53 protein-coding genes, 9 tRNA genes and 1 other RNA gene (1 of these 63 cut by a window edge) are annotated in these 52,224 nt (G+C 66.7%); 19 read left to right on the forward strand and 44 right to left on the reverse strand.

What is annotated here, in order from left to right; all coding sequences use genetic code 11:
- The 7 genes from fabF to ASD72_RS14465 form a co-directional block, all read right to left on the reverse strand.
- Positions 1-401, reverse strand: the start of a protein-coding gene (fabF, locus tag ASD72_RS14435) for a beta-ketoacyl-ACP synthase II (RefSeq protein ID WP_081420355.1). The gene continues 841 nt to the left of window position 1, outside the view; 401 of the gene's 1,242 nt are visible here — the first part of the coding sequence; it begins with the start codon at positions 399-401; its stop codon lies beyond the left edge, outside the window.
- A gap of 110 nt (positions 402-511) precedes the next feature.
- Positions 512-751, reverse strand: coding sequence for an acyl carrier protein (acpP, locus tag ASD72_RS14440; protein WP_014161144.1), 240 nt, complete (start codon positions 749-751; stop codon positions 512-514).
- 148 nt (positions 752-899) lie between these two features.
- Positions 900-1,643 carry a 3-oxoacyl-ACP reductase FabG gene (gene fabG, locus ASD72_RS14445; RefSeq protein WP_056880635.1) on the reverse strand — a complete coding sequence of 248 codons (744 nt, stop codon included), beginning with the start codon at positions 1,641-1,643 and terminating at the stop codon, positions 900-902.
- Positions 1,644-1,712: 69 nt separating this feature from the next.
- Complete coding sequence (fabD, locus tag ASD72_RS14450; protein WP_155944659.1) at positions 1,713-2,657, reverse strand: ACP S-malonyltransferase; 945 nt, start codon at positions 2,655-2,657, stop codon at positions 1,713-1,715.
- Between the two features lie 197 nt (positions 2,658-2,854).
- A complete protein-coding gene (locus ASD72_RS14455; RefSeq protein ID WP_056880636.1) occupies positions 2,855-3,850 on the reverse strand; it encodes a beta-ketoacyl-ACP synthase III in 996 nt (331 codons plus the stop codon).
- Positions 3,851-3,941: 91 nt separating this feature from the next.
- On the reverse strand, positions 3,942-4,136 hold the full coding sequence (gene rpmF / locus ASD72_RS14460) for a 50S ribosomal protein L32 (RefSeq protein ID WP_056880637.1): 195 nt from the start codon (positions 4,134-4,136) through the stop codon (positions 3,942-3,944).
- 67 nt (positions 4,137-4,203) lie between these two features.
- A complete protein-coding gene (locus ASD72_RS14465; protein ID WP_056880638.1) occupies positions 4,204-4,710 on the reverse strand; it encodes a YceD family protein in 507 nt (168 codons plus the stop codon).
- Positions 4,711-4,834: 124 nt separating this feature from the next.
- On the opposite strand from ASD72_RS14465, the gene ASD72_RS14470 reads away from it, so the two are divergent.
- Positions 4,835-5,404, forward strand: coding sequence for a Maf family nucleotide pyrophosphatase (locus ASD72_RS14470; protein WP_056880639.1), 570 nt, complete (start codon positions 4,835-4,837; stop codon positions 5,402-5,404).
- A gap of 6 nt (positions 5,405-5,410) precedes the next feature.
- Here the strand turns inward: ASD72_RS14470 and ASD72_RS14475 are convergent, their stop codons facing one another.
- A complete protein-coding gene (locus ASD72_RS14475) occupies positions 5,411-7,252 on the reverse strand; it encodes a glycosyltransferase family 39 protein (RefSeq protein WP_056880640.1) in 1,842 nt (613 codons plus the stop codon).
- Between the two features lie 70 nt (positions 7,253-7,322).
- On the opposite strand from ASD72_RS14475, the gene ASD72_RS14480 reads away from it, so the two are divergent.
- From ASD72_RS14480 to ASD72_RS14495, 4 genes are read left to right on the forward strand one after another with little or no spacing between them, the layout of a single operon-like run.
- Complete coding sequence (locus ASD72_RS14480; protein WP_155944660.1) at positions 7,323-8,249, forward strand: MoxR family ATPase; 927 nt, start codon at positions 7,323-7,325, stop codon at positions 8,247-8,249.
- A 2-nt stretch (positions 8,250-8,251) separates the two neighbouring features.
- Positions 8,252-9,217: a DUF58 domain-containing protein gene (locus ASD72_RS14485; RefSeq protein ID WP_056880642.1), complete on the forward strand. Its 966-nt coding sequence runs from the start codon at positions 8,252-8,254 to the stop codon at positions 9,215-9,217.
- Positions 9,198-11,144, forward strand: coding sequence for a DUF3488 and transglutaminase-like domain-containing protein (locus tag ASD72_RS14490; RefSeq protein ID WP_056880643.1), 1,947 nt, complete (start codon positions 9,198-9,200; stop codon positions 11,142-11,144). The genes ASD72_RS14485 and ASD72_RS14490 overlap by 20 nt, the downstream gene beginning before the upstream one ends.
- A 17-nt stretch (positions 11,145-11,161) precedes the next feature.
- Entirely contained in the window at positions 11,162-11,677 is a 516-nt protein-coding gene (locus tag ASD72_RS14495; RefSeq protein ID WP_056880721.1) for a Slp family lipoprotein, read from the forward strand.
- Positions 11,678-11,744: 67 nt separating this feature from the next.
- On the opposite strand, the gene ASD72_RS14500 is transcribed toward ASD72_RS14495, so the two are convergent.
- From ASD72_RS14500 to dnaX, 4 genes are read right to left on the reverse strand one after another with little or no spacing between them, the layout of a single operon-like run.
- Positions 11,745-12,098, reverse strand: a complete 354-nt coding sequence (locus ASD72_RS14500; RefSeq protein ID WP_056880644.1) for a histidine triad nucleotide-binding protein — start codon at positions 12,096-12,098, stop codon at positions 11,745-11,747.
- 25 nt (positions 12,099-12,123) lie between these two features.
- Positions 12,124-12,720, reverse strand: coding sequence for a recombination mediator RecR (recR, locus tag ASD72_RS14505; protein WP_056880722.1), 597 nt, complete (start codon positions 12,718-12,720; stop codon positions 12,124-12,126).
- A gap of 52 nt (positions 12,721-12,772) precedes the next feature.
- Positions 12,773-13,093, reverse strand: a complete 321-nt coding sequence (locus tag ASD72_RS14510; protein WP_056880645.1) for a YbaB/EbfC family nucleoid-associated protein — start codon at positions 13,091-13,093, stop codon at positions 12,773-12,775.
- Positions 13,094-13,100: 7 nt separating this feature from the next.
- Positions 13,101-14,837 (reverse strand): DNA polymerase III subunit gamma/tau, encoded by a 1,737-nt coding sequence (gene dnaX, locus ASD72_RS14515; protein WP_056880723.1) that lies wholly within the window; start codon positions 14,835-14,837, stop codon positions 13,101-13,103.
- A gap of 131 nt (positions 14,838-14,968) precedes the next feature.
- On the opposite strand from dnaX, the gene ASD72_RS14520 reads away from it, so the two are divergent.
- The 4 genes from ASD72_RS14520 to ASD72_RS14535 all read left to right on the forward strand — a co-directional run bounded on the left by ASD72_RS14520 (position 14,969) and on the right by ASD72_RS14535 (position 19,648).
- Positions 14,969-15,061: transfer RNA gene (locus ASD72_RS14520), tRNA-Ser, on the forward strand.
- Between the two features lie 97 nt (positions 15,062-15,158).
- Positions 15,159-16,721 (forward strand): DUF6538 domain-containing protein, encoded by a 1,563-nt coding sequence (locus tag ASD72_RS14525; protein ID WP_056880646.1) that lies wholly within the window; start codon positions 15,159-15,161, stop codon positions 16,719-16,721.
- A gap of 650 nt (positions 16,722-17,371) precedes the next feature.
- Positions 17,372-18,667, forward strand: coding sequence for a hypothetical protein (locus ASD72_RS14530; protein WP_056880647.1), 1,296 nt, complete (start codon positions 17,372-17,374; stop codon positions 18,665-18,667).
- Positions 18,668-18,736: 69 nt separating this feature from the next.
- Complete coding sequence (locus ASD72_RS14535) at positions 18,737-19,648, forward strand: hypothetical protein (RefSeq protein ID WP_056880648.1); 912 nt, start codon at positions 18,737-18,739, stop codon at positions 19,646-19,648.
- Between the two features lie 32 nt (positions 19,649-19,680).
- Here the strand turns inward: ASD72_RS14535 and ASD72_RS14540 are convergent, their stop codons facing one another.
- Entirely contained in the window at positions 19,681-20,271 is a 591-nt protein-coding gene (locus ASD72_RS14540) for a hypothetical protein (protein WP_056880649.1), read from the reverse strand.
- A gap of 708 nt (positions 20,272-20,979) precedes the next feature.
- Here ASD72_RS14540 and ffs point away from each other — a divergent pair.
- An RNA gene (gene ffs, locus ASD72_RS20655) (signal recognition particle sRNA small type) lies at positions 20,980-21,076 on the forward strand.
- Between the two features lie 79 nt (positions 21,077-21,155).
- Here the strand turns inward: ffs and ASD72_RS14545 are convergent.
- From ASD72_RS14545 to ASD72_RS14575, 7 genes are read right to left on the reverse strand one after another with little or no spacing between them, the layout of a single operon-like run.
- Positions 21,156-22,172 (reverse strand): beta-propeller fold lactonase family protein, encoded by a 1,017-nt coding sequence (locus ASD72_RS14545; protein WP_056880650.1) that lies wholly within the window; start codon positions 22,170-22,172, stop codon positions 21,156-21,158.
- Positions 22,169-22,597, reverse strand: coding sequence for a molybdenum cofactor biosynthesis protein MoaE (locus tag ASD72_RS14550; RefSeq protein ID WP_056880651.1), 429 nt, complete (start codon positions 22,595-22,597; stop codon positions 22,169-22,171). The genes ASD72_RS14545 and ASD72_RS14550 overlap by 4 nt, the downstream gene beginning before the upstream one ends.
- A 3-nt stretch (positions 22,598-22,600) precedes the next feature.
- On the reverse strand, positions 22,601-22,846 hold the full coding sequence (gene moaD / locus ASD72_RS14555) for a molybdopterin converting factor subunit 1 (protein WP_056880652.1): 246 nt from the start codon (positions 22,844-22,846) through the stop codon (positions 22,601-22,603).
- On the reverse strand, positions 22,843-23,325 hold the full coding sequence (gene moaC / locus ASD72_RS14560) for a cyclic pyranopterin monophosphate synthase MoaC (protein WP_056880653.1): 483 nt from the start codon (positions 23,323-23,325) through the stop codon (positions 22,843-22,845). Before moaC ends, moaD begins: the two co-directional genes overlap by 4 nt.
- Before the next feature lie 16 nt (positions 23,326-23,341).
- Positions 23,342-24,355 carry a GTP 3',8-cyclase MoaA gene (gene moaA / locus ASD72_RS14565; RefSeq protein WP_056880654.1) on the reverse strand — a complete coding sequence of 338 codons (1,014 nt, stop codon included), beginning with the start codon at positions 24,353-24,355 and terminating at the stop codon, positions 23,342-23,344.
- Positions 24,352-25,104 carry an MBL fold metallo-hydrolase gene (locus ASD72_RS14570; RefSeq protein WP_056880655.1) on the reverse strand — a complete coding sequence of 251 codons (753 nt, stop codon included), beginning with the start codon at positions 25,102-25,104 and terminating at the stop codon, positions 24,352-24,354. The genes moaA and ASD72_RS14570 overlap by 4 nt, the downstream gene beginning before the upstream one ends.
- Position 25,105: 1 nt before the next feature.
- Positions 25,106-25,855, reverse strand: a complete 750-nt coding sequence (locus tag ASD72_RS14575) for a 3-deoxy-D-manno-octulosonic acid kinase (protein WP_056880656.1) — start codon at positions 25,853-25,855, stop codon at positions 25,106-25,108.
- A gap of 19 nt (positions 25,856-25,874) precedes the next feature.
- On the opposite strand from ASD72_RS14575, the gene ASD72_RS14580 reads away from it, so the two are divergent.
- Together ASD72_RS14580 and ASD72_RS14585 are read left to right on the forward strand one after the other, a co-directional pair.
- Positions 25,875-26,921, forward strand: coding sequence for a glycosyltransferase family 9 protein (locus ASD72_RS14580; RefSeq protein ID WP_056880657.1), 1,047 nt, complete (start codon positions 25,875-25,877; stop codon positions 26,919-26,921).
- Positions 26,922-26,930: 9 nt separating this feature from the next.
- Positions 26,931-27,995, forward strand: coding sequence for a nitronate monooxygenase (locus ASD72_RS14585; RefSeq protein WP_056880658.1), 1,065 nt, complete (start codon positions 26,931-26,933; stop codon positions 27,993-27,995).
- Here ASD72_RS14585 and ASD72_RS14590 read toward each other — a convergent pair.
- Both ASD72_RS14590 and ASD72_RS14595 read right to left on the reverse strand, forming a co-directional pair.
- Positions 27,971-28,378, reverse strand: coding sequence for a DUF6165 family protein (locus tag ASD72_RS14590; RefSeq protein ID WP_056880724.1), 408 nt, complete (start codon positions 28,376-28,378; stop codon positions 27,971-27,973). The two genes, ASD72_RS14585 and ASD72_RS14590, sit on opposite strands and share 25 nt — an antisense overlap.
- A 118-nt stretch (positions 28,379-28,496) precedes the next feature.
- Positions 28,497-28,587: transfer RNA gene (locus ASD72_RS14595), tRNA-Ser, on the reverse strand.
- A gap of 217 nt (positions 28,588-28,804) precedes the next feature.
- Here ASD72_RS14595 and ASD72_RS14600 point away from each other — a divergent pair.
- Positions 28,805-29,509 (forward strand): PP2C family serine/threonine-protein phosphatase, encoded by a 705-nt coding sequence (locus ASD72_RS14600; RefSeq protein WP_056880659.1) that lies wholly within the window; start codon positions 28,805-28,807, stop codon positions 29,507-29,509.
- A gap of 19 nt (positions 29,510-29,528) precedes the next feature.
- Here ASD72_RS14600 and ASD72_RS14605 read toward each other — a convergent pair whose 3' ends face one another.
- The 6 genes from ASD72_RS14605 to ASD72_RS14630 all read right to left on the reverse strand — a co-directional run bounded on the left by ASD72_RS14605 (position 29,529) and on the right by ASD72_RS14630 (position 34,577).
- Complete coding sequence (locus ASD72_RS14605) at positions 29,529-30,239, reverse strand: hypothetical protein (protein ID WP_155944661.1); 711 nt, start codon at positions 30,237-30,239, stop codon at positions 29,529-29,531.
- Entirely contained in the window at positions 30,236-32,077 is a 1,842-nt protein-coding gene (locus tag ASD72_RS14610) for a DUF4034 domain-containing protein (RefSeq protein WP_162250394.1), read from the reverse strand. Before ASD72_RS14610 ends, ASD72_RS14605 begins: the two co-directional genes overlap by 4 nt.
- A gap of 82 nt (positions 32,078-32,159) precedes the next feature.
- Complete coding sequence (dnaQ, locus tag ASD72_RS14615; protein WP_056880661.1) at positions 32,160-32,891, reverse strand: DNA polymerase III subunit epsilon; 732 nt, start codon at positions 32,889-32,891, stop codon at positions 32,160-32,162.
- Complete coding sequence (locus tag ASD72_RS14620) at positions 32,891-33,454, reverse strand: GNAT family N-acetyltransferase (RefSeq protein WP_056880662.1); 564 nt, start codon at positions 33,452-33,454, stop codon at positions 32,891-32,893. Before ASD72_RS14620 ends, dnaQ begins: the two co-directional genes overlap by 1 nt.
- The gene (gene rnhA, locus ASD72_RS14625) at positions 33,451-33,900 is read right to left on the reverse strand and encodes a ribonuclease HI (protein WP_056880663.1); all 450 of its coding nucleotides are present in this window, start codon (positions 33,898-33,900) and stop codon (positions 33,451-33,453) included. Before rnhA ends, ASD72_RS14620 begins: the two co-directional genes overlap by 4 nt.
- 17 nt (positions 33,901-33,917) lie before the next feature.
- Complete coding sequence (locus tag ASD72_RS14630; protein ID WP_235578017.1) at positions 33,918-34,577, reverse strand: methyltransferase domain-containing protein; 660 nt, start codon at positions 34,575-34,577, stop codon at positions 33,918-33,920.
- A 60-nt stretch (positions 34,578-34,637) separates the two neighbouring features.
- Between ASD72_RS14630 and gloB the strand changes: the two genes are divergently transcribed.
- Positions 34,638-35,417: a hydroxyacylglutathione hydrolase gene (gene gloB / locus ASD72_RS14635; protein WP_056880665.1), complete on the forward strand. Its 780-nt coding sequence runs from the start codon at positions 34,638-34,640 to the stop codon at positions 35,415-35,417.
- Complete coding sequence (locus tag ASD72_RS14640) at positions 35,414-36,616, forward strand: lytic transglycosylase domain-containing protein (RefSeq protein WP_056880666.1); 1,203 nt, start codon at positions 35,414-35,416, stop codon at positions 36,614-36,616. The genes gloB and ASD72_RS14640 overlap by 4 nt, the downstream gene beginning before the upstream one ends.
- Before the next feature lie 53 nt (positions 36,617-36,669).
- Here ASD72_RS14640 and ASD72_RS14645 read toward each other — a convergent pair whose 3' ends face one another.
- The 9 genes from ASD72_RS14645 to ASD72_RS14685 form a co-directional block, all read right to left on the reverse strand.
- The gene (locus tag ASD72_RS14645; RefSeq protein ID WP_056880667.1) at positions 36,670-38,646 is read right to left on the reverse strand and encodes a SurA N-terminal domain-containing protein; all 1,977 of its coding nucleotides are present in this window, start codon (positions 38,644-38,646) and stop codon (positions 36,670-36,672) included.
- A gap of 164 nt (positions 38,647-38,810) precedes the next feature.
- Positions 38,811-38,887 (reverse strand) — tRNA-Asp (locus tag ASD72_RS14650).
- An 86-nt stretch (positions 38,888-38,973) separates the two neighbouring features.
- Positions 38,974-39,048, reverse strand: a tRNA-Val gene (locus ASD72_RS14655).
- 37 nt (positions 39,049-39,085) lie between these two features.
- The gene (locus tag ASD72_RS14660) at positions 39,086-39,382 is read right to left on the reverse strand and encodes an HU family DNA-binding protein (protein WP_255357656.1); all 297 of its coding nucleotides are present in this window, start codon (positions 39,380-39,382) and stop codon (positions 39,086-39,088) included.
- A 190-nt stretch (positions 39,383-39,572) separates the two neighbouring features.
- Positions 39,573-42,026, reverse strand: a complete 2,454-nt coding sequence (lon, locus tag ASD72_RS14665; RefSeq protein WP_056880669.1) for an endopeptidase La — start codon at positions 42,024-42,026, stop codon at positions 39,573-39,575.
- 183 nt (positions 42,027-42,209) lie between these two features.
- Positions 42,210-43,493 carry an ATP-dependent Clp protease ATP-binding subunit ClpX gene (gene clpX, locus ASD72_RS14670; RefSeq protein ID WP_056880670.1) on the reverse strand — a complete coding sequence of 428 codons (1,284 nt, stop codon included), beginning with the start codon at positions 43,491-43,493 and terminating at the stop codon, positions 42,210-42,212.
- Positions 43,494-43,620: 127 nt separating this feature from the next.
- Positions 43,621-44,247, reverse strand: coding sequence for an ATP-dependent Clp endopeptidase proteolytic subunit ClpP (gene clpP, locus ASD72_RS14675; protein ID WP_056880671.1), 627 nt, complete (start codon positions 44,245-44,247; stop codon positions 43,621-43,623).
- A gap of 76 nt (positions 44,248-44,323) precedes the next feature.
- Positions 44,324-45,616, reverse strand: coding sequence for a trigger factor (gene tig / locus ASD72_RS14680; protein ID WP_056880672.1), 1,293 nt, complete (start codon positions 45,614-45,616; stop codon positions 44,324-44,326).
- Positions 45,617-45,791: 175 nt separating this feature from the next.
- A tRNA-Leu gene (locus tag ASD72_RS14685) sits at positions 45,792-45,877 on the reverse strand.
- A gap of 245 nt (positions 45,878-46,122) precedes the next feature.
- Between ASD72_RS14685 and ASD72_RS14690 the strand changes: the two genes are divergently transcribed.
- The gene (locus ASD72_RS14690) at positions 46,123-46,455 is read left to right on the forward strand and encodes a hypothetical protein (protein ID WP_056880673.1); all 333 of its coding nucleotides are present in this window, start codon (positions 46,123-46,125) and stop codon (positions 46,453-46,455) included.
- On the opposite strand, the gene ASD72_RS14695 is transcribed toward ASD72_RS14690, so the two are convergent.
- Positions 46,446-47,327, reverse strand: coding sequence for a hypothetical protein (locus ASD72_RS14695; RefSeq protein ID WP_056880674.1), 882 nt, complete (start codon positions 47,325-47,327; stop codon positions 46,446-46,448). The genes ASD72_RS14690 and ASD72_RS14695 overlap by 10 nt on opposite strands.
- Before the next feature lie 51 nt (positions 47,328-47,378).
- A complete protein-coding gene (locus ASD72_RS21000; RefSeq protein ID WP_155944662.1) occupies positions 47,379-47,531 on the reverse strand; it encodes a hypothetical protein in 153 nt (50 codons plus the stop codon).
- A gap of 108 nt (positions 47,532-47,639) precedes the next feature.
- On the opposite strand from ASD72_RS21000, the gene ASD72_RS14700 reads away from it, so the two are divergent.
- Positions 47,640-48,176, forward strand: a complete 537-nt coding sequence (locus ASD72_RS14700; RefSeq protein WP_056880675.1) for a hypothetical protein — start codon at positions 47,640-47,642, stop codon at positions 48,174-48,176.
- A 7-nt stretch (positions 48,177-48,183) separates the two neighbouring features.
- On the opposite strand, the gene ASD72_RS14705 is transcribed toward ASD72_RS14700, so the two are convergent.
- From ASD72_RS14705 to ASD72_RS14725, 5 genes are all read right to left on the reverse strand, one after another.
- Positions 48,184-49,089: a hypothetical protein gene (locus ASD72_RS14705; protein ID WP_056880676.1), complete on the reverse strand. Its 906-nt coding sequence runs from the start codon at positions 49,087-49,089 to the stop codon at positions 48,184-48,186.
- Positions 49,090-49,230: 141 nt separating this feature from the next.
- Positions 49,231-49,306 (reverse strand) — tRNA-Lys (locus tag ASD72_RS14710).
- Positions 49,307-49,383: 77 nt separating this feature from the next.
- A tRNA-His gene (locus ASD72_RS14715) sits at positions 49,384-49,460 on the reverse strand.
- 36 nt (positions 49,461-49,496) lie between these two features.
- Positions 49,497-49,573 (reverse strand) — tRNA-Arg (locus ASD72_RS14720).
- Between the two features lie 54 nt (positions 49,574-49,627).
- Positions 49,628-49,704 (reverse strand) — tRNA-Pro (locus ASD72_RS14725).
- A 148-nt stretch (positions 49,705-49,852) separates the two neighbouring features.
- Between ASD72_RS14725 and ASD72_RS14730 the strand changes: the two genes are divergently transcribed.
- Complete coding sequence (locus ASD72_RS14730) at positions 49,853-50,629, forward strand: Bax inhibitor-1/YccA family protein (RefSeq protein WP_304437829.1); 777 nt, start codon at positions 49,853-49,855, stop codon at positions 50,627-50,629.
- 187 nt (positions 50,630-50,816) lie between these two features.
- Positions 50,817-52,186 (forward strand): IS3 family transposase gene (locus ASD72_RS21005; protein WP_155944664.1). Its coding sequence is split into 2 segments (ribosomal slippage): positions 50,817-51,294 and positions 51,294-52,186, totalling 1,371 coding nucleotides; the frame shifts between segments, so codons are not numbered across the junction.
- Positions 52,187-52,224: the final 38 nt, after the last annotated feature.

The raw sequence follows: 52,224 nt of genomic DNA on the forward strand, positions 1-52,224 counted from the left end.
AACGGGGAAATCTTGCGCGGGCCGCCTTCGTGCAGCTTCACCGCGGTTTCCTCGATGCCGAGGATGCCGCCGATGCCGGCGCCGATGATCGCGCCGATGCGCTCGGCATTGGACTCGGTCACTTCCAGCCCCGAATCGTCCATCGCCATCAGCGACGCGGCCAAGCCGTAGTGGATGAACGAATCCATCTTCTTCACATCCTTCGGCGAGACGAAGGACGTGGGATCGAAACCGCGGATCTCGCCCGCGATCTTCGTGCTGTAGCCCTCGGTATCGAAGGTCGTGATCGGGCCCAGGCCCGAACGTCCGTTGACGATGCCGTCCCAGCTGGTGGCCATGTCATTGCCCAGGGGGGACACCAGGCCCATGCCGGTGATGACGACGCGACGACGCTGGCTCATATCGGATTCCTCGTAAATCTTGGCGGCCGCGCCCTACGCAGGCGCATGGGGGCCGGATACGCGCGGGGCCGCATGCGCGGCCCCGACACGGTTTGCTGCAGACGCGGGACTTACGCCTTGACGTGCGCCTTGACGTAGTCGATGGCCTGCTGCACCGAAGTGATCTTCTCGGCTTCCTCGTCGGGAATCTCGCACTCGAACTCTTCTTCCAGCGCCATCACCAGCTCAACGGTGTCCAGCGAGTCGGCGCCCAGGTCATCGACGAACGATGCGCTGGTGGTGACTTCTTCTTCCTTAACGCCGAGTTGTTCGACGACGATTTTCTTGACGCGTTCTTCGATGCTGCTCATGGATTCGCTCCAGACGGAGATTGGGTGACTTGTTGGACTCTGCCGACGCTGCGCGAGGGCAAACCGGGGGATAGTGTAGTGGAAACCGGGGGCGTGGGGCAGTCGCCTGCAACCGCCCCCGAATCAACCACTTACAGCTATTTTTTTACTACGGCATGTACATGCCGCCATTGACGTGGAGGGTTTCGCCGGTGATGTAGGCGGCGGACGGGCCGGCCAGGAACGCCACCGCGTTGGCGATGTCGGCGGGTTCGCCCAGGCGGCCCAGCGCGATCTGCTCGGCGAGCGCCTGCTTGGTCTCCTCCGGCAGGTCCTTGGTCATGTCGGTGGCGATGAAGCCCGGCGCGACCACATTGACGGTGACGCCACGGCTGCCGATCTCCTTCGCCAGCGACTTGGAGAACGCGATGATGCCGGCCTTGGCCGCGGCGTAGTTCGCCTGGCCCGCATTGCCGGTCACGCCGATCACCGAGGCGATGTTGATGATGCGACCCTTGCGCGCCTTCATCATGCCGCGCATCACCGCTTTCGACGTGCGGTAGACGCTGGTGAGGTTGGTGTCGAGGATGGCCTGCCAGTCTTCGTCCTTCATCCGCATCAGCAGGTTGTCGCGGGTGATGCCGGCGTTGTTGACGAGAATCGAGATGCCGCCGAATTCCTTGCTGATCGCATCCACCAGCGCATCCACGGCACCGGCATCGGTCACGTTGAGTTCGCGACCATGGCCGCCCGCGCCCGCCAGTCGCTCGCCGATGGCCTGCGCGCCCGACGCGCTGGTCGCGGTGCCGATGACGGTCGCGCCCAGTGCGGCCAGTGCGTCCGCGATGGCGGCACCGATGCCGCGGCTGGCGCCGGTGACCAGCGCGATTTCACCCTGCAGGGGCTTGCTCATGATGGATGTCCTTGGGACGGGTCCGCGCGATCGCGGCGGACAGGATAGGGGAACGCGTGCGGTCGTGTATCAGGATTGCCAGTCGGCCAACGCGGCCTGGAAATCGCCGACGCCACCGATGGCGCGCGCATCCAGACCCTTGTCGATACGCTTCACCAGACCGGCCAGCACCTTGCCCGGACCGCATTCGGCGATACGCGTGGTGCCCCTGGATGCCAGCGCCTGCACGCAGTCGGTCCAGCGCACCGGCAGGTAGAGCTGACGCACCAGCGCGTCGCGGATCGCGTCCACGCCGTCGTGCACCTGCGCATCGACGTTCTGCACCACCGGCAGCGACGGCACGTGCCACGACAGGCCCGCCATCACCTCGGCCAGGCGGTTGGCCGCTTCGCGCATCAGCGGCGTATGCGAGGGAACGCTGACGGCCAGCTTCACGACCTTGCGGATGCCGCGCTCGGTGAGCAGCGCGATGGCGCGCTCCACGGCGTCGCTGTCGCCGCCGATCACGATCTGACCGGGCGAGTTGTAGTTGGCTGGCACGACCACCTTGCTGTCGGATGCCAGCGCGCAGACCTCGGTCACCAAGGCATCCTCGGCACCCAGCACCGCCGCCATGGCGCCAACGCCTGCCGGTGCGGCGTCCTGCATCAACTGGCCACGCAGGCGTACCAGGTGCGCGCCATCGTTCAGCGAGAGCGCGCCAGCGGCGACCAGCGCCGTGTACTCGCCCAGGCTGTGGCCCGCCAGACGCGCGGGCTGCGCGCCACCCTGCTGCTGCCAAGCGCGCCACACGGCGATGCCGCCGGCGAGCAGCGCGGGCTGCGTGTATTCGGTGCGATTGAGCATTTCCTCGGGCCCGCCCTGCGACAACGCCCACAGGTCCACGCCGGCGCCTTCGGACGCTTCGGCGAACGTCTCGCGCACGATCGGATACAGCTCCGAGAGCTCGGCCAGCATGCCGACCGATTGCGAGCCCTGGCCCGGGAAGACGAAAGCGAGTTGCGTGGAGGCCACTCGGACACCCTGAGTAAAAATCAGGCGGCGATGATACGGGCGAACCCGCCGGATTGTCTGTACCGGGGCGTATGCGCCTGCGACGTCGCGTCGCAGTCCGAGAACGTGGAACGCGCTGGCGATGACGTCGCAGGAAACGCAAAAGGCGACGCTTCGCAGCGTCGCCTTTCGTCATGCAGCGTGTTCGAGGGCGTGACTCAGTAGCGCAGCAGCACCGAGCCCCAGGTGAAACCGCCACCGAAGGCTTCCAGCAACAGCAGCTGGCCGCGCTCGACGCGACCCGAACGCACCGCTGCGTCCAGCGCGAGCGGCACGGAAGCGGATGACGTGTTGCCGTGCTTGTCGACGGTCACGATCACCTGGTCCATCGACATGTCCAGGCGCTTGGCCGTGGCTTCGATGATGCGCAGGTTCGCCTGGTGCGGGATCAGCCAGTCCAGGTCGTGCTTGTCCAGGCCGTTGGCCTCGAGCGTTTCGTCGACGACGCTGTCGAGCGCCTTCACGGCGTACTTGAAGACGTCATTGCCCTTCATGTGGATGCGGATGCCATTGTTCGGCTCGTCCGGGTTGAACCCCTTGGACACGCCCACGGGGTTCCACAGCAGTTCCTTCTTGCTGCCGTCGGCATGCAGATGGGTGCTGAGGATGCCGGTCTCGTCGTCGGCCTTGAGCACGGCGGCACCGGCGCCATCGCCGAACAGCACGCAGGTGGTGCGCTCGGTCCAGTCGACGATGCGGCTGAGGGTTTCGGTACCGACGACCAGCGCGGTCTTGGCGTCGCCGCAGCGGATGAACTTCTCAGCCACGCTCAACGCGTAGATGAAGCCCGAGCACGCGGCGTTGACGTCCATCGCCGCGCAGCCGGTCGCGCCGAGGCGCGCCTGGATCAGGCAGGCGGTGGACGGGAAGATCAGGTCCGGCGTGGTGGTGCCGACGACGATCAGGTCGATCTCGGAAACATCCACGCCCGCCGATTCCAGCGCGCGCAGCGCAGCCTGGTAGCCCAGGTCGCCGGCGGTTTCGCCTTCGGCGGCGATGTGGCGTTCGCGGATGCCGGTGCGGGACTGGATCCACTCATCGCTGGTGTCGACCAACTTCGACAGGTCTTCGTTGGTCAGCACTTTCTCGGGCAAATAGCTGCCCGTTCCGGCGATGCGCGCGTAAATGCGCCCCTTGTTGCCCGGCTCGCTCATGCACGCTCCCATTGCCGGCCCGCCAGCGGGCCCAGGTTGTCATCGATCATGCGGAAAGCGCGCCCAGCCCAGGGTGGGCGCGCTGCATGGATCAATCTTCCTCGACCGCCGAGGTCTTGGTGGCGATGACCTTCTTGCCGCGGTAGTAGCCGTCGGCGGTCACGTGGTGGCGCAGGTGCGTCTCGCCCGTGGTCGGGTCGGTGGACAACTGCTTGGCGGTCAGCGCGTCGTGCGAACGACGCTGGCCACGACGGGACGGGGTAACGCGGGATTTCTGCACAGCCATGGGATTGCTCCAGCTCTCGTATCTGTTGATGAACCTTGCGGTTCGTGTTGCCAGACCGCCGTAGCGGCTAGTTCTTCTTCAGCGAGGCCAGCGCCGCGAACGGACTGACCTTCGCCACCTCTTCTTCATCCGCCGCCCATTCGCGTTCAACCGCGTCGGACGCCGGGTTCACCGCCACCACCGGCACGGCGAGGACCAGTTCGTCCTCCACCAGGTCGGCGGGGCGCAACATCCCGTCCTCGGGCACCAGCAGCGCTTCGTAATCGGGCGGCAGCGCGGCTTCTTCCTCTTCGCTGCGCACCAGACCCAACCGCTGCTTCAGCGTCACCGGCAGCACGAATCGCTGCAGGCTGCGCTGGCACACCAACGGCAGGCCGGCCTCGATCTGCAGCTCCAGGTAAGGAACCCGCAGGGCATCGTGGTCGAACTCCACCGTGTAGCGTGCTTCACCTTCCGTATCGGCCAGAAGGCCCTGCAGGCGCGTCATGGCGGACAACGGAAGGCGACCTTCGAAACTGCGCCGGTTCGCGACCATGCGCCACGCATCCAGCAGTTCGGGCGTATTCGCGGACATAAGCCGCTGAATGTTAAGGATGAAACCCTGAACTGTCAAACCACCCCACCCGACCAGGATGGCTTGCCGCCGGCCCGCCCGCCGGGCAGACTCCCCCGCCCTGCCCCTCCCGATCCTCGCGCCCATGCCTTTGCTGCTCGCCTCCACGTCCCGCTACCGCCGCGAGCTGCTGGAGCGCCTGCGCCTGCCTTTCCATATCGCCCGCCCGGAGGTGGACGAAGCTCCGCTGGAAGGCGAGACGGTGCCCGCCATGGCGGCCCGCCTGGCCCAGGGCAAAGCCGCCGCGATCGCCACCCAGCACCCCGGCGCGTGGGTCCTGGGGTCGGACCAGGCGGCGGAACTGGACGGCGCGCCCCTGGGCAAGCCGGGCCATCGCGAGGCCGCCATCGCCCAATTGTCGGCCATGGCGGGCCGCCAGGTCCGCTTCCATACCGTGGTGGCACTGGTCCGGGACGACGAGGTCCTGCTGGCGCACGACACCACGACGGTCCACTTCCGCGCCCTGACCCAGGCGGAGATCGAGCGTTACGTGGACGCCGAGCAGCCCTTCGACTGCGCGGGCAGCTTCAAGTCCGAGGGCCTGGGCATCGCCCTGTTCGATGCCATCGAATCGAAGGACCCCACGGCCCTCGTCGGCCTGCCCCTGATCGCGGTGTCGCGGATGCTGCGGGACGCCGGCTTCGATCTGCCCTGAGCGGGATCAGCGCACTACGACAGGCTGTTCCGCCCACTCCTCGACGCTGCCATCGCCTCCGGTGATCCGCAAACCCAGCCAGTAGCGGCCGGGCGGCAGGCCGCCGGCATCGACATCCGCTTTGAACTGCACGCGCGGCATCCGCGGATCTCGCGACCCGTTCTTGAGGAAGCCCCTCAGCCACTCGTTCGCGCCGGCATCCTCGGCAACGGCGATCACGCGCCCCTCCAGCGTAATCTCCACCTTCGCAACCCCCGCCACGTCCTTCACCGCCCAGCCGCTGACGCTGAAGCGGCGCTCCAGCGCGGCGCCTGGCGCGGGCGCATCGATGTGGGCCACCGCGGGCGTGATGCAGGCCCCGTCGTCACGCATCGGGGGCAGCTCGAACAGCAGGAATCGGCGGGCACCGCGGTCGATGTTGACGATGCGCGCTGGCGGCAGCCCGCCAACCATCATGCAGACCTGCTGGTAGCGCGCGAGCAATGCACTGAACTTCACGTCCGTCGCCCCGACGACCAGCAGCGTCGGCGCGACCCGCTCGCCCCCATCGCGCAAGCCCCACACCTCCAACTGCGGTGCGCGGCCATGTTTGTGGTTCAACGGATGGTCGAGCACACGGATGTCGGCATCCTCGAGCGCGAAACCCAGTTCCGCACCCGTCTTGAAACTGTCGGCCAGCAACACCGTGCCTTGCGGCATCCCCGCCTGCGCTGCCCGCACTTCGGCCGCCAGCGTGTCCCAGCCGGTGAAGTTCTCGGGGTAGTACTTGCCGCCGGCAAGCTGAGTGCGGACTCCGGGCATCGACACGGCAACGTAGTAGCCCAGCATCAGGACTGCGCCGGCACCTGCCAGACACCACGTCGCCCTGCGCCGGCCGGCCGACCATTCGCGCAGGAGCAGGGGAACGACGGCAAGCAACGCGAGGTAGCCCGGCAACGGCCAGTGGAAGCTCACGCGCTCGTTGTCGGCGAAGAAGCCGAGCACGAAGAAGCCGAACGTGGAGATCGCGCCCAGCAGCGCGAAGTAACGCCACGCCGCCCCCTCTCCTTCGTCGCTCCGCACGCCGCGCATGCAGACCACCAGCATCGCCCAGAACAACAGCGGCGTCGCCATCGCGGCCTGCACCAACAGGAAGCGCGCGCCATCGGCGTGGAAGCTCCATGGGTGGCGGTCCAGTAGCTGGAACCGGAGGCCGGCGTCCGCGTGTTCGATGTTCCAGGCCAGCAAGGGGACCCACGCTAGCACGCCCACCGCGAGCGCGCCCCAGACACGCGCATCGCGCAGCACTTTCCGTCCTTCCGGCAACCACAGCAACGCGATCAGCCCCACGCCGATCACGCCTGCGAAGCGATAGTGGCTGAGCGCACCCAGCGCCAGGCCCAGCGCGAGTTCGACCAGCGCGGCCAGGGAGGCGCCGCGCAGCAGGCGCGCGCCCGCGTCGGCGCACAGCACGGCTGCAACCGCCATCGGCACATCCGGCAGGGCCAGCACGCCCAGCGTGCCCGAGAGCGGCATCAACGCAGCGAGTGTCGCGGCCTGCCACCCCGTTGTCGCATCGGACGCGCGCGTCGCGCATCGCGCGACCAGCCACGGCAATGCGGCAGCCAGCAAGAGGAACGGTGCACGCACCGCCAACACATGATGGCCGCCGAGTTCGACGCCCAGGCGCGTCAACCACGCGGTCAACCCCGGCAGGTCCGAATATGCGAGTGCCAGGTGCTGCCCTTCCTGCCAGTAGAAGGCTTCGTCCACGAACAAGGGCAGTCGCGAGGCGATCGCGATCTTGACCACCGTCACGGTTATCCACACGGCGAGGAACCACCGTCGCGCGCGTTGTTCTTCGTCCATCTCGCTACACTTCCCGGAACCCACGATCGGAACCGAGAGCGCGATGTCCGCCATTCCCAGCACCCGCCCTATGCTATCCGAAGGCTTGGCCGATACCCTCAAGCGCGCACAGGCCCAGGTCAACTCGCTGGTGCTGGGCAAGGCGCATGAAGTGCGTCTGGCGTTCGTCGCGCTGCTGTCCGACGGCCACCTGTTGATCGAGGACCTGCCGGGCCTGGGCAAGACCACCCTGGCCCACGCCTTGGCGGCCACGCTCGGCCTCACCTTCCAGCGTGTGCAGTTCACCTCGGACCTGCTGCCCGCCGACGTCCTGGGCGTGTCGGTGTACGACGCGCAGGCCCGTGCCTTCACCTTCCATCCGGGCCCGGTCTTCACCAACGTGCTGCTGGCCGATGAAATCAACCGCGCGCCGCCCCGTACCCAGAGCGCGCTGCTGGAAGCGATGGCCGAACACCAGGTCACCCTGGACGGCGTGACGCATGCGCTGCCCGAACCGTTCTTCGTCATCGCGACGCAGAACCCCGTTGACCTGTCCGGCACCTATCCATTGCCGGACTCGCAACTGGACCGCTTCCTGCTGCGCCTGGCGCTGGGCTATCCCAGTGCGGAATCCGAACGCGCCCTGCTGGCAGGCACCGACCGTCGCATGCTGATCGCGCAGGCGATGCCGCTGTTGTCTTCCGACGACGTGATGGCGCTGCGCCAGGCTGTCGGCGAGGTGCATGCCAGCGATGCCCTGATCGACTACGTACAAGCGCTGCTCACGCGCAGCCGCCAGCACCCTGGCGTGCGCGTGGGTCTGTCGCCGCGTGCGGGCATCGCACTGCTGAGGGCGGCCAAGGCCTATGCCTTGCTGCTGGGACGCACGCATGTATTGCCGGACGATGTCCAGGCGCTGTTCGCCGCGGTCGCCACCCACCGCCTGGTGCCCGAAGCCGAGGCTGCCTCCGCTGCCGCATTGGCCAAGGCCATCCTGCACGCGGTTCCGGTGGACTGAGGATGGCGGGCCTGCACGCATCGCTGGCACGCCGGCTGGCCCTGCTTGCGCGACCGCGCGCGGCCGAGGCACTGCCGGTCCAGCTCGACCGGCGACGTGTGTACGTACTGCCGACAGGCTTCGGCCTGTTCTACGCCGCGCTCGTGCTGGCGATGGCGCTCGGCGCGCTGAACTACAACAACAATCCCGCGTTGCTGATGGCGTTGCTGCTGGGCGCGACGGCGATGGCGAGCCTCATCTTCGCCCACCTGCAACTGTCCGGGCTGCGCATGGATGCGGTATCGGCCGATCCGGTGCACGCGGGCGAATCGCTCACGCTGCACATCGCACTCTCGGCGCAGGACGGCCGCCTGCGCCGCGGCCTCAGGCTGGATGGCGCGCAGGCCGCCACCTTCGCGCCCGCGATGACCGACGAGGGCACGGTCGTGGAACTCCCGGTGACGACGCAGCGGCGTGGCTGGCACGACATCGGCCGGCTGCGCGTATCGACGACGCAACCGCTTGGCCTGGCGCGCGCATGGTCGTGGGTCTGGCCGCCGCCGCTGCTGGTGTATCCGGCGCCCGAAGTACACGGCCCGCCGCTGCCGGAAGGAGGACGCACCGGCCAGCGCGCGAAGCTCGACCCGACCGGTGACGACGTCCATCACCTGCGCGGCTACCGGGCCGGCGACGCGCCACGCACCATCGCGTGGAAGCCGTCGGCGCGGCGCGACATGCTGCTGGTCCGCGAGTACGAACAGCCGGTCGGCGTCGAAGTGCGGCTCGACTGGGACGCGCTGGGCGCCCTGCCTCACGAGGATCGCATCCGTCGCCTCGCGCACTGGGTGGAACTCGGGGAACGCGAAGGGCGACGCTATCGGCTCGCCCTGCCCGACCAACCCGCGCTGGGGCCTGCGAACGGCACCCTGCACCGCCATCTCTGCCTGCGCGCCCTGGCGCTGATGCCGCATGCCGATCGCCCGTCCTGACCTTTCCACGCCCGACCCGACGAGCCGGTGGTGGACGCTGGGAAGTGCGGCCCTGTGCCTGCTGGCCTTGCTCCTGCAGCTGCCGGCCTCGCTGGCGCTCGCGCTCGGGGCCACCGGCATCGTGCTGGCCGTCGCTTCCTGGCGGCGCCCGATGCCGGCCTGGCTTCGCGTGATGCTGGCGCTGGCGATGCTGGCCGCCGTCTTCTACGTGACGGGAATGCGCTTCGGCCGCGACACCGGCTGCGCGCTGCTGGCCGCCATGCTGGCCATCAAGCCCACCGAGACACTCAGCCTCCGCGACAACCGCAGCCTGCTGGGCTTCGCGTTCTTCGCGCCATTCGCGGCTTTCCTGCTGGACCAGGGACCGCTGACGATGACGCTGGGCCTGCTGGGGATCTGCACCGGGCTGATCGCGCTGCAACGCTTGGCTGATGTCGAGGCGCGCGCCACGGCGGACGCACCCAGCGCATTGCCGCGCCTGGCCCTGGTCGGTCGTCTGGTATTGATCGGGTTGCCGCTGGTGTTGGCGGCGTTCTGGCTCTTCCCGCGTTTCGCCTCCCCGCTGTGGGGCGTGCCCGAGCGTGCGCTGGCAAAGCCCGGCCTCGGCGACGAGATGTCGCCCGGCGGCTGGCTCGACCTGATGGCCGACGAAGACCCGGCGTTGCGCGTGCAGTTCTTCGGGCCCACACCCGCTCCCGGGCAGATGTACTGGCGCGGGCCGGTGCTATGGAATTACGACGGTCGCACCTGGACCCAGGCGCCCTGGCTGCAGGGCCTTCCGCCCGCGCGCACGCTGCGCAACAGCGTGCAATGGGACTATCAACTCGAGGTCGAGCCCACCGACCGGCGCCAGTTGGTCGCGCTGGACCTGCCGATGGCCGCACCGCAAGGTGCCCACCTGGCCAACGACTACGCCATGACGGTGCGCACGCCGTTGAGCGCCCTGACACGCTGGCGCATGCAGTCGTCGGTCCCCGGCCGTTTCGAGGCGACCTTGCCTGCGTTGCTGCGGCAACAGGCCCTGCAGCTGCCCAATGGCTTCAACCCGCGCACGCGCGCGCTGGCGATGCAGTGGCGGCGGCAAGCCGGCAACGACGACGATGCCCTGGTGCGGCGTTCCCTGGCGTGGATCCGCGCGGAGTTCGCCTACACCCTGGAAACCCCGCTGCCCGGCAGGAACGCCGTGGACGAGTTCCTGTTCGACCAGAAGCAAGGCTACTGCGAGCACTTCAGTTCATCGTTCGTCTTCCTCATGCGGGCCGCGGGCGTGCCCGCGCGCGTCGTCACCGGTTACACGGGCGGCGTCTACAACCGCCTCGGCGGCTACTGGGTCATCCGGCAAATGGATGCGCATGCCTGGGCGGAAGTGTGGCTGCCGGAGCGCGGCTGGGTGCGGGTTGATCCGACCGCCGCCGTGGCCCCCGAACGCATCTACGACACGCTGGAGGATCAGCTGGGCGAAGGCGTGGACGCAGGCCGCCTGACGTTGGAGGGCTTCGGCAGCGTCAGCGACTGGCTGCGGCGCGGATGGAACGACCTGGTCCTGGGTTTTGATGCGAGCCGGCAGACACGGTTGCTCGAGCGGCTCGGTGCGAACGGACTCGGCGGCGCGGGCCTGGGCGTGCTTTTCGGCATCGCGGCGCTCGGTACGCTGGGCTGGATGGGCTGGTGGTTGGCCCGTGCCGAACGCGAGCGCGATCCCCTGCTGCGCGCCTGGCGCCGGCTGGGTCGCCGATACGCGCGATTGGGGCTGGGCCGGGAACCTCACGAGACCGCCACCGACTGGGTCCGTCGCGTCGCGGCGCAGCGACCGAAGAACGCGAACCTGCTGTTTTCGCTCAGCCGGCGTTTCGCCGCGGCGCGCTACGCTCCGGATGAGGGGGATCACCGCGCATTGATCGAAGACCTGCGCCGGCACCGCCCGTGACCCACTGGAGACTGGCCATGAACCTTCGCTTCGCTGTCCTCGCCGCTTCTGCCGTTGTACTGCTGTCGGCATGCGCCACCGCGCCCAAGCCGCTGCAGGGCAGCTTCACCCCCGTCAACCCGCGCGACTCCGTCGCCGCACCGCAGGTGGGTGCTTCCGTCCGTTGGGGCGGCCGCATCATCAGCACCACGCCCGAGCAGAACAGCACCTGCTTCCAACTGGTCTCCCGCCCGCTGTCCGGCACGGGCCGCCCGCTTTCCAGCGCACCGGATGCCACCGATGGCCGCTTCATCGCGTGCCGCGCCGGCTTCTACGACCCCGCCGTGTTCGCCGAAGGCCGCGAAGTGACCTTCGTCGGCAAGATCGACGGGTACGAAAGCACGCGCATCGGCGACTACGACTACCAGCTGCCGCGCGTCGCGGCCGAGGTGGTCTACCTGTGGCCGGAAGTGCGCGAGGTCGAAGTGGTGCGGCCCTACCCCTACTACGATCCCTTCTGGGGTCCGCGCTGGGGCCGTTGGGGCTGGTGGTGACATCGCCCGCCACATGACGAAAAAGCCGCCCGGTGGGCGGCTTTTTTTATTGGATCTTGCGGGCGTGTCAGCTGGGGGTGCCGAACCGCCCCAGCGGCGCGCCGGCGAGCAGGTGCAGGTGGATGTGGAAGACGGTCTGGCCGGCATGCTCACGGCAGTTCATCACCACACGGTAGCCGTCCTCGGCGAAGCCTTCGCGACGCGCATGTTCCGCCGCCGCCAACACCAGCTTGCCGACCAGCGCGGCCTGCTCCGGACGCACGTCATCGAGCGTCGGGATGGCGTCATGCTTGGGGATGAAGAGCACATGCACCGGCGCCTGCGGCGCGATGTCCTTGAACCCCAGCACGTCCTCGTCTTCATAGACGATGGTGGCGGGAATCTCGCGACGGATGATGCGGGCGAAGATCGTGTCGGTCATGGGATGCGCGTCCTCGTGGGCGGTATCAGGTCATTTCGCTGCGGCCACCGAACGCGTGCGCCAGCGTGCCGCGGTCGACGTATTCCAGTTCGCCGCCCAGCGGCACGCCATGCGCCAGCCGGCTGGGTCGCACGCCTTGCTGGCGCGCCAGCTGGGCCAGGTAATGCGCGGTCGCCTCGCCCTCGACGGTGGGGTTGGTGGCGATGATCAGTTCGCCCACCTCGCCTGCCCCCAGGCGGCGGGTCAAGGCATCCAGTCCGAGTTCGCGTGGCCCGATGCCGTCCAACGGCGAGAGCCTGCCATGCAGGACGAAATAAACGCCGCGGTAGCCCGTGGCCTGCTCGATCGCCAGGCGGTCCGACGGCGACTCCACCACGCAGAGCTGGTGGCGGTCGCGGCTGCCGCTCGCGCAGATCGCACAGAGCGTGCCCTCGGTGAAGTCGCGGCACTGCGCGCAGTGGCCGATGCGCTCGAGCGCATCGGCGAGCACGGCCGCCAGGCGCTTGCCGCCGTCCCGCTCACGGTCGAGCAGGTGGTAGGCCATCCGCTGCGCGGTCTTCTGCCCGACACCGGGCAGCACGCGCAGCGATTCGATGAGTTGTTCGAGCAGCGGACTGGACATCGTCATCCCCGATCCACACCCGCCGATTCCGCGGGCGCCGGACCGGTGCGCGTCAGAACGGCAACTTCATGCCCGGCGGCATCGGCATGCCGGCCGTGGCCGCACCCATGCGCGACTTGGACTCGGCATCGACCTTGTTGGCCGCGTCGTTGAACGCCGCCGCGATCAGGTCTTCCAGCATCTCGGCATCGGAGAGCACGGACGGATCGATGCGGACCTTGCGGCACTCCTTGGCGCCGGTCAGCGTGACGCTGACCATGCCGGCGCCGGCGTTGCCGGTGACTTCCAGCTTGGCCAGTTCTTCCTGGGCGCGCTGCAGGTTTTCCTGCATCTTCTGCGCCTGCTGCATCAGTTGGGCGATGTTTCCACGCATGTCGTGATCACTCTTCGTAAGGACGGATGGAATCCGGGACGACCCGCGCGCCGTGCTGCTGCACCAGGCGCTGTACGTCCGGATGGTTCATGAAGGTTTCCTCGGCCACGCTCTGGCGTTCGTCGCGCTGCCGATGGCTGCGCTCCTTGAGTGTTTCGGCCTCGGCCGTGCCGTGGGAGGACGCGAAGGCGAGCCGCGGCGCGACGCCATAACGGTCCGCGATCGCGGTCGCCAGTTCGCCCAGCGTGCGCTCCGAACGCAGGTAGTCGAAGCCGCTGTCCAGCGCCAGCGTCAGCGTGCCGTGGGCGTAGCCGGAGAACGCGACGTTCTCGACCAGCTGCTTGCCAACGCCTTTCAGGCCGCAGGTGCTGGCGAAGTGCAACCAGGTCTCTGCGTCGATGATGCCGATGTCGGCGGGCATCGGGGTGCTTGCCGCGAGCGTCGGTGCAGGTGCAGACGCCGGCACCCAGGGCGGGGCGTCAGCCAACACCTGCGCCGACGGCGCGGTGGCGACCTCGGCGCGCGCCGGCGCGATCGGGGCCGGCATCTCCTGGCGGACGGGTTCCACCATGCGCACCGGCTTGGCAGGTGCCGCCGAGGCCATCACACCGCCCGCCTCCACCGACACCGGCGACGCCTTGCCTTCACCGCGCATCTCGCCGTTCTGGGCGGGACGGAACGCCAGCATCCGTAGCAGGCTCATCTCGAAGCCCGCGCGCCCGCTCGGCGCGAGGTGCAGGTCGCGACGGCCATTGATCGCCATCTGGTACCAGAGCTGCACGACTTCCGGCCGCAGCTGTCCGGCGAACGCGTCGACGTCGACACCCTCGGCCTCGACGGCCGCCGAAGGTACCAGCTGGCGTACCTGGATCCGGTGCAGCGCTTCGGCCACCGCATCCAGCACGCCACCCCAGTCCGGCGAGAACTCCGCCAGGCCGGCGATCACCTGCAGCAGCGTTTCGCCGTCGCCCTGCGCCAGCGCGGCGAGCATCGCGTTGACCTGGGTGCGGTCCACCGTGCCCAGCATGGTCCGCACCCCGTCGTCGTGCAGCGCACCGCCCGCATAGGCGATGGCCTGGTCGAGCAGCGACAGGCCATCGCGCAGCGAGCCATCCGCCGCACGGGCGAGCTGGGCGATCGCACCGGTGTCGGCTTCGATCTGCTCGGCGCCGAGGATCTTCGTCATCTGGCCGCGGATCTGCTCTTCGTCCAGCCGCTTGAGGTTGAACTGCAGGCAGCGCGACAGCACCGTCACCGGCAGCTTCTGCGGGTCGGTGGTGGCGAGCAGGAACTTGACGTGTTCCGGGGGCTCCTCGAGCGTCTTCAGCAGCGCGTTGAACGCCGCCTTCGAGAGCATGTGGACTTCGTCGATCAGGTAGACCTTGAACTTGCCGCGCGACGGCATGTATTGCGCGTTCTCGATCACCTCGCGCACGTCGTCCACGCCGGTGTTCGATGCGGCGTCGATCTCAAGCAGGTCGATGTAGCGGCCGGCGTCGATGTCCAGGCAGGCGGCGCACTGGCCGCAGGGATCGGCGCTGGTGCCCTTCTCGCAGTTCAGCGACTTGGCGAAGATGCGCGCGATCGTGGTCTTGCCGACGCCACGGGTACCGGTGAACAGGAAAGCGTGGTGCACCCGGCCGGAATCCAGCGCATTGGTGAGCGCGCGGACCACGTGTTCCTGGCCCACCAGTTCGGCAAAACGCTTGGGGCGCCACTTGCGGGCGAGGACAAGATAGGACATGCCGACATTGTGCCATGGCATGCAAGCGGCCCCGACCGGATACAGGGGGTGACCGGCTTCGCTTGTGGCCCGCCTCGCCGGAGGCTAGAATTCACGCCCCTGAAAGCGGCCTGCGGTCGCGTTCAGGTCCCGGAGAGGTGTCCGAGTGGTTGAAGGAGCACGCCTGGAAAGTGTGTAAGCGTCTAAACCGCGCTTCGGGGGTTCGAATCCCCCTCTCTCCGCCAGATTACACAAAACCCCTGTTTTTCAGGGGTTTTGTCGTTTTTGGGAGAGAAACGGCCTGGTACATGACTTGGTACATTCATGCGCCTGCCTCGGTATTTGCTGCTCCGTCCCAGCGGCTACACCTTCCGCCTGGTTATCCCCAAGCACCTGCGCCGCCACTTCGACGGACGCGGCGAGATCCGGCGCAGCCTGCGTACGCATGATCCGCGCCTGGCGCACGCATGGTCAGGCGCGTTGTTGCTGGCCTACCATGCGGCCATTGCTCGCGTGGAGAAGACCGGCATGGCGTGGCGGAAAAACGAGGATGACGAACTGGCGGAAGCGTTGGGCCTGAAAGGCGGGCGCAAGCCGAAAGACTGGAAGGTCACACACGCCGCCTCCGGCATGTCGATGGAAGGCCCGGACACTGGCGACAAGGCGGCGGACATGATCGCCGCCCAGGAAGCGGCGGCCTTCCTTGCGAACCTGTACGGCGGGGCCGGGCCGCTTGGCCCACCGGGCCAGCGCCCGGCCTCCATGACCCTGCCCACGCCGACGCCACCCGGCCCGCCCCCTGGCGTCAAATCGTTCAGCACGGGCGCGGCGGTATCGGCCTGGCTCAATGCCGAGCGGCAGAACTTCACCACGCCCACCCGGCGCAAGACCTACGGCAAGTTGAAGACCACGGGCGAGACCTTCGCCACCGTGGTGAAGCAAAGCACCCGGCTCTACACCCTGGGCCGGAGCGATTGCGGCGCTTTCTATGACCACCTGCAGGCCGGCGGGCTGTCCCGCAAGTCTGCCCAATCCGTCCAGTCCTACCTCAAGCGGTTTTTCACCTGGGCCATTGCCAGCGGCTACTACCCCGAGGACAAGGCCAATCCGGCGGCGGGCCATATCCGCCTGACCCGGGCGGACAAGGCCAGCCGGCGCGGCACCGGCTTCCAGGCGTTCAAGACGGAGCAACTCAAGGCCATGTTTGCGCCCGAGGCGTTCGCGGCGTTACCGACGCTCAAAGACCGCTGGATGGCCGTGTTGGCGCTTTACACCGGGGCCAGGTCAAACGAGTTGGCCCGGTTGGAACTGGTCGATATTGGCCCCGACGAAGACACGGGCATCCCGGTTTTGGACATCAACGACCTGGCCGAGGACAAGACCACCAAGAGCGCGGCCAGCATTCGCCTGGTGCCGATCCATCCTGACCTGCTGGCCCTGGGCCTGCTGGCTCGGGTAGAGGCCAGGAAGGCCGCCGGGGAGGCTCGGCTATTCCCCGGCAACCTGCTGACCCAGAACGGCCCCGCCGCGTCCAGCCAGAAAGCCTTTTTGACGGCCCTGAAAGCGTGGGGCATTGCCCCGCGCGGCAAGGGCCGGATGGGTTTGCATTCTTTCCGGGCCACCGTCATCCAGACGATGACCCGGAAAGGCGTCGCCCAGGGCTGGCGGGAGCGGTTCGTCGGCCACGAGGCCAGCGAAGGGGTCAGCACCCTGGACACCGACCACGCGGCCACCTACGGGGCCGGCGGCTCGTCCCTGGAAGCGACCGCCGCCGCCTGCCTGCCGGCTCTGGACTGGGCCGCTGCGGGGGTCATTGACCTGGACGGCCTGCGGCCTCTGCTGGCGGTTGGCGCGGCCCCGGAGCAGGCGAAGCAGGGACGGCGGCAGGCAGCGCCCACCTCATAGGTGGGCAAAGCCAACGGCGGCGCGGGTTTGCGCCGTTTTCGGGCGCAGAACCTCATAGGGGGCCTCATAGGTGGCGAAACCCAGCCAGGGCGGGGGTTTGCGCCCTTTTCAGGGGCGGAACCTCACACCTGCGGCCAACACCATAGGGTGCGTGTTGTCCATGCTCTATACCGCTCCTGAAAGCCACACCGCCGCCACCCGTTAGCCTGCCCCCGCTTGCGCCGACCCTGCCGCGTTTTGCTTCACCGTTCCCGCATCCGTTTTCTGCCTGCTGACCCGCTGACCTGCTCCCTGCCTGCGTCGTCGTTGCCTCGCCGCTGTCGTTTCTGCTCCTGCTTCACCCAGCAGCCCCGACCCCTGACCCCTTCGCCGCCTGCGTCGTTCAGTTTCGTTTTCTGTTCCTCGAACCCGCACACGCAAACAGCCAAGACCCCACCTAGCCGACGCTCCCGCGTTACGTAACCTGGGGTATGCCAGAGAAAAACGACCCTGAACGGAGCAAACGCTCCTCCCCATTGTCGGGCGCGCTAGCGTCCGACAATGGGGGGAGTTTTGCCAGGCAGGAGCGTGAGCGAGTGCCGAAAAGGCAAAACGGGGGCGCAGCCCCCCGCGCCCGGAACGAGAGTGAAGGGCGCTCGCGGGCAACGGAGTTGACCGCGCAGGACGCGCCGCCCAAGTATGAACGGGCGCGTCTGGCGGGTGGCTGGGAGGCTGCGCACGCCGGCCCCGTGGCCGAGGCGAAGCAGTCCGCCCAGCAAGCCGCCGCCGGGTCAGGCAAGCCCTGGACACTGGAAGCCGACAAGCAGACGCGGGCAATCCTCGAGGATTTTCCGGCGCGATCGGTCAAGGCGGAAACCCTGGCGAAGTATCGGGCCGACTATGACCGGCTGCGGACGCGGGGGGTGTCGCCGCTGGAAGCGGCCACCACCCCGGCCCATTGGCAGCGGCTGCGGACTGCATGCAGGTACTGCATGGCCGAGGATGTACGACGCTGGCGGGCGGCCAGTGAGCGCGCCCGCAAGGCGGGCGATCTGGACGCCGCCCAACGCCTGACCACCGAGGCCCACCGCTTGGCGGTGGCCCTGGATGGCTGGTTCTGCCAGCCCCGCACGCGCTTGACCTGGGCGGCCAAGGCGCAAGCCCTGGCTAAGCAGGGCAAGCGCCCGCCCAGCAAGAGCCGGCGGCGGGACACGCCGCCGGCCCCTGACCTGGCGGTGGCGGCCCTGCTGTTTCCGGCGACCAAGGGCGGCCCCCCGGTACGGGGGGACACCCTGGCCGCCCGCCATGCCGAACGGCTGGCCCTGTTGGCGCTTACTGGCCTGCGGCCTGCCGAAATGATGGCGGGCGTCCGGATACGGGCGACCGACCTCGACGGCAGGCCCATGCTCCAGGTGGAAATCAAGGGCGCGAAGGTGGACAACGCGCGCGGCCACCACACCCGCACCCTGCTGGTGGAAGCCGCCGGGCCTGCCGCGGAGGCCCTACGGGCTGCCGCAGAAGCCCGAGGCGGAGTCTTCACCCTGGCAACCAGCCAGGCCGACTACCGGAGCCTAAATCGGGCCTTGGCCCGGCATCGTCTTTCCTGCTACTCGTTCCGCCACGCCCTCGGGAGCGACCTCAAAGCTTGGATTACCGACCCGGCCACGGCCAAGCCGAAGACGGCGGCCAACATCGCCGCCCAGGCGATGGGCCACCGTTCGACCGAGAGCCTGGCGTTCTACGGGACGCGGGCGGGCAGCCGGAAGGGTGGCCGCCCGCCTATCTGGGCCGTTTCTGCCACCGAGGCCGATTTGATCCGCGAGAAGTCCCCGGCCTACCGGCGCAGCCGTCGCCTGCCGCTGGTGAGTTTCCCGGCGCGCGGCAGCGCGCCCCCGCCTCCTGCTCCAAAACAACAACCCGCGCCCAGGGCGCGGGTGTTACCGAAGCCGAAGCCGCCGGGGTTCTGATTGTCCGCCCGAAGGGTTCACCGCCGCTGCTGCTTTGGGTACAGTCATGGCACTAGCAAGGGGGAACGCATGGACATACTGCTCAAAGTTGTTCGCTGGGTGTTGGGCCTGTTTCTTGGGTTTACAGCTCTGGGGGCGCTTTTCACTGGGGCTTTCATCGCCTTTCTGGTCATGGCGTTAGGCGTGTTGGTGATCATTCCTCCTTCTGGGGCTTGGATCGCTCGTTTCGTCTCGCCGGTAGCGCGCAATGGCGCAGCAATCGGCATTGGGCTTGTTTGCTTCTTTGCTGGTCTGGCTGTTGCCGTGATCAACTCCGAGCCGTCGAAGTCAGCAGCCGAGCCAGTCGCAACGGTGGCAGGCCAAGCTGCGCCAGCCCCAGCTAGTGCCACTACCCCAACGCCAGCACCTGCCACCCCTGCGGCACCTGCCAAGGTGGATGTGAGCAAGAAGATCAGCCCAGACGCGGTGTTTTTGATCGAGGGCGATGGCTGGGACAAGACCCGACGCGAATGGGGCAGCGCTGGGGTCAAGCGGATCAATGCCGCCATGCCGAAGGCGGCGGAGAAAGTGGCCCAGTCCGCCAGTTGCGATTACGTGGAGATAGTAGGGCTCTCGGATCGGGGTAAGCCGAAAAAACAGGCGGTTTTTTACGTCGATTGCAAGAATGGCCAGCGCTTCTACGTCAGCGAAGACGATTTGAAATCAGACGCCGGCGTCGTGTCCAAGAACGCCAAGACTGCTGCCATTAGCGATGTCACCGCGATCACCGCTTGCGAGGATAGCGTCAAAAGTCAGCTCAACTTTCCATCGACCTTTGACCGCGACCTGTTGAATACCAGCGTCTACCGCGCGCCCACCGGCAACATTGCTGTCATGTTCACATTCCAGGCGAAGAACGCGCTGGGGGTAGAGCTTCCCCAGCGGGCCAAATGTGTCATTGACGACACGGGTCTCGAGCCGGCGCAGATCAGCAACAACTGATCGACTTTCCCGAAGCCGAAGCCGCCGGGGTTCTAGCCCTCGTCGGCTTCGGCTTGCAAGTGACCCTTCGCCTCGTCGATTGGTGCAGGCGACTTCTTGCGAAGTTCCAGCATGAACCTGGCCCGGTCGCCGTTGAACGCAACGGCAGGATTGATAAAGACCAGGTTCTGGTGAACGCTGTCGGCGATGACTTCCTTCTTGCGAAGTTCCGCCATGCCACGGAAAAAGGTCGCGTCACTGAGCGGCTTACCTGTGATTTCCGCCGAGAGCATTTTGGCCGTTTGCGCGTCCATGTAGACCGCGTCTTTCATTGGGCGTTTCTGGATGGCTCGCAGCAGGATGATGAACATATCGCTCCCTGGCTTATTCAGTTCCATCCACAGCCCGAGGGTCAAGCCGAAAATCTTCACAAACTGCGTTTCATCCACTTCCTGTAACTGCGCGTAGCGGACTTCCCCGGCCTTTTCTGTGCCGTCTTTCTTGTCCACCAGGATCGCGCTGCTGGTGGCGACCGTCAGGGCTTTCGTTCGGGTCTTGATGGTCAGATCGCGGGTAAACGGGTTGGTTTCGTAGCGAACAATGCCGCGTCGTTTCGTGGGTTCGGCAAGGGCGGGCTCGGACATGAGGCGACTTATTGAGAGGCTTACACCTTTCTATCGCTGAGAGTTCACCTGGCAATGGCTGCGCCCTTGATCTTTCAGTAACTGCGAGTTGGTACGGCACATTTGAGCGGTGAAGTCTCATTTGCAGAAACCGACATTTGTCTTTGACCTAGCGGATTTCGCTAGTTGACCTGACGGATTTCGTTAGGTCACTTGACGATTTTCGTTAGGTGAACTGACTGATTTCGCCAGTTGGAGGGGGTCTATTGGTTTGATTTGAATGGGGTTTTTTCTTGCTAAGAAGATAAGAACACTAAGAGCGGGAGACCCTCACCCGTGCGGCCCTGGTGTTCCACCAGGACGCCCCTCCCCCAGCCGGGGAAGGGGCTGCCTACAACACCACCCCCGCCGGCCCGCTGCGGCGCTACGCGCCTGGCGGACGCCCCCATGAGGGGGCTGCCGGTTGGCCGCCTTCGGCGGCCTGCTCTCTGGGCCTTTGGCCCTGGCTCTGGGCGCAGGCGCTTCCGCGCTGCGCCTGTGGGCTGCTAAACTTGCCGGGCGACGCTGGTACGCCAGCTGGTACAAACTCTCACCGGGTTGTTTCTCCCGGAAAATAAGGGTTTTGAGGCGTTTTGGGGGTGTCCCCCTCTCTCCGCCAGATTCGATGCATCCCGCCTTGTGGGATGACAACGAACCGCGCTCCGGCGCGGTTTCGTTTCTATGGTGGCCCCGTCGGCCCCTCGCGACGCTAGGTCGAAAATCCCGCCAGGGCCGGAAGGCAGCAACGGTATCGATCAACGCGGGCGCCGAGGCCAGCCGGCGGGGCCACCGCCTTTTCGGGCAATGACCCTTCATTCCCCACGGCAATTGCGATGGCAATTCCGGGCCCTGCCGCGCACGCGACGTCAGTCGGCGATGATGCCCAGCGCGTCGGGCTCGCGGCCGGTCACCCAGTAGTCGATGACTTGCCAGCGCTGCGTGTCGATCACGGCGATACGGTCGCCGCCGCTGATGGCCACGTAGGCGCGCGGACGGTCCGCAGCCACCACGACGCCAATGGGTAAAGCGGCGTTGCCGAGCATGGTGGGCTGGTAGGCCATGTCCTCGCGCGATAGCGGCACCGTGGCCACCGGCACCTTGGTGCGCGCGTTGAACACGGCCAGCGTGGCGGCACGGGCATTGGTGACGAAGGCCAGCGCGCCATCCGCGGAGAACGCCACGCGGATCGGAAAGCCCTTGCTGCTCATGCGGCGCTTGACGGCCAGCGTGCGGGGGTCGTGCACGGTCAGCGTGCCGTCTTCGCGGTTGGTCACCCAGACCTCGGCGCCATCCGGCCGCATCGCCACGCCCTCCGCGCCTTTGCCGGCGGGCCGCTCGACGCGCGTACCGGTGGCCAGGTCGATCCGGCTGATCGTTCCGGCCTGGATCTTGGTCAGGTAGGCCACCTGCCCATCCGGCGACAACGCCAGCATGTGTCCGGTACCGCCGCCGACATCGATGCTGCGCTCGACATCGCCCGATGCCACGTCCACGACCACCAGGCTGGCGGAGGCCTCCGTGGTCACCAGCACGCGACGCCCGTCGGCCAGGAAGCGGATGCCATGCGGCGCACTGTGCTGGCCCAGATCGATCGTGCGCGTCGGTTTGCCACCCACCAGATCCAGCACGGAAAGCGTGTTGCCCGACTTCGAGCCGCCGTAGTTCGTCACTACCGCCAGGCGCCCATCCGGGGCCACGGCGATCTCATGCGGCGCCTCACCGGTCCTGTGCTCGCCGATCCGGCGCCCGTCGCGCAGGGAGAGGCGCCAGACCGTATCCGCCGACTTGTTGCCCACCAGCAGTTCGGCCGACTGCGCCGAGGGTGCGCCCACGCACGCGAGCGTGACGAAGAGACCGGACACGACCCGTCGAAACGCGCTCATGGGCCGTCCACCACGGGATGCAGCCAGTCCGCATCTCCTTCGCGGTAGTGCTCGCGCTTCCAGATCGGCACGCGCTGCTTCACTTCATCGATGATGTAGCGGCAGGCGTCGAACGCGGCGCCGCGATGCGCCGCGCTCACCCCCACCCACACGGCCAGATCGCCGATCGCCAGGGCGCCGACGCGGTGCGCGCAGCACGCCGCCAGCACGTCGAAACGCTCCATCGCCTCGGCCACGATCCGTTCGCCCTCGCGTTCGGCCAGTGCGCCATACGCTTCGTAGTCCAGCCCATCCACCGCACGACCGGCATGGTGGTCGCGGACCCAGCCTTCGAACGTCGCGTGACCACCCGCGCGCGGATCGCGCAGGCCGGCTCCCAGCGCGGCGACGTCCAGCGGCTCCGCGGAAAGAAGGAAACGGGGCATGCCTCAGCCTCCGCTCACGGGCGGGATGAAGGCGACTTCGCTGCCTGCCCGCAGCGGATCCTGCCAGCGCGCGAATTCGCCATCGACGGCCACGCGCAGGTGTTCGCGCGGCCACGCGATGCCGTGGCGAGCCTGGATTTCGCCGTAGAGATCGGCCAGATCGGCCGCCTCGGTATCCACCGCTTCGCTCGCCACGCCGGTGCGCTCACGCAGGCTGGCGAAGTACAGCAGGGTCAGGGCGACGCTCATGGCGACCCCACGTCGCGCTTGCCGCCGCGCTTGGCGACCAGCTTCGCCGGGCCCAGCACGATGGCGTGCGACAGCGCCTTGCACATGTCGTACACCGTCAGCGCCGCGACGGTGGCGCCGGTGAGCGCCTCCATCTCCACGCCGGTACGGTGCACGGTGCGGACCTGGCACTCGATCAGCAGCGCGTTCTCGCCGTCCCAGTCGATGGACAGCCGACAACCGTCGATGGGAAGCGGATGGCAGAACGGGATCAGTTCGTGCGTGCGCTTGACCGCCATCGTGCCGGCGATGATCGCCGTGTCGACGATGCCACCCTTGGCGCTGCGCAGGCCGTTGCGCTTCAATTGCCGCGCGACATCGGCGGGAAAGCGTACGCGGCACGTCGCCTGCGCCTCGCGCGCGGTGGCAGCCTTGCCGGACACGTCCACCATCGCAGGCCGGCCGGCGGCGTCGAGGTGGGTCAATGCGGTACGGGGCATGCGGGTCCTGGGGGAATCAACCGCCGATAAGATACATCTCGACGCGGCGCCGGTCGCGCACTTCCGGGCGGCCGCGCAGTTCGCTGTAGCGGTCGCCGCGCGCCGACCACAAACGGGCCACGTGCGCCGCCAGCGCATCCTCGCCTTCCGCCACGATCGCGCGCAGGTCGACGCCGTCCGAGGCGAACAGGCAGGTGAACAGCCGTCCGTCCGCCGACACGCGCGCCCGGTGGCAATCGCCGCAGAACGGCGTGCTGACCGAGCTGACGAAACCCACTTCGCCACCGCCATCATCGAATCCGTAGCGCTCGGCCACCTCGCCGCGATACTCGGCCTGCAGCGGATGCAGCGGCCAGCGCTCGGCGATCCGGTCGCGCAGGACCGACGACGGCACCATGCGTTCCAGCCGCCAGTCGTTGCTGTCGCCCACATCCATGAACTCGATGAAGCGCACCACATGCCCGGTGCCGCGGAAACGCTCGACGAGCGGAAGCACTTCCGCTTCATTGACGCCACGCTGCACGACGGCGTTGATCTTCAACCGAGAGAAGCCTGCAGACACCGCCGCCTCGATGCCGGCCAGTACGTCGCCGATCTGTCCGCGCCGACCCGACATCGCGGCGAATACCTCCGGATCCAGGGCGTCCAGGCTGACGGTGATGCGACGCAGGCCTGCATCGTGCAGCGCCTGCGCCTGGTGCGCCAGCAACACGCCATTGGTGGTCAGCGCGATGTCCTCCAGCCCGGGAATGGCGGCCAGCCGGCGGACCAGCTCCGGCAGGCGCTTGCGCAGCAGCGGCTCGCCGCCCGTCAGGCGCAACTTGCGCACGCCCAGCCGCACGAAGGCGCGGACCAGCACGTCGATCTCGTCGAAGGACAGGCGTTGCGAGGCGTCGGTGCCGTAATCCTCGGGCACCCGGTCGGCCGGCATGCAATAGCCGCAACGGAAGTTGCACGCGTCGATCACCGACAGCCGCAGGTCGTGCAGCGGACGCCCCAGCAAGTCGTGCGGCAATGGCGAGGCGTTCACGGCAGTTCGACGGCCAGTGGCAAGGACAGTGCAATGCCTTCGCCGGGCGTCGCGATCCGGTGTCCGCGCGCCTTCAGCGCCTCACCATCGTCGGCGCTGGCGTAGTGATAGAGCACGCAGCGGGACAGCAGCGCTGGCGGGTACTCGCGCTCCAGGTCGTCGATCCCGCTGTGCGACGGATTGCCGTGCAGGCCGCAGTCGTGTGCGATCAGTTCGCCGGCATCGGCATGGCGCGCCAGCATCTCCGGGATCGGGCGCGTATCGCCCGTCCAGACGACGCTGCCCCGCAGGCGCAGGCCGAAGGCCGTCTCCGGCCAGTGATGGCGCACGGGAAACACCTCCAGGCGCTGCCCGTCGTGCCAGAACGCGCCGCCCACCGGGATCAGCTGGAACGCATCCCAGAAGTTGGCGCCGCCCTCGGCCAGCACGTTCGGATAGCTGGCGATGCGCTGGTGCAGCAGCGGAACCAGCGGTGCCGGCACGTACAGGCGGACCTTGCCGCGTCGCGCCGGATCGAAATAGCTGGCCACGAACAGCCGTTCCATCCCGGCCACATGGTCCAGATGCACGTGAGTGATGAAGATCGCGTCGGGCATGTCGCCGTAACGCGCGTGGTAGGCGGTCAGGCCCTCGCCACCGCAATCGATGGTCAGCCAGGGACTGCCTTCGCGCTCGAGAGTCGCCATGGCCGAACCCAGCTCGACCGCACTGGCGTTGCCCACGCCATGGAAGCGCAGCACCCACGTCATCTCAGTAGCCCCGCGACCAGGCGTGGTCGTAGGCGCGACGCAGGTGGGCGAAATCCACGCCGACCGCGTCGACGCTGCGCGCGCCCCGCAGCTTGAGCAGCGAGCGTTTGAGGCGCGCCAGGTTCTGTTCCCGCCATGCCGTGGCCGGTATCCGCAGGCGCCCGCGGTCGAAGTCGATCAGCCAGCCGTGGCCGGCGCCGTCGAACAGGATGTTCTGCGCGTTGAGATCCGCATGGTCCAGGCCGGCGCGGTGGAAGCGCGCCACCAACCGGCCCGTGCTTTCCCAGGGCGCCCGGCTCTCGTCCTGCGAGGCGATGTCGGCCAACGTGCGGACGTCCATCAACCGCTCCACCAGGATGGCGGCGCGATAGAACATGCCGTCGCGCACGTAGCTGGCGGCCACGGGCCGTGGCACCGGCAGGCCGCGCGCCAGGAGCGCGCGGGTCAGGCGGAATTCGGCGAAACTGCGGGTGCGGTCCGGGCCGTGCCACAGGTAGCGGTCCTGGCTGAAGCGCGAGGCCAGGCCGCCGCGCCGGTAGTGACGCAGGACGCACTGGCTGGAGGGCGCATCGATGAACCAGGCTCCTCCCCGACCGCCACTGTCGACCGGCCGGGCACGGTCGCCCCACTTCTCCGGCAGGAACCAGTCGGCACTCGCTTGCCGCAGGTGTTTGCGGTCGAACAGAATCGCACCGTATCCGCTGCCTTCGCGGAACGGCGTCAGGGATTCCGAGGCGTCAAAACCGACCATCCAGCGAGTCTAACAACACTTGTCCACGATTCCCCAATCACTCTGCCTGCTCCGCCTGTCCGCGCTCGGCGACGTGACCCATGTCGTGCCGCTGGTACGCACGCTCCAGCGTCACGCGCCCCGGGCGCGCCTGCACTGGGTCATCGACAAGGGCGGCTTCAAACTGCTGGAGGGGCTGGAGGGCGTGACCTTCCACACCTACGACAAGAAGACGGGGCTGGCCGGCATGCGCGCCCTGCGCGCGGAGCTGCCCGCCGAAGGCTTCGATGCGCTGCTGCAGATGCAGGTAGCGTTGCGCGCCAATCTGCTATCGGCCTTCATCCGTGCGCGGCGCAGGATCGGCTACGACCGCAGCCGTTCGAAGGACCTGCACGGGCTGGTGATCAATGAGCGCATCCCGGACCGTCCGGGCATCCACGTGCTCGATGCGATCGGCAGTTTCTGCGAACCCCTCGGCCTGAAGCAGGACGCGGTGGTGTGGGATCTGCCGGTTCCGGCGGAGGCGCACGCATGGGCTGCGGCGCAATGGCCCGCGGACGGCCAGCGCACGCTGATGATCTCGCCCTGCTCCAGCCACGAGCGCCGCAACTGGTACGCCGACCGCTACGCCGCACTCGCCGACCACGCGGCCACGCAGGGCTGGCGCGTGGTGCTGTGCGGTGGGCGCAGCGAGCTGGAGCGCCGCACGGCCGACGCGATCCTCTCCGCCATGCAGGCGCCCGCACTCGATCTGGTCGGCAAGGACACCCTCAAGCATCTGCCTGCCCTGCTCGCCCGCGCCGACCTGGTGGTGACGCCGGACTCCGGCCCGATGCACATCGCCAATGCGATGGGCAGCGCCGTGCTGGGCCTGCATGCGGCCAGCAACCCGAAACGCAGCGGCCCCTATTCCACCGTGCGCTACTGCGTGGACCGCTACGACGCCGCCGCGCGCAAGTACCGCGGCAAGCCGGCCGCCGAGCTCCCGTGGGGCACCAAGATCGAGCACGAGGGCGTGATGGGCCTGGTGACCGTGGAAGACGCGGTGGCTGCGTTCGAGCGGCGTCGCGCCGATCTTGACGGCTGAGCCGGCGGCATGGACCTGGCCGACCTGCTCGGAATCCGCTGGCCGTTGCTGCAGGCCCCGATGGCGGGCGTCCAGGGCAGCCGGCTGGCACTGGCCGTGTGCGAAGCGGGTGGGCTGGGCGCGTTGCCTGCGGCTGCGCTCGCGCCGGACGCGCTCGATGCGGAGATCCGCCGCCTGCGCTCGGGTACGGACCGACCCTGGAACCTCAATTTTTTCTGCCACGCACCACCACCATCGGAACCCGCGCGCGAGCAGGCATGGCGACGGGTGCTGCGCCCCGACTACGAACGGTTCGGCCTCGACGTCGAACGCATCGTGGCCACCCCGGGACGCCGGCCTTTCGATGCCGATGCCCTGGCGCTGGTGCAGGCGCACCGGCCAGCGGTGGTGAGCTTCCATTTCGGCCTGCCCGCGGACGACCTGCTCGCCGGGGTGCGCGCCGCGGGCTGCCGCGTGCTGACCAGCGCCACCACGATGGAAGAGGCGCGCTGGCTGGAAGCGCGCGGCGTGGATGCGGTGATCGCACAAGGCTGGGAAGCCGGCGGGCATCGTGGGCATTTCCTGTCCGATGACCTGGACCGCCAGGCGGACCTGTCCACGCTGCTGCCGGCGATCCTTGCGGCCGTCGACGTGCCGGTGATCGCCGCCGGCGGCATCGCCGATGCGCGAGGCGTTGCAGACGCAATGGCGCTGGGCGCGGCGGGCGTGCAGGTCGGCACGGCCTATCTCCTGTGCCCGGAAGCCGACACGCGCGCGGTGCACCGGCAGGCGCTGCGGGAACCACGCTCCACCTCGGTGACCAACGTCTTCACCGGCCGCCCGGCGCGCGGCATCGTCAACCGGGCGATGGGATCCTGGGGCCCGTTGGCAGCGGACGTCCCCGCGTTCCCGCTGGCCACGGCCTTCTCCGCACCGCTGCGCGAAGCCGCGGAAGCGCAGGGGCTCGACGATTACTCGCTGCTATGGGCGGGCCGGCAGTTCCCGTCCTGTCGCGACGCGCCTGCGGCGGAGATCACCGCCGCCCTCGTGCGGGGCTTCACCCCTTCGCGTCAGGACGCGTTGCCCGACCGGTAGTCCTGGTACGACTTTTCTTCGACGTAGCTCGACCCCAGCGCCAGGTTGATCGCCTTCTTGATGCGGGCGCGCTCGTCGTTCTCGATGTACACGCTGCGCGCCAGGCGCACGAACGCATCGTCGAAGGCCTGCGCCTTTTCCTTCACGCGCACCTCGTCCTCGATCTCCCACAAGCGCTCGTTGACGGCCTTCAGTTGCGCACGCAACTCGACGATGTTGTTCCCTGCCGCGGGGTGCGCCATCCACGCCTGTTCGAGCGCGGTCAGTTCGTCGCGCACGTGGGCCAGCTTGGCCGGATCGCTCATGCGTTCGGACTTGATCTGCAGGATGGCGATCTTGTCGAGCAACTCACCGAAGGACACGGGGACGAGGATCTCGGACATGGACAGGCTCCCGGCAAAGAACGCCATTCTAGGCGGCGCGCCCCGTCGCGGCATCCATCGCACGCCCGATGCGACGGCCACAACGCAAAAAGCCCCCTTGCGGGGGCTTTCGCGAAACTGGCGGAGAGGGAGGGATTCGAACCCTCGATACGCTATTAACGTATGCCTGATTTCGAGTCAGGTACATTCAACCACTCTGCCACCTCTCCGGTGGCCCCGGACGCGTCCGGGGCCGTGAATGATACGTTGCGGGCCGCTTTCGGACAAGCCGATGGACTCCTGTCCGTGTGCGCACCGATCCCCGCGAGCATGTCGATGAACCCTGACTGCCCCACGGACGCGCTTCGCCCTTGCCCGTTGTCCTGTCCGTCCGGATCATTGCGTATGAACGGGTAGGCGAAGTCCGTCCCCACAGCGCAGGACACCATGATCGAATTCGGCCACATCTCCCACGTCGGCCTCCGCAGGGAGCTGAACGAAGACACCTACTACGGCGACAGCGAGCTGGGCCTGTGGCTGGTGGCCGACGGGATGGGCGGGCACGCCTGTGGCGAGGTCGCCAGCGCGCTGGCGCGCGAAACCATCGTCCGGGAGGTTCGCGACGGCACGCCGCTGGCGCAGGCGATCCGGATCGCCGACGAGGAAATCATCCGCACCTCGCGCCGCCGCAACGACACCCTGCCGATGGGCACCACGGTGGTGGCCGCCCGCATCCAGGGCAACCGCTTCGAAGTGGCCTGGGTCGGCGACAGCCGCGCCTACCTCTGGCGCGAGGGCCAGTTGGCCCAGCTCAGCCAGGACCACAGCTACGTGCAGGAACTCATCGCCCAAGGCGCGCTGACCGCCGAGCAGGCACGTTCGCACCCGCACCGCAATGTCGTGACGCAGGCGCTGGGCGTCACCGACCCGAATCATCTGAACGTGGAAACGATGACCGGCGAGCTGCGCCCCGGCATGCAGCTGTTGCTGTGCAGCGACGGCCTCACCGAGGAAGTCGACGACCCCAGCATCGCCAGCACGCTGAAACACGACGACTGCAGCGCACAGGAGTGCGTGGACACCCTGATCGCGGCCGCCCTGGATGGCGGCGGCTCGGACAACGTCACCGCGATCCTGGTGCGTTGCCACTGAGGAACCTGCGGCGGCCGCCTCAGCGCGCCGCCACGCCATCGCCTCCGACCCAGAGCACGTACTCGAAGCTCTGGACCATGCGGCCATAGCCGCTGCCCTCGGCGTCGTAATTGGCACCTACGCTCACCGTATGCCGCCCTGGCGACAGAGGCGGGAACAACAGCCAGTAGCCATCGCTGGCCGCGACCTGCGCCAGATGGCCGGGGCGCGGCGGCTGATCCGGAAACAGCGGAAAACAGCCGCTGCTGCGGACCCGGTAGCGCGACACATCCTTGACCGGCACCCCATCCAGCAGGACCACCGCACTGGAGAGTTGATTGTTGTTGACTGCCGCCCGCGCCTGCAGCTGCCGGCAACTGGGCACGCGATCGCCCCGCAGCGCGTCTCCTGGCGTGTAGTGGATCATGTTGATCACCGGCAACAGGAGGTGCTTGCCGAGCGGAACCGTGCATTCGCGGCGGGCATTGAAGCGGCCCGTCGTGCCGGCCAGGAACCAGACCGGCCCCTCCTGCGCCACGCCGCACGCACGACCATCCCGGTCGCGGTACGGCAGGCCGTCCAACGCTTCGGCCCACTGCCACCACGCCGCCGTCAGCTCGGGGTAACCCTTCCCGTCGACCTTGGCGTCCAGCGGCAGCGGCGCGACCGGCTCGATGGGATGCGCGGCTCCCGCATGCCCCACGGGCAACAATGCCGATACCCACACCAGTCCACGCACCGTCGCCCTCATGGCTGGGCGCTCTTCAAGCGCCGATAGCGCTCCAGGTCGCGCGCATGGTGCGGCCAACGGTCGAGGTCCTGGTACTTCATGAACTGCTCGACGGCCAAGGCCTGCGCCGGGTCGTCCTGTACGCCACGGACCCACGCCATCATCCGCCAGCCCTCCGCATTGCGCGGGAACTCGGCGACCAACGCCTGGGTGCAGGCCTCGGCAGCGGCGAGTTCGCCCAACATCGAATATGTCTGGCAGTACAACTCGTAGGCCCGCTCGCGCGTATCGGCATCCTCCATCGCCTGCAGCAGCGGCGCGCGCGCTTCGCGTTCGCCCAGCGCACGACGCGCGACACGGGCCAGCAGGTAGTGGCGACGGCCGCTGGCGGGCGCCACCGCAGCGGCACGCTGCGCATCGCGCAACGCCCACTCCGCATCGCCCAGCTCCAACAGGATCTCCGCGCGCAACGCCAACTCGTCATCGTCCCCCGGGTGGAAGCGCAGCGCCTGCGAAACATAGGCCAGGCCGCGCCATCGATCGCCCTGGGCATACATCCCCCGTCCAGCTCGAGCCATGTAGCCCGCATTGGGCGCCTTCAGCGATGCAGCCACGGTATCCGGCACGATCTCGGACCAGTCGTCGGCCATGTCCGCCTCATAGCCGATCGGCACGGCCGTCAGCGTCAACAGGACCGGGGACTGCTGCGCGCGGGCGGCGATCAATGCAGCCGCGGCGCGCATGGCGTCGGCCGAACCACCCCAGCGCGGCTCGGCCTGGGTCATCACTTCCTCGAGCACGAAGAACGACTGCGCGTCGACCTTCAGGCATTCGCCCATCGCCCACCGCTGGAGCTGGTCGGAACTCATCCGCCCGATCGCGGCGAGTTGCTCGCATGCCGGCGACAACCGCGCTTCTTTTTCCAGCGCCTCGGCCAGTAGCGGAACCGCCCGCTGGAACAGGCTACCCATCCTTTCCATCTGGGCATCGGGCGTTTCCGACGCCCATTGGGTACCGCGCGCCTTCCAGCCCTGGCGGGCGTACGCATCGCCAAGTGCCATCCGGGCAAACGCGCTGCCTGGCGATTGCTCCAGCCACCGACGTGCGACACGCTCGGCCTTCGGGTCGGCGTCGAAGATCGAATAGGCGATGAAGATCTGCTCGCGCTGCGCGGGGTCGTCATAGTGCGCCTGCATCAGCGCCCTGAAACGGCGATCCAGGTCCGCAGCCCCCTTCGACGTACCCAACTGCGTATCGATATCGTCCAGCGACAGGATCGGCGCACGGAGCAGAAGACAGCGCGCCTTGCCGGCGCCTTCGGGCCATTCACTGCCCGGCAGGTCGGGATACGCGCGGCAACGCGCCTCCTCGTCGAGCGGCTGCGCTTCGATGGCACGCACCTGAAGCAGGTGCTCCTGGAACTGGGCAGGCGGCTTGATCGGCGCTATGGGCGCCGGCGCGACCGGCCGCACGAAGCGCACGACGGTTTCACGCTGGAACACGGCTTCATGTCCGCGGTAAGGCAGCGGAGACGCCTGGCGCACAGCGGCAAGGAGTGCTTCGCGGCCCTGCACGTCGAATTCGCAGCCGGGCTGGACCGTCGCACTGAAGACTTCGCCACCGGGCAATAGCGTCAGCTTGATCGCACACATGTCGCCCGCGCGCACGCTGGCGGGCACCTGCCAGCGCGCCAGCACGGCCGCCTGCAACGCCGCGGTGTACGACACCTGCGGATCCTTGATGGTGGGCGGGGCCTGTGCGACCGGAACGGCCGAGGCTGCCGCGATGCCAGCCAATACCCACGCCATGCCCACGAAACCGGCACACCCGCGCCGCAACCATCCCTGACTGCCCGTCATGTACATCCCCTGTCGATTTCCCCGCTGGCACGCTACCGCAAGGAAACGCCAGGGTGAAGAGGCGTGCGTGGGGACGCGATCCTCAGGGACTGGTTTCCAGTGCGGGGGGATCCCAGAGGCACCGCCCTCCCGCCTTCTTCCGCAGCTTTTCCAGGCGGGCTTCGTGTGCGACCAATTCCTCGGCAGACACCGCGACGCGTGGCCGCTGGCCGGCGGCCGACGAATCGAAATGGATGATGGCGGCGGCAGGCGTACCGCTCGCACCTTCATCGGCGCCACCGAAGCCGATCTCGCTCTGGCCGGCGGTCAGGTTCAGGTAGACATCGCACAGCAACTGGGCGTCGAGCAACGCGCCATGGAGTTGGCGATGAGTGTTGTCCACGCCCAGGCGCTTGCACAACGCATCGAGCGAGTTGCGCTGGCCGGGGTAGCGCTGCCGCGCGAGCAGCAACGAGTCTTCGACGGTGGCGCGATCGGCCAACCGTCCGTACTGCTCGCCGAGACGCGACAGTTCGTAGTCGAGGAACCCCACGTCGAAGGCCGCGTTGTGGATCACCAGTTCCGCGCCTTCGATGAAAGCCAGGAACTCATCGGCGATGTCGGCGAAGAGCGGTTTGTCGGACAGGAACTCCAGGCTCAGGCCCGTGACTTCTGCGGCACCCTGCTCGAACTCGCGCTGCGGATTGATGTACTGGTGATAGGTACGCCCGGTGGGTCGGCGCTCCAGCAGTTCGACGCAGCCGATCTCGACGACCCGGTTGCCCTTCTTCCATTCCAGGCCGGTGGTTTCGGTATCGAGGATGATCTGGCGCATCAGGTTGAGGCTTCCGGGACAAGGTGCAGGTGGTACAGGCCGACCTCGTGGTCGACGCGGGGCAGCGTGGCCATTCTCTCAAAGACGAATCCCAGCTTCTGCAACAGGCGGATCGATGCCGCATTCTCGGGATTGACGATGGCGAGCAGCCGGCGGGCCTGCAGGCGTTCGTTCGCATCGGCCATCACGGCGCGCGCGGCCTCTTCGGCGTAGCCCTGGCCCACGTGCGCGGGCAACAGCGCGTAGCCGATATCGGGGCCGTCCAGGCCTTCGCGCCGCACGAGGCCGGCGTTGCCGATCAACTCGCCGGTGTCCTTCCGTTCGATGGCGTACATGCCCAGGCCATGCTCCGCATAGCTGCGCAACGCGCCCTGGCGCAGGTAATCGCTCGCCTGCTCCAGCGTGCGGACGCCGCGATCGGCGATGTTCCGGATGAAGCTGGGTTCGTTGAGCAGCGCCAGCATCATGGCGGCGTCTTCCGGGTTGTCATCGGCCATCGCGCGAAGGCGCAAGCGGGGCGTTTCGGCGACGAGGGTGCCGGGCGCCAGCGGCACCGCCCTCATGCGACGGCACCGTTGCGGAAACGCGTGGCCTCATTGCGGGCCAGCACGTCGACGCGCTCGTTGTCCGGATCGCCGTTGTGCCCCTTCACCCACTTCCACTCGATACGGTGACGGCCGGTGGCGGCATGCAGCCGCTCCCAGAGATCGCGGTTCTTGACCGGGTCGCCGCCCGCTGTCTTCCAGCCGCGGCGCACCCAGCTCGGCATCCACTCGGTGATGCCCTGGCGGACGTACTGGGAGTCGATGTGGAGCGTCACCTGGCAGTCCTCGGTCAGGACTTCCAGGGCAGCGATGGCCGCCATCAATTCCATGCGGTTGTTGGTGGTCTGGGCTACGCCGCCCACCAGTTCGCGCTCCTTCTCGCCATAGCGCAGGAGAGCGGCCCAACCGCCGGGGCCAGGATTGCCCAGGCAGGAACCATCGGTATGGATGCTGACGTGTTTCATGCGTTCTCGTAACGGGTTCAGGCGGCCGGCGCCGGGCGCCAGGCGCGCGCGACGGGGGCCGGGGGGATCAGGCCAGCGACGCGCTTTTCCGCCTCCAGCAGGCAGGCGGCGCGCAGGGGCGCAGGATTGGTGCCGGGGGCTTCATGCAGGCTTCGCCAGACCGGACCGTAGTGGAGCACATGCTGGGACGCGGTCAGCCCCGCTGCGGCAAGCTGCAGCCGCCACTGTACGAGGGTCCGCGGGACCAGCCCCGAACGGCGCCAGCGCAGCCGGTAGGGACTCATGGGGTTCAGGACGAACAGCCACAGCCGGCCACCGGGCTCGAGCACCCGGGCGCACTCCTGCAGCAGGGGCTGGGGATCACCGGCGTCGAGCACGTGCTGGAGCACGATGACCCCGGCAGCCTCGGTCGGCAGCGGCAGCGGCAGCGCGCACTGGACCTGACCCGACAGATGGGCGGTATCCGCGCGGGCCCGCAGGTGGACGCCGCGGGTGGTCGGGCCGGCCGCCAACGCGTCTCCGGCACCCTCCGGTGAAATCCAGAGCCAGGGCTGGGGGGTGCGGCTGGTGAGGGCCTGGCTGACGCGGGCGTGCTCGGACGCCAGCACCGGTCCGCCGCGTCCGGTCCCGAACCACGCCAGGGCATCGGGTTGACGGGTAAACGCGAAGGCAGGCATGTTCGGATTGTAGAGGACGCCGCCCCCGGGCGTCCGTCCCAGCCCGGAGTTCATCCCCCGATGCGCCTGCTCGCCCTGCCCGCCTTCGAGGACAATTACATCTGGGCGCTGGTCGACGACGACGGGGATGCGCTCGTGATCGATCCGGGCGATGCCGCACCGGTGCTCGCCGCGACCGGCAACGGCCTGTGGCCGGCGGCGATCCTGGTCACCCACCATCACCCGGACCATGCCGGCGGCGTCCGCGCGTTGCGGGAACGTTGGCCGACCCTGCCGGTCTTCGCGCCGGAAGACGACCGTATCCCCGAAGCCACGGAGCGTGTGGGTGCAGGCGACGTGGTGCGCCTGAAGAACTGGCAGCTCTCGGTGCTGGAAGTCCATGGCCACACGCGCAGCCACATCGCATTCCATGGCGGCGGATCGGAAGGACCTCCCCACCTGTTCTGCGGCGACACCTTGTTCAGCCTGGGCTGCGGCCGCCTGTTCGAAGGCAGCCCGGCGCAGATGCTGGAGGCTCTGGACCGACTGGCCTCGTTGCCGGCCGAGTCACTGGTCTGCTGCGGCCACGAATACACACTGGCCAACGGCGCGTTCGCCCAGGCAGTGGATCCCCACAATGCCGCCCTGCGGCGTCGCATCGATGACGTCCGCGCCATGCGGCAATCGGGGCGCCCCTCGCTGCCCGTCACGCTGGCGAGCGAGATCGCCACGAATCCCTTCCTTCGCGTGGACACCGATCCCGTGCGCGAAGCCGTCGCCCACCGGTTGGGGCGTGCCCCCGTCAATCGCGTGGAGACGTTCGCCACGTTGCGGCAGTGGAAGAACGACTTTCGCGCATGAAGACCCCCTCCCCCTTGCGTGTCGCGGTACTGACGGTGCTGTTCATCGGTGCGGTGTCGCCCGTGTTCGCCGCCGAGCCCCTCGTGCCGGCGGACGTCACCCCTTCACCACGCTCCTCGATCGATGTCCCCGCGTCGTCCACTCTGCCGGCCAGTCATCAACGCAGCGGCCTGGAGGTCTACGAACGCTTCCGCGACGGCCTCGCCGATCCCGAGTGCGACAGCGCCGCGACCAATGGACGCTGGAAGAAGCAGTTCGGCCACGCGCCAGGCCAGCTCGCACGCGCCGAGGACGATCTGCTGCCGTTGTTCGGCTATGTCGTCGACGCCCTGCGCGACGCGCACCTGCCGACCGAGTTCGCGCTCATTCCCTTCGTCGAAAGCGGCTACAAGCCGGGCGCCCGCAATCCCAACGGACCCGCCGGACTGTGGCAGTTCATCGGCATCACCGCGCGCAACCATGGCGTGCCGATGCGGGAGGGCTATGACGGCCGGCTGTCGCCGGTGGACTCCACGCAGGCCGCCGTGCGCTACCTCAAGACGTTGCACGGCATGTTCGGCGGCGACTGGCGGCTTGCGGTGATGGCCTACAACGCCGGCGAGTACCGCGTGCTCCAATCGATGCGCCGCGCTGGCATGAACGCTCGCAATGCGCGTCCGGCCGAGCTGCCTGGACTTTCCGGCATCACCTACGCCTACGTCGAAAAACTGCACGCCCTGGCGTGCATCTTCCAGCAGGCCGACGATCGCGATGCCTGGCTGGACCAGCTCGATCGTCCCGTGCCCCGCCTCGCCGCATACCCGCTGCCCGAGGGCGGCACGCTGGCCTCGTGGGCGGGCGCCCACGGACAGTCCACGGCCCTGTTGAATCGGCTCAACCCCGCGTTGGCAGGCCGATTCAGCCGGGGCTCGCGCCCCATGCGATTGCTCGCGCCGAGTATCGCCGCCGAAGAGGGCATCTCGGATGCCCCATCCACGCCAACAGCAGGCGAACAGGGATCCGCTCCGCAACAGGACGATCCGGCGAAACCGTCGGGACGCACGCACACGGTCAAGAATGGCGAATCGGCCTGGAGCATCGGCAAGCGACATGGCATCCCGGCGGCCCGCCTGCTACGCATGAACGGATTGAAGCCCGATGCTGTTCTACGGCCCGGCATGGTCCTCCAGTTGGACGAGACATCGAGCGAAGCCCCCTGAAACAGAAATCCCGCCTTGCGGCGGGATTCCCGGGGTCCTGCAGTGCGACCGCGTTACAGCCGGTCTTCGAACACCTTGACCTTGAAGCGCTTGCGCAGCGCGTCGACATACGCCTGCGTCGCGACGCCGCCATTCAATTGCGTCATCTGCTGCAGCATCGTCGCGCGCTCTTCCGGCGGCATGTCCGCCAGCACACCCTCGGTCACCTTGTTGACGGTGAACACCGCATACGCGCCGTTGCCCAGCGCGACCTTGCCCGGCGTCGTCTTGCCTTCGGCCGGACGGGCCGTCGCGAAGATGGCCTCGTTCGCTTCTGCCGTCGGCATCGGCATGCCACGGCGCATGCCGGGCAGCTCGTTGAAACGCAGGCCGTCGGCGGCGGCGATGGTAGCGAGCGACTCGCCCTTCTGCAGGCGGGCAACCAGCGCATCGGCCGCGGCGACCGCGGCCTTCTCGCGGCGATCGGCGCGGATCGCGGCCACGACCGCATCGCGCGCCTTGTCCAGCGGCAGCGCCTGTTCCTGGGTGTGCTGCGCCACGCGGATCACCACGCTGTGGTTCGGGGCGACCTCGATCGGATCGCTGACGATGCCGTCCTGCACCAGCGTGTCGGAGAACGCGGCGCGCAACACGGCGGGCACGGTGGCGATGCCTTCCGGCGCAGTACGCGAGAACGGCCCCACCTTCTGCAGCGGCAGGCCTACCGCCTGCGCGGCGGGCGCCAGGGCGGTCTGGTTCTTCAGCGTCTCGTTAACCACCTTGCCGGCCAGGTCGTTGTAGGCGCGATCGCGCTCGGCGCCGGCTTCCTCGGCGGCCAGTTCATCACGCACTTCCTCGAAGCTGCGACCCGCACCGGCCTTGATCTCCTTCAGCTGCAGCACGTGGTAGCCGAAGTCCGACTTCACCGGGCCACGGATCTCGCCCGCCTGCATCGCGAACGCGGCGTCCTCGAACGGCTTGACCATCGAGCCATCCTTCGCGAAGGGCGGCAGCTCGCCACCCAGGTCCTTGGAACCCGGGTCTTCGGAGTTGGCGCGTGCGAGCGCGGCGAAGTCGGCGCCTTCGCGCGCCTGCTTGGCGAGCGCGGCTGCTTTCTCCTCCGCCTTCTTCTGCGTGGCCGCATCCGCGCCGGCATCGGCCGTGATCAGGATATGCGCGACCACACGCTGCTCCGGCGAAACGAAGCGCGACTTCTCGGCCTCGTAGCGCTTGCGCAGCGCCGTTTCGTCGGCGGGCGCGCCGGCCGGCAGCGTCGCACCGTTGATCTCGATGTACTCCAGCGTCACCTGCTCAGGCTGCTTGAAGTCGCTCTTGTGCCCGTCGTACCACGCCTTGATGTCGGCATCGCCGACCGGCGCGGCATCTTCGGCCAGGGGCGGCAACAGCGCGATGCCGATGTCGCGGGTTTCACCCAGCAACTTCCACATCCGCTCCTGCTCGCCTTCGGTGGCGAAGTCGGAATCGTTGATCGCCATGGGCACCAGCATCATGCGCAGGCGTTCACGCTGTTCTTCTTCGAACTTCTGCGGCGACAGCGCCGGCACCTGCGAAGACAGCATCAGCTGGTACTGCTCCGGGCTGAACTTGCCATCGACCTGGAACGCCGGCTCGCTGGCGATCATCTTCTGCAGCGCGGCATTGCCAACGACGATGCCCGCACGCTTGGAACCCAGCGCGAGGACCTTCTGGTCGATCAGTTGCTCCAGCACCTTGCGCTTGCTGTCCGCGCTCTCGAACTCGCGCGGATCGAACGCTTCGCCCTGCTGCTGGCGAGCCTGCTGGCGCGCCTGCTCGAAAGCCGCCTGGAACTCCTCCCGCGTGACCTCCTCGCGCTGCCACAGCATCGATGCCGGCCACCACTGCGGCGCGGACTCCCACCATGTCGGCGGCGCCTCGACCACGGCCACGTCGCCGGCCGTGCCGCCGGTCATGTACTCGTTCACGCCCACGAAGGCGAACGGGATGATCAGCAAGCCCAGGATCAGGCTGGCGATCCAGCCGGAGGTTTTGTCGCGGAGTTTTTGCAGCATGCGGACGGGACCCGAATTCGTTCAGCCGCGCAGTTTAGCGCGCCCGAACTCCGGCGTCTCGCCGCCCGGCGGCAACCAGGCGCTCGCGGGCCAACCGAGGTTAAGGAGCATCCTCCGAGACGCAGACAGCAAAAAGCCCGCTTTCGCGGGCTTCTTGGGTCTAGTGGCGGAGTGGACGGGACTCGAACCCGCGACCTCCGGCGTGACAGGCCAGCATTCTAACCGACTGAACTACCACTCCGCATCAAGACGAACATTGTAAGGCGATTCGCGTGCTTTCCGCTAGACCACCCGACAAAATTTTTTAACTTTCGCATCGCCCCGAGGTGGTGGGTGCTGAGGGTTTCGAACCCCCGACCCTCTCCGTGTAAGGGAGACGCTCTACCGCTGAGCTAAGCACCCAGGTGCATCAAGCACCCTGCCATCGGCAGCGAGTCGATTAGTTTACGGCATCCTTCAGGGCTTTGCCAGCCTTGAACGCCGGATTCTTGGAAGCCTTGATCTTGATGGTGTCGCCCGTCTTCGGGTTACGGCCCGTACGAGCAGCACGCTTGCGGACCTGGAAGGTGCCGAAGCCGACCAGCGTCACGCTGTCGCCCTTCTTGAGGGCCTTCGTGATGCTGGAGATGACGGCGTCGACGGCACGGCCGGCTTCGGCCTTGGACACTTCTGCTTCGTCGGCGACGCTATCAATCAATTCGGTTTTGTTCATTGAGTAACTCCCTTTGCGGAACAACCGCGGAATGAGTAGCCGGAACCCGGGGCAGCGCGCCCCTCGGGAACCGGCCGTTGTTTCCACACGATCCGAGGCTTCGCCTCGTGCGCGCGGGTGACGTCGTTATACCAGTGCAAAAAATGCCACGCAAGCCGAAAACCCAGTAATGGCGCGGGTTTCAGGGCTTCTCACGTACCGTTCGTCACCGCTTTCAATGCTTCACACCGGGTTGCTGCGACCCTTTGTCGCTCTCCTTCTCGGTGCCGGGCACGGCGCGTTCCGTACCGCTCCCGCCATCGGCGGGCACCGGCGCCAGCGGACGTTCCAGTGCGAGGTCGAGCACCTCGTCGATCCACTTCACCGGCACGATCTTCATGCCTTCGGTAACGTTGGAGGGAATGTCCGCGAGGTCCTTCTTGTTCTCGTCCGGGATGATCACGGTGGTGATGCCACCGCGCAGCGCCGCGAGCAGCTTCTCCTTCAGGCCACCGATCGCGGTAACGCGTCCCCGCAGCGTGATCTCACCGGTCATCGCCACGTTGGCGCGTACCGGGTTCTTGGTGAGCGCCGATACCAGCGCCGTCGCCATCGCGATGCCGGCACTGGGACCGTCCTTCGGCGTGGCACCGTCGGGCACGTGCAGGTGCACATCGTGTTTCTGCAGGAACTCCGCATCCACGCCGAGACTGGCGGCACGGCTGCGGACCACCGACAGGGCGGCAGAGCCGGATTCCTTCATCACGTCGCCAAGCTGGCCCGTCAACAGCATGCCTCCCTTGCCCGGCACCAGCGCCACTTCGATCTGCAGCAGATCGCCGCCCACTTCGGTCCACGCCAGGCCCGTCACCAGGCCGATCTCGTTCTGCTCTTCGGCACGGCCGTAGTCGTAACGACGGACACCCGAGTACTTCTCCAGGTTCTTCGTGCTGACCTGGATGGCGGCCGACTTCTTCTTCGCCATCGCCTTGGCGCCGGCCAACGCGATCTCCTTCACCACCTTGCGGCAGATCTTGGCGATTTCGCGCTCGAGGTTGCGGACGCCGGACTCACGCGTGTAGTAGCGCACCAGGTCGCGGATCGCGCTCTCGGCGATCTTCAGCTCGTCCGGCTTCAGGCCGTTGGCCTTGAGCTGCTTGGGCACCAGGTAGCGCTGCGCGATGTTGACCTTCTCCTCCTCGGTGTAACCGGGGATGCGAATGACTTCCATGCGGTCCAGCAACGGACCCGGAATGTTCAACGAGTTCGACGTCGCGACGAACATCACCTCGGACAGGTCGAGGTCGACCTCCAGGTAATGGTCGTTGAAAGCATTGTTCTGTTCGGGATCCAGCACCTCCAGCAACGCCGAGGAAGGGTCGCCGCGGAAGTCCATCGACATCTTGTCGATCTCGTCCAGCACGAACAGCGGGTTCTTGCTGCCGGTCTTGTTGAGGTTCTGCACGATGCGGCCCGGCATCGAACCGACGTAGGTGCGGCGATGGCCACGGATCTCGGCCTCGTCGCGCACGCCGCCCAGCGACATGCGGACGAACTTGCGGTTGGTCGCCTTGGCGATGCTCTGCCCCAACGAGGTCTTGCCCACGCCCGGCGGCCCCACGAGGCACAGGATCGGGCCGCGCAGCTTCTTCACGCGCGACTGCACCGCGAGGTACTCGAGGATGCGCTCCTTCACCTTCTCCAGGCCGTAGTGGTCGGCATCCAACGTGTCCTGCGCGACTTTCAGGTCTTTGCGCACCTTGGTGCGCTTGTTCCAGGGCACGCCCAGCAGCCAGTCCAGGTAGTTGCGGACCACGGCCGCCTCCGCCGACATCGGCGACATCTGCTTGAGCTTGTTGAGCTCGTTGCGCGCCTTGGTCTCGACGGGCTTGGGCATGCCGGCTTCGGCGATCTTGCGCGCCAGCTCTTCCTGCTCGTTCGGCGCTTCGTCCAGCTCCCCCAGTTCCTTCTGGATGGCCTTCATCTGCTCATTGAGGTAGTACTCGCGCTGGCTCTTCTCCATCTGCGACTTCACGCGGCCGCGGATGCGCTTCTCCAACTGCTGCACATCGATCTCGCCATCGACGAAGCCGACGAGCAGTTCCAGCCGCTCGCCCACTTCGATGGTTTCCAGCAGCCGCTGCTTGTCGCTCAGGCGCACGCCCAGGTGCGCGGCGATCGTGTCGGCCAGGCGGCTGGGCTCGTCGATGCCGGCGAGCGTCTGCAGCAGCTCCGGCGGCAGCTTGCGGTTGGTCTTCACGTACTGCTCGAACAGACTCATCAGCGAGCGGGCGACCGCTTCGATCTCGCGCGGCTCGCGGCCGTCGGTGGAATCGACCTCTTCACCCTGCCCATACAGCGAACCATCGCGCTCGACCACGTTGCTGACGGTGACGCGCGCCGTGCCTTCGACCAGCACCTTGATCGTGCCATCGGGCAGTTTCAGCAACTGCAGCACCTGCGCGAGCGTGCCGACCGTGTACAGATCGGCCGCGGCGGGATCGTCGGTCTCGGCGGATTTCTGGGCGAGCAGGATGATGCGCTTGTCGGCTTCCATCGCCTGTTCCAGCGCGCGCATGGATTTGTCGCGGCCGACGAACAGGGGAATGACCATGTGCGGGAACACCACCACGTCGCGCAGTGGCAGGACCGGCAGGTCGAGGATTTCAGTCTGGGGGCGACGGGGCATGGGGGGCTCCAGCGGAAGTGCGAATGCGGGGGTGTCGGAACACCAATGGCCCCGTTATGGGGCCATCCGGACAGGGATGCAATAGCGCGTGCGAAACGCCCGGAAAACCAGCGACTTGCGCACTGCCAGAACGTGAACAGGCGCCCATGGGGCGCCTGTTCAGGAGGTGCGTTTCCGGCCCGCTTACTCGGCCGCAGCGACCTTCGGCGGCGGGGGGCTCTGGTAGATCAGGTAAGGCTCGGACTTGTGCTCGATGACGGACTCGTCCACGACCACTTTGCTGACGTTCTCCATCGACGGCAGGTCGTACATCGTGTCCAGCAGCACCGACTCCACGATCGTACGCAGGCCACGGGCACCGGTCTTGCGCTTCAGTGCCTTGCGCGCGATCGCGGACAGGGCATCCGGGCGGAACTCGATCTCCACGCCTTCCATCTCGAACAGCTTCTTGAACTGCTTGGTGATGGCGTTCTTGGGCTCGGTCAGGATCTTGACCAGTGCGGGCTCGTCCAGCTCTTCCAGCGTGGCGACCACCGGCAGGCGGCCGACGAACTCGGGGATCAGGCCGAACTTGATCAGATCTTCCGGCTCGACTTCCGACAGGACCTTGCCGACTTCGGGCTTCTTCTCGGAGCTCTTCACCTTGGCGCCGAAGCCGATGCCGCTGGCTTCCGTGCTGCGCTGCTGGATGATCTTGTCCAGGCCGGCGAATGCGCCACCGCAGATGAAGAGGATGTTCTTGGTGTCGACCTGCAGGAATTCCTGCTGCGGATGCTTGCGCCCGCCCTGCGGCGGCACGCTGGCCACGGTCCCTTCGATCAGCTTCAGCAGCGCCTGCTGCACGCCTTCGCCGGAGACGTCGCGGGTGATCGACGGGTTCTCGCTCTTGCGCGAGATCTTGTCGATTTCGTCGATGTAGACGATGCCCTGCTGCGCCTTTTCGACGTCGTAGTCGCACTTCTGCAGGAGCTTCTGGATGATGTTCTCGACATCCTCGCCCACGTAGCCGGCCTCGGTCAGCGTGGTGGCGTCGGCGATGGTGAACGGCACATTGAGCAGGCGCGCCAGCGTCTCCGCCAGCAGCGTCTTGCCCGAGCCGGTCGGGCCGGCCAGCAGGATGTTCGACTTGGCCAGTTCGACGTCGTCGTTCTTCTGCCGGCTCTCGATGCGCTTGTAATGGTTGTACACGGCCACGGCCAGCGTGCGCTTGGCGCGGTTCTGACCGATCACGTACTGATCCAGGACCTCGAGGATCTCGCGCGGCTTGGGCAGGTGGCTGCGCGCGGACTGGGCCTTCTCTTCCAGTTCCTCGCGGATGATGTCGTTGCACAGCTCCACGCATTCATCGCAGATGAACACGCTGGGGCCCGCAATCAGTTTGCGGACCTCGTGCTGGCTCTTCCCGCAGAACGAGCAGTACAGGATTTTGGTGCTGTCGCCGGAACGGCCCTGACGATCTTCGCTCATGCTGGTATTACTCGGTCGCTCAACCTGCCCCAGGGGGCTTTCGGTCGGAGAATAGCACACGGTCCCGGCTTGTCAGCCGGGCCCGTGAACAGGGGTTTTGCGCGTGAAACCGGGACAATCCGGGCCGTCAGGCCGACTGGATGGAGTCGTCCGGGCGACGTTCCAGCACCTGGTCGACCAGCCCATAGGCCTGGGCGTCGGCCGCGCTCTTGAAGTTGTCGCGCTCGGTATCGCGCTCGATGGTCTCCAGCGCCTGGCCGGTGTGCTTGGCGAGGATTTCGTTCAGGCGGGCACGCAGGGTCAGGATCTCGCGGGCATGGATGTCGATGTCCGTGGCCTGGCCCTGGAAGCCGCCCAGCGGCTGGTGGATCATCACGCGGGAGTTCGGCAGGGCGTAACGCTTGCCCTTCGCGCCGGCCGCCAGCAGCAGCGCGCCCATGCTGGCCGCCTGGCCCACGCAGATGGTGCTGACGTCGGGCTTGATGTACTGCATGGTGTCGTAGATGGCCATGCCCGCCGTCACCACGCCACCGGGCGAGTTGATGTACAGGCTGATGTCCTTCTCGGGGTTCTCCGCCTCGAGGAACAGCATCTGCGCCACGATGACGTTGGCCACATGGTCGTCCACGCCGCCGACCAGGAAGATCACGCGCTCCTTCAGCAGACGGGAATAGATGTCGTAGGCGCGCTCGCCCCGGCTGGTCTGTTCGACCACCATCGGCACCAGGTTGAGGGCTTTGGTTTCGATACTCATCTGTTCTCGCGCCTGTCGTTCATGGAAGGGGTCCGGCCTAGGATAGCCGGACCGCCTGCCCGGACGGGAGCCCGGCTCAGTTGCGGATGGCTTCCTGGAAGGAAAGCGTCTGCTCGGTGTGCTGGGCGCGCTCGGCGATCCAGTCGATCACCTGCTCTTCCATCACACGACCCTGCAGACTGTTCATCAGTTGGGGGTCGTTCCGGTACAACTCAATGACCTGCTCCGGCTCTTCGTAGGTCGAGGCGATCAGGCGCAGGGTTTCGTTAAGGCGCTTGGGATCGAGGCGCAACTGGTTGCGGCGGGCGACCTCGCCCACCAGCAAGCCCACCAGGACGCGCTTGCGGGCAGCATCCGTGAAACCTTCGTGGGCGTTGTCCGGGATCTGCACCTGCTGGCCCTGGCGGCGGGCCTGCTCGGCAGCCTGCTGGACCATCACCCGCGCTTCGTTCTCGACCAGGCGCGGCGGCATCTCGACATGCGAATAGGCGGCAATCAGCTGTTCGCCAACTTCGCGGCGCAGTCGGGTCGCCAGTGCGCCCTTGAGCTCGCGCTCCAGGTTGCTACGGATATCGGCCTGGAACTGCTCGGCGTCGCCGCCCTTCACGCCGAAGCTGCGAATGAAGTCACGATCGACGTCCGGCACGACCGATTCGGCCACTTCAGTGACCTTGACATGCACATCGACCTGCTTGCCCGCCAGCTGCGGCACGCGCCAATCGGCCGGGAACGCCACCGACACGGTCCTCTCGTCGCCCTTGACCAGGCCGACCAGGGCCTGCTCGATCTCGCCGAACATCACGCCCGAGCCGATCAGGGTGGCACCCTTCTCGATGCCCTCGGCCGGCATGCGCTCGTCACCGGCCTGCGACCAGGTCTCCAGGCCGACGCGATCGCCTTCCTGCGCGGGACGTTCCACGGCCTGGAAGGTGCGCCGCTGCATCCGCAGGTTCGACACCATCTGCTCGATGTCGGCATCCGTAATCTCAGCGGTGTGGCGGACGACGTTCAACTTCGTCACATCGACATCGCCGAAGTCCGGCACCACTTCGAAGGTGGCCACGAAATCCAGTTCGCCTTCCCCCTGCTTCTCGATACGCGGGTTGCCGGCGAGCTGGAGGTCCTGCTCGCGCACGGCGTTGCTGAAAGTCTCGCGCAACAGACCGTCCAGCGCTTCGGCGCGCACCTGATCGCCGTACCGCTGTTCGATCACCTTGGCGGGCACCTTGCCCGGGCGGAAGCCCTTGATGCGGGCGGTGCGCGACAACTCGCGCAGGCGGCCGCCGATGTGGGTGTCCAGACGGTCAGCCGGCAGGCTGAAGCTCATGCGGCGTTCGAGATTGCCGATCGATTCGACCGAAACTTGCATACTCACTGACTCCTGCGGCCACGGCACTGCCGGGGCGATGTTGATAATCCGGGACGCCTGGAGCACGGACGCAAGGCCCGGCCGGCGGAACTTGTTAGTTTCGCCGATTACGCGGCTGGCTGCCAGCGGGGCGGCCCGTTGGGAGGTGGAGCGCCCCCCGGGCGCCCGTGGGCGGTGGTGCGAAAGGAGGGACTCGAACCCTCACGGGGGTTACCCGCTGGAACCTAAATCCAGTGCGTCTACCAATTCCGCCACTTTCGCAGTGCCCGGGGATTGTAACCGTGCGGCGACCGGCGCCGGAAGAAAGACCGGTCTCGCGAAGCTCGGCTAGCCACGATCGTCCGTTGCGCGGGCAATCAGGGCATCCCGTTCGAACACGACGGAAACGGTGGCATCTTCACCACCGTGGACGCCGTCAACGCCGCGCTGGGGCTCGGGGAGCCTCCCCCCGTGCGCAGAGCCACTGACCGCGGCCGAAGTCTTCTGACCATGGCCGAGGGGGCACGATGAAGCGCGACATGGGCCTGGTCCGCCGGCTCATGCTGGACATCGAGAGCCGGCCGGCCGGGATGCAGACCACCGGCATTGGGCTCTACCGGGAAGGGGACGACCAGGCACTGGGGGCCGACCTGGCTGCGGAACAGGTCGAACTCGCCGGTGCGGGTGACTGGATCGACAAGAATGGCGAGGACTACGCGACAAGAGCTAAGCCCGACACTGAACTGCTCGAGCCACCTACGGCGAACCGCGCGACACTCGCCGACAAGAAGAAAGGCCGCCTCTTCGGCGGCCTTTCTCCATCTGCGCGACTAGCAAGCTTCGCTAGAACTCAGCTCTGACGCAGACTCGTCACCCAGGAGTAAAAGGCGGTCACAGCCTGGTACTCGCTCTGCGGCAACCGGTCCTGCACGGCTTGCGAAAAGTTGCTTCCTGGGGTGCAGCCTGCGTTGGCGCAAAGGGCCGCTGTCTCCACCGAGTTGGGGCCACAGCCGCCATACTGGTCACACGCGACCATGGTGGTAGCCAGCGCCCAGGCCCGCACGATTTCATGGTCGCCGTAGTTCCTCCCACCATTCGGAAGGACTGCCGCCATCCTCGCACGGTCGTTCTCCAGGAGGACTTGGCCTGCCGTGTAGAGCTCCGTGGGACTGGCTTCCGAGCGCAATGCTTCCAAGGAAGCCTGGACGGCCGGTCCCTTTCCACGCTCATTGAGGACCGTGTAGATACCTGTCGTGCGAGCCACGATCTTATACTCGGCCGAATCGAGGCCATGGCATGCCGCCGCCAGTCGTTCCGTTGCCCAGCGGCGCGTCGGATCCTCCATCTGCCCCTTACTGAGATAGCTAGCTTTGTTGTCGCTGAAGTCAGTACAGGCCGACTGTGCCGTGCCGAGCATCGCCGCCAGTTCGGGGGAGTTCACGACCCTGCTTGGCCCCACCGCTTGATCTATTGCGGCGCGTACCGAAGCCCCGTTGTTGATCAACGCGTGCGCCAATGCTGCAGACGCATCTGCCCGGACGGAAGTGGACTTGCGGGGCGCTAATCCCGGCAAGTTGGATGCGGGGTCCTCCTGTCCTTCAGCGGCGGCCGCAACGGTGCTGCTGGCTTGATTGCCGTTAGCGTGTTCCATCCGCTTGCCGATTAGCTGCCAAATTGCCAAGCCGCCGATGATGGCGACCAGCGCTACTAAGGTAGTTTTCATTACGGACATTTCAGACTCCCCGGGACGGGTTTGTCACAGTGTGAGTTGGTGTAAGCCACGTCAGCAGCAGCGTATAGGAAGCGCACCTCCGGTGCGGATCTGCACGTGGCACGCACGGCCTGATCCGGGCGATTTACCGACGAACAAAGGCACGCCGCTGTCGTTGATGACGCGGATCGTGGTGGAGTGGTCGAAGACGAAGGGAGCCAGCATGACTGCTCTCCGAACTTGGGTGGACAGGCCAGGAGTTCGAGCGGTGGGTGTTCGAGGACGTGCTCCCCCCAGATCGGGCGTACGGGGCGCTATGGGCCCGCTGACACCATGGCTGCACTCTCGGACCCCGCCACCCTCCGGACGCGCCTCTTGGACTTCAGCAGCCAAACTCTGCAGTTGGAGGCCACTGTCGCTGCTCAGCAGCTGAAGGTGGAGGCCCAAAGCGAGGCGGAAGGCCTGCGGACCGACCGCCGCAAGGGCAGCCGCAACAACATCGTCGAGTGGTCGCCGCGGCCGCGTGCAGCCTGGGACGCAGCGCTCGCGCACAGGCGCGGGGTGATCGCCCGCCGGGGCCAGCCCGAGCAGCTACGCCCGGAGAACCGATTCGTCTTCCTATCCGAGGACGGCGAGCCGCTCACGAAGGACGGGCTGGACAGCGCCTGGCAACGCCCAATCCTGAAGGCGATCGAAGCCGGCGTGATCACAGAGGAGCAGCGATTCAGCCTGCACGACCTCAAGCGCGAGGGCGTCACGGACACCAAGGGCACCAAGCGCGACAAGCAGGACGCAGCCGGCCTGACGGAGCCGATGATGAACGTCTACGACCTCAGCGTGCCGTTGGTGAAACCAGCTGACGCGACATAGATCAAAGTCAGGGCAAGAGCGTATTGCGGAGTGACTCAACGATCGGAATCAGCTTCGGCAGGATTTCAGCCGCAAGGAAGGCTCCCCCCGCCCCCTCCATAATCGACCTAAGAGATGTCAGGCATTCACGCAGAACCACCGCCTTAGGCTGGCCGGAATCGAGTTGCGCTATAACCGTCTGAGCGTCGCCCACCGCAACAAGCGCATTCGCCCCCAGCTCATTCGATCGAGCTACTACCTCTTCCATTAAGGCGCGCAGTTCAACCAGGTCCGGTCCCGAGATTAGGATCTGCTGGCCAGACGAGTTTTGCTGTAGCTGCGAATTGTGCATCGCGCCGATGTGCGTGCTGTAGTCATAAGTGATTTGGTGGGCGGCAGTGATCTCTTTGGTCGAGAACGTCATCCCAGCGCCCAATATCCCCTGCTCCTCGAGCGCCAATGCCCAGTTCAACACTCGTGTGCGCACAGCGCTCAGCACCTGTACGTACTTCGATGCCGATATCTCGAGGATGAATTCGACGCCCGGCCCCTGGTTAGTGGCCTCCCGCATGATTTTCTGCAGAGTGTGGGAAAGCGACAGGTTGACGAAGCCACCCTTAGCCGCGGCAGCGACTTCCTCCAGCTCTGCGACGCTCTGCACTACGCTGGCGCGCTCTGCGTAGTCCATGGGCTCCCGAAACTGAACGGGGATCAAATCCCCGTCCTCGTCACGCGCATGGAGCCGTCCCCGGACCTTGCGGTAATCCGGAAGCTGCTCGCCTGACGGGTATCGGTGGAGCTCCCAATTCAGCCACTCCTCGATGTCGCGCACACCGAGTTTGCGCGAAACGAGCAGTGCCTTCCGAAGCAGGTCCGCGATGGGCACTGAGCTGTCGAGCGCGGCGCCCTGCAAGTCGATCACTATCTCAGCCATCGCTACCCCACCCGCTGAACTGTCGCTGCAGCGTAGCTGCGGAGGGCCCGTGAAACACTGAGGACGGGCCATTTTTACGGAGCATCTTTACGGAGGCAAAGAAAAAGGGGTCACGCTTGCGGCGTAACCCCTTGTTCTGTTTGGTGGGCCGTCAAGGATTCGAACCTTGGACCTATTGATTAAGAGTCAACTGCTCTACCAACTGAGCTAACGGCCCCGAAAAACTGGCTGCGTAGTGTAACCGCATCTTCTTTTTGTGTGAACCCCCGCGAGCGCGGAAATTCGTTGATTCAGTGGGGTGGCTGAGGGGACTCGAACCCCCGACATCTGGAATCACAATCCAGTACTCTAACCAGCTGAGCTACAGCCACCACTGAAACCTTTCTCCCGCCGCAGCACACCGGAAGTGGCGCGCCCGACAGGACTCGAACCTGTAACCGCCGGCTTAGAAGGCCGGTGCTCTATCCGGTTGAGCTACGGGCGCCCGGTCCGGATTCTCGCCCTACCCTGTCGGTCACGCCAAGGCAGTACATCAGGCTGGTCGGGGTAGAGGGATTCGAACCCCCGACCCTCTGCTCCCAAAGCAGATGCGCTACCAGACTGCGCTATACCCCGACGAGGGTCCCGGCGTGGCGTCTGGACGCCAACGAGGCCGCGTATTGTCGGAACACGGGGGCCCGCTGTCAAACGAAACATGACGGAGTACGGCTTGGGATATGCTCCGCCGCTGGGGACAGAAGTCCGACGACCACATGAGGGAACCATGATACGCAGCGGCAATCCGGCACTGAAGGAATCCACCTTCCTCGACCTCGGCACGGGCAGCGTGGTGTCGCGCGAGGGCGGCACGATGACGCTCAACGGCACCGTCAACAAGACCGGCATCCTGTTGCTGCTGTCGGTGCTGACCGCTGCCTTCGCCTGGACGCAGTCGGTCGTCACCGGCCCGGACGGCGTGGCCACCGTGGCCCCCGGGATCATGATCTACGCGCTGGGCGGCGCCATTGGCGGCTTCGTGCTGGCCCTGGTCACCGTGTTCAAGAAGGAATGGTCGGCGGTCACCGCACCGATGTATGCGCTGGTCGAAGGTTTCTTCCTGGGCGCGATTTCCGCGGTGTTCGAGCTGCAGTACCCGGGCATCGTGTTCCAGGCCGTGCTGCTGACATTCGGCACGCTGGGCGCCCTGCTGGCGGCCTACCGCAGCGGCCTGATCCGCGCCACCGAGAACTTCAAGCTGGGCGTGGTGGCCGCGACCGGCGGCATCGCGCTGGTCTACCTGGTGTCGATGGGCCTGCGCCTGTTCGGCAAGGAGATGCCGCTGATCCACGAATCGGGCCTGGTCGGCATCGGCTTCAGCCTGTTCGTGGTGGTGATCGCCGCGCTGAACCTGGTGCTCGACTTCGACTTCATCGAGTCCGGCGTGGAAGCCGGCGCACCGAAGTACATGGAGTGGTACGGCGCGTTCGGCCTGATGGTCACGCTGGTGTGGCTGTACATCGAATTCCTGCGCCTGCTGGCCAAGCTGCAGTCGCGCGACTGATAGCCGCCGTCGCCCCGAAACAGAAAGGGCGCCCTCGTGAACTGACCCCCGGAAGTTGGACATCCATCCAACCTTCGGGGGTTTTTTATGGCCAAGTACAGCCTGGCCTTTAAGCGTGAAGTAGTAGATGCCTACCNTGAACTGACCCCCGGAAGTTGGACATCCATCCAACCTTCGGGGGTTTTTTATGGCCAAGTACAGCCTGGCCTTTAAGCGTGAAGTAGTAGATGCCTACCTAGATCCTGATCAAGGGGATGGCATCAAGAGGCTGGCAAAGCGCTACGGCGTGCCTCGCAACCACGTGCGGCACTGGGTCGCGCTGTTCAAGGAACACGGAGAGGCGGGTCTTAGCCGGAGACGCCGCCAGACCTATAGCCCTGAGCTCAAGCTTGAGATCCTTCAGCGCATGGTGCGTGAGGAGCTCTCCTATACCCAGGTGACGGCCCTCTACGGCATCAGGAACAAGTCGAGCGTGGCGGCCTGGGAGCGTCAGTACAATGAGGGGGGTATCGAGGCGTTGATGCCTAGCCCCAAAGGCCGCCAGCCAGCCATGTCCGAACCGCCCAATCGGCCGCCGCCGCCAGTTCCAGACCGAAACGCGACCCATGAGGAGTTACTCAAGGAGAACGCGTACTTGCGTGCGGAGGTGGCGTACCTAAAAAAACTCGATGCCTTGGTTCAAGCGAAGTCCACGACCCCGCCGACAAAGCGCGGATAGTGCTTGAACTGAGGCAGCAGCATGCTCTACCGGACCTGTTGGCCATTAGCGGCTTGGCCCGTAGCACCTTCTACTACCAGGCCAAGGTACTGGCGCTGGGGGATCGGCGCGCCAGTCTTAAGGCAGCCATCCAAGCGCTCTACGACCGCCACAAAGGACGGTACGGCTATCGCCGCATCACCGCGGCCTTGCGGCGCCAGCTTGGCGAGGCCATCAACCACAAACTTGTTCAGCGACTCATGCAGTCCATGGGCCTCAAGTCACTGGTCAGGCCCAAGCGATATAGGTCGTACAGGGGGGAGGTCGGGGAAGTGGCGCCGAACGTCCTGGAGCGACGCTTCAAGGCCGATGAGCCAGAACAGAAGTGGGTCACCGACGTGACCGAGTTCAAGGTCAATGGCGAGAAGCTGTACCTGTCGCCAGTCATGGACCTCTACAACCGGGAAATCGTGGCCTTCCAGCTCGATGTCCAGCCGTCCTTCAAGATGGTCCGCGCCATGCTGGATAAAGCCTGGGCGAGGCGACGATCACGGCGACCGCTGGTGCTTCACTCGGATCAGGGTTGGCAGTACCAGATGAGCGCCTTCCGACGGCAGCTAGACGAACATCAGGTCATCCAAAGCATGTCCCGTAAGGGCAATTGCCTGGATAACGCAGCCATGGAGAGCTTCTTCGCGACTCTCAAGTCCGAGCTGTTCCACCTAAAGCAGTTCACCAGCGTCGACCAGCTACGCAAGGAGGTCGCCGATTACATCCACTACTACAACAACGACCGCATCATGCTGAAACTAAAAGGGCTGAGCCCGGTGCAGTACCGAACCCAGCCCTTGGCAGCGTAAGCTACAAACCGACCGTCCAACATTTGGGGGTCAGTTCA

The sequence above is a fragment of the Pseudoxanthomonas sp. Root630 genome (genome assembly GCF_001427585.1).
GTDB lineage: Bacteria > Pseudomonadota > Gammaproteobacteria > Xanthomonadales > Xanthomonadaceae > Pseudoxanthomonas_A.

Coding starts and splice junctions, on each gene's coding strand:
- acpP (WP_014161144.1), bottom strand. CDS start 751: ATGAGCAGCATCGAAGAACGCGTCAAGAAAATCGTCGTCGAACAACTC.
- fabG (WP_056880635.1), bottom strand. CDS start 1,643: ATGAGCAAGCCCCTGCAGGGTGAAATCGCGCTGGTCACCGGCGCCAGC.
- ASD72_RS14455 (WP_056880636.1), bottom strand. CDS start 3,850: ATGAGCGAGCCGGGCAACAAGGGGCGCATTTACGCGCGCATCGCCGGA.
- rpmF (WP_056880637.1), bottom strand. CDS start 4,136: ATGGCTGTGCAGAAATCCCGCGTTACCCCGTCCCGTCGTGGCCAGCGT.
- ASD72_RS14465 (WP_056880638.1), bottom strand. CDS start 4,710: ATGTCCGCGAATACGCCCGAACTGCTGGATGCGTGGCGCATGGTCGCG.
- ASD72_RS14470 (WP_056880639.1), top strand. CDS start 4,835: ATGCCTTTGCTGCTCGCCTCCACGTCCCGCTACCGCCGCGAGCTGCTG.
- ASD72_RS14475 (WP_056880640.1), bottom strand. CDS start 7,252: ATGGACGAAGAACAACGCGCGCGACGGTGGTTCCTCGCCGTGTGGATA.
- ASD72_RS14480 (WP_155944660.1), top strand. CDS start 7,323: ATGCTATCCGAAGGCTTGGCCGATACCCTCAAGCGCGCACAGGCCCAG.
- ASD72_RS14485 (WP_056880642.1), top strand. CDS start 8,252: ATGGCGGGCCTGCACGCATCGCTGGCACGCCGGCTGGCCCTGCTTGCG.
- ASD72_RS14490 (WP_056880643.1), top strand. CDS start 9,198: ATGCCGATCGCCCGTCCTGACCTTTCCACGCCCGACCCGACGAGCCGG.
- ASD72_RS14495 (WP_056880721.1), top strand. CDS start 11,162: ATGAACCTTCGCTTCGCTGTCCTCGCCGCTTCTGCCGTTGTACTGCTG.
- ASD72_RS14500 (WP_056880644.1), bottom strand. CDS start 12,098: ATGACCGACACGATCTTCGCCCGCATCATCCGTCGCGAGATTCCCGCC.
- recR (WP_056880722.1), bottom strand. CDS start 12,720: ATGTCCAGTCCGCTGCTCGAACAACTCATCGAATCGCTGCGCGTGCTG.
- ASD72_RS14510 (WP_056880645.1), bottom strand. CDS start 13,093: ATGCGTGGAAACATCGCCCAACTGATGCAGCAGGCGCAGAAGATGCAG.
- dnaX (WP_056880723.1), bottom strand. CDS start 14,837: ATGTCCTATCTTGTCCTCGCCCGCAAGTGGCGCCCCAAGCGTTTTGCC.
- ASD72_RS14535 (WP_056880648.1), top strand. CDS start 18,737: ATGGACATACTGCTCAAAGTTGTTCGCTGGGTGTTGGGCCTGTTTCTT.
- ASD72_RS14540 (WP_056880649.1), bottom strand. CDS start 20,271: ATGTCCGAGCCCGCCCTTGCCGAACCCACGAAACGACGCGGCATTGTT.
- ASD72_RS14545 (WP_056880650.1), bottom strand. CDS start 22,172: ATGAGCGCGTTTCGACGGGTCGTGTCCGGTCTCTTCGTCACGCTCGCG.
- ASD72_RS14550 (WP_056880651.1), bottom strand. CDS start 22,597: ATGCCCCGTTTCCTTCTTTCCGCGGAGCCGCTGGACGTCGCCGCGCTG.
- moaD (WP_056880652.1), bottom strand. CDS start 22,846: ATGAGCGTCGCCCTGACCCTGCTGTACTTCGCCAGCCTGCGTGAGCGC.
- moaC (WP_056880653.1), bottom strand. CDS start 23,325: ATGCCCCGTACCGCATTGACCCACCTCGACGCCGCCGGCCGGCCTGCG.
- ASD72_RS14570 (WP_056880655.1), bottom strand. CDS start 25,104: ATGACGTGGGTGCTGCGCTTCCATGGCGTGGGCAACGCCAGTGCGGTC.
- ASD72_RS14575 (WP_056880656.1), bottom strand. CDS start 25,855: ATGGTCGGTTTTGACGCCTCGGAATCCCTGACGCCGTTCCGCGAAGGC.
- ASD72_RS14585 (WP_056880658.1), top strand. CDS start 26,931: ATGGACCTGGCCGACCTGCTCGGAATCCGCTGGCCGTTGCTGCAGGCC.
- ASD72_RS14590 (WP_056880724.1), bottom strand. CDS start 28,378: ATGTCCGAGATCCTCGTCCCCGTGTCCTTCGGTGAGTTGCTCGACAAG.
- ASD72_RS14600 (WP_056880659.1), top strand. CDS start 28,805: ATGATCGAATTCGGCCACATCTCCCACGTCGGCCTCCGCAGGGAGCTG.
- ASD72_RS14605 (WP_155944661.1), bottom strand. CDS start 30,239: ATGAGGGCGACGGTGCGTGGACTGGTGTGGGTATCGGCATTGTTGCCC.
- ASD72_RS14610 (WP_162250394.1), bottom strand. CDS start 32,077: ATGACGGGCAGTCAGGGATGGTTGCGGCGCGGGTGTGCCGGTTTCGTG.
- dnaQ (WP_056880661.1), bottom strand. CDS start 32,891: ATGCGCCAGATCATCCTCGATACCGAAACCACCGGCCTGGAATGGAAG.
- ASD72_RS14620 (WP_056880662.1), bottom strand. CDS start 33,454: ATGAGGGCGGTGCCGCTGGCGCCCGGCACCCTCGTCGCCGAAACGCCC.
- rnhA (WP_056880663.1), bottom strand. CDS start 33,900: ATGAAACACGTCAGCATCCATACCGATGGTTCCTGCCTGGGCAATCCT.
- ASD72_RS14630 (WP_235578017.1), bottom strand. CDS start 34,577: ATGCCTGCCTTCGCGTTTACCCGTCAACCCGATGCCCTGGCGTGGTTC.
- gloB (WP_056880665.1), top strand. CDS start 34,638: ATGCGCCTGCTCGCCCTGCCCGCCTTCGAGGACAATTACATCTGGGCG.
- ASD72_RS14640 (WP_056880666.1), top strand. CDS start 35,414: ATGAAGACCCCCTCCCCCTTGCGTGTCGCGGTACTGACGGTGCTGTTC.
- ASD72_RS14645 (WP_056880667.1), bottom strand. CDS start 38,646: ATGCTGCAAAAACTCCGCGACAAAACCTCCGGCTGGATCGCCAGCCTG.
- lon (WP_056880669.1), bottom strand. CDS start 42,026: ATGCCCCGTCGCCCCCAGACTGAAATCCTCGACCTGCCGGTCCTGCCA.
- clpX (WP_056880670.1), bottom strand. CDS start 43,493: ATGAGCGAAGATCGTCAGGGCCGTTCCGGCGACAGCACCAAAATCCTG.
- clpP (WP_056880671.1), bottom strand. CDS start 44,247: ATGAGTATCGAAACCAAAGCCCTCAACCTGGTGCCGATGGTGGTCGAA.
- tig (WP_056880672.1), bottom strand. CDS start 45,616: ATGCAAGTTTCGGTCGAATCGATCGGCAATCTCGAACGCCGCATGAGC.
- ASD72_RS14690 (WP_056880673.1), top strand. CDS start 46,123: ATGAAGCGCGACATGGGCCTGGTCCGCCGGCTCATGCTGGACATCGAG.
- ASD72_RS14695 (WP_056880674.1), bottom strand. CDS start 47,327: ATGTCCGTAATGAAAACTACCTTAGTAGCGCTGGTCGCCATCATCGGC.
- ASD72_RS21000 (WP_155944662.1), bottom strand. CDS start 47,531: ATGCTGGCTCCCTTCGTCTTCGACCACTCCACCACGATCCGCGTCATC.
- ASD72_RS14700 (WP_056880675.1), top strand. CDS start 47,640: ATGGCTGCACTCTCGGACCCCGCCACCCTCCGGACGCGCCTCTTGGAC.
- ASD72_RS14705 (WP_056880676.1), bottom strand. CDS start 49,089: ATGGCTGAGATAGTGATCGACTTGCAGGGCGCCGCGCTCGACAGCTCA.
- ASD72_RS14730 (WP_304437829.1), top strand. CDS start 49,853: ATGATACGCAGCGGCAATCCGGCACTGAAGGAATCCACCTTCCTCGAC.